Below are 57,671 nucleotides of genomic sequence, written 5' to 3' on the forward strand. Positions count from 1 at the left end.
AATTCCATCTCTTCACAATCCTCGTTTGGGTTTAACTACTAATTCTCGATGGGTATGCTTAAATCCCTTCTAGGTTAGAAAAAAAACAAAAAATCCCCCCGCCGAGGGGGGGAGCTAAGTAGTAACCGCATTTGCAGGAATTTCATCAAAGGGAGCGAGCCCATAAAAAATACATGCACAAATGCAGCTTTTTTAACCGCCAAACTTTCAAAACGCCGATACAAGCATAAGCGCGGTTCATTGTCCGCGAACGGCCGCCCCGCTTTATACTTTCTGATCATCCAAAAAAGACGAAGCAGCATGCGAGCTGCTTCGTCCTCTAAGGTAATCTATATAATCTAAGTCTTACTTCAGGCCCTGGCCGTTCCAGAACGTGATCTCCTCGAGCGGCAGACGCGCCGTCGCTCTGCCTGGAGCCGCCGCTTTGCCCACCGCGATGAGCATGACCGGCACGAGCGTCTCGGGGATGCCGAACTCTTCTGCGAGCTTCGCGGCATCGTAGCCGCCCATCGGCACGGTGTCGTAGCCGCGCGCTTTGGCCGACAGCATGATTTGCATGCTGACGAGTCCGCCGTCGACAAGCGCGATATGCGTTTGCTTATCCGCGCTCAGGTTGCCGTACATCGTAAGACTGCGCTCCGTGTACTGGTCGGCGAATTCGCGGGGCATGATCCCCTTCTCCACCGCGATATCGTTAATTTGTCCGAGACGCTTGAAGCCTTCGCGGTCCGCGAGCACCGCGATGACCGCCGACGAATCGACGATCTGCTGCTGGTTGAACGCGATCGGCAGCAGTTTTTGTTGCAGCTCCTTGTCGTGGAAAACGAGGAAACGCCAGGATTGCGTATTGCTGCTCGAAGGCGCCAGCGACGCTTCCGCCAGAATTTCCTTCAGCTCGGACTCGGAGATCGTCCAGTTCGGATCGTACTGACGTACGGAATGACGGTCGCGGACGACGCTTGCATATTCGGTTGCGCTTGCGATAGTTTCGCTCATAAATATTCCCTCCACTTAATGATCTATGTTTGTGTTGAACACAGTTAACGTCGCGAGCCGGCTTAACCGGTATCGGGACAGCGTCCAACTGTGCTCTTTCAAACACAGTATACGGCCGTCCCCCGCCAACTGTCAACATGCGAATTACAGTTCGCATCGGGCGTCAAAAGGGGCTGATTCCGATATCGTCCAGCATGACTTTTGCCGGACCGCCGCTCAGCACGAACGAGATCCCGCTGAGGGTACCCGGCTCGAATGACGGATTCGCCTCCGTCCATGCGCCAAGCGGCAATCGATAGGTTTGGAATACCGGCTCGTACGGCTCCCGGTACTTTCCGTCGTCAACAAGAGACTCCAGCGAACCCAGACGGGTAATCGAGGCGCGGAAAAGCGGCTGCGGCGATGCGAAATCCGAGAGCGGCACCTCGACGTAGGTTCCGTTCGCGTCCGTAAGGCCGACTCTGATCGCCGCTGCGTTAATCGTTCCGCTCTGACCCTTGAGGTCGCGGGACAGATCGGCCATCGCAAAGGCGAGCGCAGCTTTGCCGTTTGTAGGAGCGCCGGTGGCAAAGGCTTTTCCCCACGTCATCGTGAATTTGCCCCCGTCGGTTGCCCACTGCAACGAGAGCCCGTGCGTTCCCTTGCCGTTCCTCTGCCTGTCCAGCGCTTCGGCGACTTCTGCGGTCACGCCCGCCGACATTCCCGATATGCCTGCGCCGGGAATCGCCGGGACGGCATCCCGGTCGTCAAACCGGGCTAACGCCATAAAGGCATCGCTCTCGTACCGACTGACGTAACGCGTAGCCGGAAGATAGGCGCTCGCCGAGCGATAATCTTCGAATAGCGGCATGTAGGCGTCGTCTCCGCCGAGCGTCGCTTCCATAAAGGCGGTCAGGTAGCCCTTGGCGATCGTCCGCTGCGCCTCTCCCGGGAGCGCAGGCTTGCGTAGAAAAAGTCCCGCCGGCAGCGAGCTGTCGCGCTGGCCCCAGCTCTCGTTAAATTGCCCGTGGTTGGCGCCCTCTATGTAGAGGGACGCTTTGAACGCCGTACCGGCTTGTCCGGCCCCGCCGGCCGGAAACGTCGTGCGCGAATACTGCCGGTCGCCGAAAAAATCGTTGATATCGGCGTCGGACGCGCCCTGCAGCGTCAGGTAAGAGACGCCGCGAAGCCGTGCCTGCTTGCCGTCCACGACGGTGTCGGTCGGCGCGATCGCGGCCACGGATACGATCCGATAGTCCGCCGCCGCGGGCAAGGACGCATCGCGCTCGAACCATTCGTCCCGATCCGCCGCCATCGCGACCGCTTGTCCGCCTCTCGAGTGCCCGACGAGCGATATCTTTTGCAAATTCACCTTGCCGTAGAGCGGAGAAGCCGCATCTTCGTTAAAGTCCCGCAGCTGGCCGATGTGCCGTAGCAGCATCCAGGCCCTCAGCTTCATATCCTGATCGGGAATGCCCGACCAGACGGAATAGTTCAGAAAGTTCTCGTCGACCGATACGGCGATGTAGCCGCGGCTGGCGAGCTGCTCGCCCAGATAGGCGTAGCCCCCGTCCGAGTAATCCTCCATCGCGTGATTGCCGTGTACGATGAGCACCAGCGGAAAGACGCCTTCGCCGCTCGGCATCCACACGCGCCCGTTTAACGGAAGCGTCTTCGGTCCGAACCCCCAGTACCATTTGCGAAGAAGCGGCCAGTCCTTCAAATAGGCGGACGCGTCCGCCTGCTTCGAGACCATCCGCGCGTTCTTGCCGAACTCGGGGCGACGATCGGTTCCGCTCCCGTAGGTGAAGACATCGTAAGCGTAGCTGCCTGGCAGCGACGGATCGCCCGTCGTTAGCGGAAGAAAGGCGCTCTCGGCGCCATCGGCGTCCCCTGCGCTCCCTTCGCCCGCGTCGGCCGCGGAATCGGCATCGTCCATCGAGAAGCGACCCGGCCAATCCGGCCGCAGAAGGGAAGGATCCGCCGACCAGGCAGCCGCGCCGCCGACCAGCGCCAGCGCAAGAATAGAAGCGATCCGCCGGCGCTTGCCGGTCTCCCGCGCGAACGCTGCGGCAAGCAGCCAGCCCGTCCCGGCGGCGGCGAGCGTATAGGCGCATGCCAATAGAAGCGACAGGATGACGCCCATATCGCTGAAAAACAGCAAAAAAAAGGCAAGCACGCTCGTGTACAGCAGGCCGCCTGCGGTCGCGAACGGACCGGACAGCCGCGGCACGAACGTCAGGGCCCATGCGATGAGCAATGAGAATAAAGCGAAGGCTCCCGTATGCGCGGATATTGCCGATATAAGATCGATCGGCGTTCCGAAGCCCGTCGGCGCGCCCAGTATGCCCGTGCCCGCTGCGGCGCCCCCCGCGATCCACAGCCCCGCGATTGCGCCGCGCCACGGCCCTTGGTCCCCGGCGAAGGCGCGTCCCAGGCGTCCTTTGCCCGTCTGCAAACTGTAGGCGCGGCGCGCCGGCGCTATACCGGCCTCTCTGTCGCCCATGCCCGTCAGCCCCTTTATCGTCCGTCCATTATCTATGAATCTATTATAACGCCGCCAGGCGGGGCCGTCCTATGACCAAGTTCAGGAACGGTGCCGGAAAAAACGATCGACGCCGCGCACGCCGTCATCCCGCGTGGCCGATCAGCCCGAGCCATTTCCAGTAGGGCACGCAGGCGACGGTCAGCAGCAGCACGGCGAGGCCGTAGCCGAGCGCGGTCAACTGACCCTGGCGATGCGTGAACGATCGCCCTTCCGCGCTATAGTAGCCGGTCAGATAGGTCGGGGACTGGTAGGCAAAAAAGAACGGATCGGTCGATAGCAAGATGACGAAAACGAGCACCCAAGGGTGGATGCCAGCGTGCGCCGCCAGGCCCGCGGTCGACACGACGAGCAAAATGACGGCCGCGTCGTCCCGGACGATCAGCGTCACGAGAAACGACAGCAGCACGACCGAGACGAGAAACAGCGTCGGCGAGCCTGAGAAGGAAGCCATACGCGCGCCCAGTACGTCCGACATCGCATCCACGACCCCAACCCGCTCGGCAACTTCGGCAAAGCTGAAGGCGACGCCGATAAACAGCAGAAACGGCCAATCGATGCCCGTCTTGAGCGCCTGTCCGTCCAGCACGCCGAACACGACCAGCGCCGCGAAGCCGAGCAGCATGACCCAGGCGTAGTCCAGTCCGTGCAGCGGCTGCAGAACCAGCAGCGCGATCGACCCGAGCGCAGCCGCGGCCGTCACGCGCTCGCTTCGGGTCCACCGTCCGATCAGCTTCAGCTGATCGTCGAGCACCTCCCGGCGGATCGGGCGTCCGGGCTCCCGCCGGCGAAAGGTCCAGGCCATGTAGCCCGCCATCGCTCCGCCGAAGACGAGGAAGGCCGGCAAGGCGTAGATCAGCCATTGGAACCAGCTCACGCCCTTTGTCCCGCCGGCCATGCCCAGCGCCATAACGTTGGTGTAAGAGCCCGTCAGCACGAACGGCGCCGTGAAGCCGTAGAACACCATCGCGGTGAGCGACAGCCCCGCCATCCCGCGCGAGCGGTCGGCGAAGCCCATCGCTTCGGACAGCGTGCGGGCGATCGGCACGCCTAGTCCGACCTTCGCCGAGGAAGAGGGGATCAGCGGATTCAGCAGCGCGCCGCTCGCGATAATCCCCCAGAACTGCCCGCGGTAGCTGGCGGGAAACAGCTTCAGCGCGAGCAGGGAAAAGCGATACAGCAGGCCGGACTTCGTAATCGCCGCGCCCAGGGCCAAAATGAACAGCATGTAGAGCCAGCTTGGCGAGGCAAAGCCGGACAGCGCCACCGACGGCTCGACAACGCCGCCCGCGACCCACAGCATCGCCATGAACAGCGCCACGAGGTAGTCCGGCACGACGCGCACGATCCACATGACGACAGCGGCGATGCCGATGCCGATGAAGTCCATCCCCTGCCGGGTCAGCCCGGCGAACGGATCGGCGAAGTGGAAATAAAGCAAACCGGACAGCGCCAGCACGATGCCGGCAAGCCAAGCGAGACGTCCGCCGCCCAAGAGCGCGCCGGCCTGCTCGACGAGCCGCTTGTTTCGCTCGTCCCGCAGCTTCTCTCTGGCCAGGCGCAAGCCTTGCTCAGTGCTATCCGGCTCGGTGCCGGGAAGCGACTCGGCGAGCCGCATGTATTCCAGCGCTTTGTGCGAACGGCCCGCCTGCCTGCACCATTCGGCTCCCCATGCGTACAGGGCAGCGGTCTGCACGGGCTCAAAGCGTTCGGACGCCGTCTCGAGCGCCGTCTCGAACCGGACGTACCCCTCTTCGCGGCCGCGTGCGAGGCAATCTTCCAGATAGGCGGCGAACAAGCCCGGATGGTCGAACAACAGCTCGTCGGGGCAGCGCGCCAGCAGGTCCGCGAGCGGCAAATCCTGCCGAGGCGCAGGGGCCGTTGCGGAAGTCCGCTGCGCGATTGCGCCGGCCGCGCCGCGGCTGAGCGGCTGCCGGGTCGCGGCCTCCAGCGCCGCTGCGGCCTCGGCGGCGCTCGGCGATGCGCCGGCGGCGCGTAGAGCGGGCGCGGCCTCCAGCAGCGCGAGCAACTCCGCCCAAGCTCCGCCGTCTGCCAGCAACGCTGCCGCAGCCGCCGGGTCTCCTGTAGCCGCATAATATTGCGCGGCGTCATGCGTCAATTGTGCACGGGCGCCATGCCCATGCCGCTCGACGTACATCTCCTTCAGCACGGCTCGCACGGCCGGCATAACGGCGATGCGTGCGGCGCGATCCGGATCCTGACGGATCATGGCGCGAAGGTCCGCATCCGCTGCCAGCGCGGCGTCGAAGGAGCCCAGTCCGGACAACTGCTCCAGCAGCGGCTTGTCCGCAAACGACAGCGCCGCAGCCGCAAACATCGCGTTCGCAACCTCGGCCGGCCACTGCGACGCCTGCTGACGGACCCTTGCAGTTTCCGCCTCGCGCGTCTCCGTCAGCCGCGCGTTCGTCTGCGTCAGCCTGCCGGACAGCAAACGAATAAAGTAGGCGGAGAGAACGGCGTGCTCCTCGATCAGCTGCCGAAATGTCTCTTCGCCGAGCTCGAAAAGCTCCGTCTCGGCTGCCGCGACGGCGGTCGCGCTGCGCGGCTCTCCGGTCAGAAGCGCCATCTCGCCAAGCATATCACCCTCGTGCAGCACCGTCAGCGCCCGCCGCGCGCCTTCCTCCGTCTCCACGTATAACGCGATCTGGCCGCGCAACACGACGTACATGCCATCCCCCGGGTCGCCCGCCCGAAACAGCGTCTCGTCCGCCCGCAGCGTACGCCTCTCCAGTCGCCCAAGCACCTTGGCCAGGTCCACATTGGACAGCCCTTTAAACAGCGCGATATCCGCTATGTTCACAAACATACCTCGACTTAGCAATAAAGTAACTTCATGTCGCCTATCTACCGTGTACCCGCACTCTCGCAGACCCATAGCGGCAATAATTGCCGCTATCTACCTCGCATCCACACTCTCGCAGACCCATAGCGGCAAAAACTGCCGCTATCCATCTCGCACCCTTACTCACGCGAAACCATAGCGGCAAAAACTGCCGCTATCTACCTCGCATCCACACTCTCGCAGACCCATAGCGGCAAAAATTGCCGCTACCTATCTCGCATCCACACTCTCGCAGACCCATAGCGGCAATAATTGCCGCTATCCATCTCGCACCCGCACTCTCGCAGACCCATAGCGGCAATAATTGCCGCTATCTACCTCGCATCCACGCTCGCTCTCGCAGCCCAAGTAGCAATCTCGGCCGCCCTTGCTACTCCCGCCTCGAGAGAGGCCCAATTTAGCGCCACCCTCGTTTCTCACATGTATCGTAAGCCCGGCAGCACGCTTCAACCATTGCCGAAAGTTAACGTCTTAGTGTCCCGGGCGCGGGCGGCCGCGCATGCGGGCCAGCACTTGCTCGATGTCCTCGGGGTGCAGCAGCTCGATCGGGGACATGCCCTTGTCAAAGTGCAGGCCGTCGGCTTCGATCAGCAGCACGTACTTGCCGTTCATGCGGGCGATATGGATAGAATCGCCGTAATCGGTCATCTTGGCCCGTACGGATATATCGTCGGCTTTGAACTTCAGCTCCAGGTCCGGCTGATACTCCACGATATGGGCGGTCGCGCCCATGACGTCTTCGTGCGTCCACTTCTCCTGCAGCTGCCGCTTGTCGCCGGCCGCCCACATCTCGAACTCGCGCGCCTCCTGCGCCCAGCTGCCGTTGCCGCGCGCAGCCCGCGATATACCTCCGCCTCCGCCGCCATAGCCGCCACCGCCCTGGCCGCCGCCATAGCCACCGTCACCCTGGCCGCCGTATGCGCCGCCCGAGCCGGCTTCGTCGTAACCCGACGCGCCGTAGCCCGGCGCGCCAAAGCCCGTATCCGCCGACGGGTCGCGCTGCCGGATCGCCTCGTACTCGCCATAACCGCCGGCAGCTTCGCCGCCGGCCCCGTACGCGTCGGCCATTCCGCCGTCCTGCAAGGCGCCCGGGCCGCCCATCGCTCCCGCGCCCCCGTCCGCCGCATAGCCCGTCTCGCCCTCCGTGCCGTCTCCCGACCATTTGCGCTCCATATATTCCTGCACAAGGCCCAGGACCTGATCGTTCACGATCTCCGGCTTCGACTTCTCGTACGAAACGTACTTCAAAAAGTCCTCGAAGTAACGCGCATGCGATGCCTGATGAATCTTCAGCTCGTAAGGCTCGAGCATTCCTTCCTCCGGCATGTGGGGATACTGAATCGACTTGATGTTGCGCGCGCTGATGGCCATGTCGACCTTGGAGATCAAGCTGCGCTCGTCGGAGATGCGGGCGATCTTGGACTCGAAGTCGCACTTCAGCACGAATACGAACGGCTCGTCGAACAGCTCGTTCACCTTGGCCGCCGCCACGATAAACGCGCCTCCGCGCACCGCGCTCGTGTCCATATAGCTCCGCAGCACGTCGTCGCACGCATAATGGAACTGCTCCTTGGTCGTGGCCACGCGCAGCCGCTGGAACAGGTTATAATTCGGATTGCTCTCGGGCTCCTGCCCCGGCTCCATAATGAAGCGGCCGATCTTGGTCGGCGCCGCGGCGGTATCCGGGTTGATGTCGGCCTTGCGCTTGGCGATCCGCGCGAACTCTTCGTCGAGAAACGACTTGACTTCGCTGTCCTCGTAGTCGTAGTGATCCAGCGTTTGATAATGCTTGTATCGCTTATTCGTGTCCGTCTCCTTGTCGCTCTCCGACTGAATGACGAAGAAGGACAGGTATTGTATCGAAAATCTCATTGGATACGGTCTCCCTGCTTTATCGAATCTGGTTCCGGCATAGCCGCTCTAAGCCAAGTGTACCGATCGCGGCTCGCAATTGTCCAGCCCCGCAAATGTCAAACCCGCCGCTGACAATCAGTTGTCACTGAAGACGCTGTATTATAACGTTACTAAAACAGAGGAGGACCGCTCATGACCGTCAAAATCGACTACAAAAAACACGACAAAGCGCTCTATCTCCCCAAAGGGGAGCCCGCTATTCTCGACGTGCCCGCCATGTCCTTCGTCGCGATCGAAGGCGAGGGCGATCCCAACCGTCCCGCGTTCGCGCTGGAAACGGAGGCGCTGTACGCGCTAAGCTATGCCGTCAAAATGTCCTATAAAGGAAACGATGCGCCTGCCGGATACTACGATTATACGGTCTATCCGCTCGAGGGCGTATGGGGGCTCGTCGACTTGACGAAGCCGTCCACGGACAAACGCAATCTAAAGTACACGATCATGATTCGCCAGCCCGATTTCCTCACGGCGGACGGGTTCCGGTATTTTGCGGAAAAGACGGCGGCCAAGAAGCCGAACGCGCCACTCGATCGGCTGAAATTCATCACGATCGCGGACGGCTTGAGCTGTCAAATGATGCATACCGGCAGCTTCGAGGACGAACCGGCCAGCTTCGCGAGGATGGAGGCGTTTTGCGCGGAGTCGGGCTACCGGCGCGCGTCGAAGCTGCATCGCGAGATTTATCTGTCCGATCCGCGCAGGACGGCGCCGGAGAAGCTGCGGACGGTGCTGCGGTTTGCGGTAGCGAAGTAGACGAGTTGCCAAAAAGATTCCGGCTAGCGGCGCCCATGGAATACATGCCGGTACGCCCGCGGCGTCAGACCTTCCCTGGCGCGGAAGCAGGACGTGAAGTAGGCGGCCTGCTGAAAGCCCGTCTCTCTCGCGATCTGCAGAATGGGCAGGTCCGTTTGCAGCAGCAGCCGCTTGGCCTGCTCGAGCCGATAACGCAGCAGATATTCCATCGGCGCGCAGCCGAACCGCCGGCGCATGCAGCGGGCGACGTATACGGGGTGAAACCGCAGCGCCTCGCCCAAACGCGCGGCCGTCAGCGGCTCTGCGTAGTGCAGGCGCAAATAGGACGCGGCGCGGTCCGCCACCTCTTCGCCCGGCTTCGGACCCCGTGCGGCTAGCGAGTCCGCGAGCAGCGGCAGCACCTCCTGGAACAGCCGCTGCTGCCGCCAGCGCACGTCGTCCAGGTGCGAATTGGACTCCAGCCGGGTCAACCGGTCCAGCAGCTCGTACATCCGGCCGGGCTCGGCAAGCCGCGTGAACTGCGGCAGCCGGATCGCGAACGGCTGGATGCGGGGCTTGGCCTGGCGCGCTTCTGCTGGATTCGCGCCTTTATTCTCGCCTTGATCCTCGCCCTCATTCTCGCCTTGATCCTCGCCTCCAACCTCGCCTTCGTTTACGTCCTCGCCTTCGTTTACGTTCTCGCCGAGCGCCCGCCACGAGCCTTCCGTATCGAAATGCAGCCAATACGAAGCCGTCTGCTCCCTCGTACCCTCCGTGGGATAATGATGAAGATCGGGCCGCAGGATGAGCGCATGACCTTCCGACACTGCGTAACGACGCTCCTCTTCGCCGACATACAGGCAGCCTTGCCTGACCACCAGCAGGTCGAATTCCCCGATCGCGATGCGCTCCGGATGCTTGCGGCCGGGTCCGGCCAGGCTATAGCCGCTGCGGATGTAGCCTGGCAGCGGCGGAGAATCGAACTGCAGGACGGACATGCGGACGCTCCTTTCCGCCAGCCGGCGGCGCTCTATTCAGGTCGGCCTTGTTAAGGAGATTTGTTGGCCAACCTCGCTATTGATTAGTCTATGCAATCCGGCTATCCTCCCGCAAGCCGCCGCAGCATCCGCGGACGGCAAAATAACCGTCAGGGGAGATCGAAGATCGTCCTGACGGTCTCGTTTTAAGTTGATGGATAACCGAGACTCGATTGTGCGGAACGACTGGCGACGGCTCATCCGACAGCCGTTCCGTTGGCTCATCAGACAGCACCTTCAATAGGTTGGCCGATCGTTGCCCACGTCGTTCTTTCGCCTAAACGCCTGCAAATATACATCTATTTCCGCCGATGTCGGCTCTTTTAGGCAGGATAGATGCAAAAGCGCAGTTATTTTACTCCACCAGCTGAATTTCCCGCTTAAACTTGGCATTTACCTGCACATTTGCAGGTATTTCATCAAGTGTCGTCGGTCGGCAGAAAATACATGTACAGATGCTGTTTTTCGACTCGCCAGACATTCTGAACAGAGCCTGTCGCGCCGAAATCGTGCTTACCTTTCCTCGATTTGCCGCAGGTTTCATTTTTAATAGTTTTAGTTGTGCCTGCATAACTTTCCGTCGTTCCCCCCGCCTATAATCAGTCATAAATACGGCTACAAGGAACAGGAGACCTCGCCCATGACAAACCCAGCCCCATCCTACGATGCCTTCAAGCTGGCCATCTACTGTACGGCCGGTTGTCTTGACAGACCGCTCGAAGAAATTGCCGCCGACCTGGATTTTTTCCAGCGTCATCTGCGATTGTCCAAAGTGTATATCGAAAATCACCGGGGAGACGTCAGCCTGAGCCGCGAGCGGCTGACTGAGCTGAAGTCGCTGTTCGAGACGCGCGGCATCGCGACCGCGGGCGGCATCACGCCGACGCTCGGCGAGGCGTACCGTCCGGGCTACCGGCGGCTGTTCGGCGGCATCTGCTACACCGACGAAGCTTCCAGAGCCAGATTCAAGGAAGCCGTCGCGAACGCGGCGGCCGTATTCGACGAAGTCATCTTCGACGACTTTTTCTTCACGAATTGCGGCTGCGACGACTGTCTCGCGCGCAAAGGGGATCGGTCGTGGGAGGCGTTCCGGCTCGAGCTCATGACCGAGGTGTCGGAACGGCTCATCATGGAGGCGGCCCGCGAGGTGAATCCCAAATCGAAGATGATCATCAAATATCCGAACTGGAACGAATCCTATCACGCCTCGGGCTATAACACGCAGACGCAGCCCACGCTGTTCGACGGCGTCTATACCGGCACCGAGACGCGCGATCCCGCGATCAGCCAGCAGCACATCCCGCGCTACGCCTCATATTCGCTGCTGCGCTGGATGGACAATCTGGCGCCGGGCCGCAACGGGGGCGGCTGGTTCGACAGCCTCGACTGCACGTACGTCGACTACTATCTGGAGCAAGCCTACCTGACCGCCTTCGGCAAGGCGAAGGAGCTCACGCTGTTCTGCTATTCGCTGCTGCGGGACAGTCACTACGTCCCGGCGCTCGGCTTCCAGCTGGACAAGCTGGATCGGCTGGCGGGCGAGCTCGGCTCGCCGGTCGGCGCGACCGTATACGTGCCGCATCGCGCGCGCGGCGAGGATCATCTGTACGACTATCTCGGCATGCTCGGCATCCCGTTCGAGCTGACGCCTCACTTTCCCGAGAAGGGAGAGGGGCCGTTGCTCATCACGGCCGGCGCAGCCGCGGACGAAGACATCGCCGTTAAAATGAAGCGGTACCTGCAGGGGGGCGGCGAGATCGTCATGACCTCCGGGTTCGTCGAGCGAATGTCCGGCCGAGGCGCGGAGGACTTCACGACGCTCCGTCCGACCGGTAAGCGTCTGTCCGTTCAGCAATTCGCGCAGCATACCTACAGCTGCACCTTCGACGATTTTGCGCTGTCCGCGGAGCCGCTGTCCTTTCCCGTCTTCGAATACAGCACGAACGGGACCTGGCAGGAGATCGTGGCGCTCAGCGGGCACAATAACATTCCGATCCTGATGTACGACAATTACGGCAAGGGTAAAATCCATACGCTCATCGTGCCCGATCACGCCCCCGACCTCTGGAAGCTGCCGGAGCCGGTCGTCACGCAGCTGCGGAGCCTGTTCGCGGCACGGCTCGGACTGCCGTACGAGCTGCTCGGCCCGGCGGATGCCGGCCAGTTCGCTTACGACAACGGCGTATTCGTGCTCGAAAACTTCGCGGCGCGGCCGCAGAAGTGGCGGATCCGGCTGCCGGAAGGCCGCTCCATCGCCGGACTGACCGCAGCCGCGCATCCGGAGCTTCTGTCCACGGACGCGAAGGACGGCGCCGTGCTGTACGAGATCCGGCTCGCCCCGTCGACGTATGCAGGCTTCCGCGTGAAGTGACCGCTAAATACGGTGCGGCGGGCCAGCCTCGATCAGCTTCGGTCAGCTTCGGTCAGTTCAGCGATGCCAGCCGCTCCAGTACGTCGCCCTTGAACAGCTCGTCCACCGCAAAGGAGACGCAGGGGAACCGCTCCGAGACGACCCGGTCTTGCTCCTCGAAAAGCTCGCCTACCCGGTAGCGGCCGTCGACGAGCAAAAACTGCTCCAGCGTCCGGGCGGTCGGGTCGACGATCCAGCACTCGGATACGCCGTGCTTCTCGTAAACCGCGTGCTTGCGCACCCGATCCCGCTTGCGCGAGCCGGGCGCCAGGATCTCGACGGCCAGATCCGGCGCTCCTTCCACGCCGCGCTTGCTGACGATGTCCCAGCGGTCCTTGCTGACGAGCACGAGATCCGGCTGCATGACGTTGGTCTTGCTGAGGATGACATCCAGCGGCGAATACAGCACGATGTAATCCGAGGTACAGCTTTGTAAGAGCAGATGCAGCTTGCCGCTGATGGCCTGATGAAAAATATTCGGTCCGGACATCAGCTCAAGTTTGCCGTCGAAGATCTCGTAGCGATTGCCGTCGTCCGGCATGTCCGCATAGATCTCGTAGGTCACGATCTGCTCGCGGACCTCACTTTCCTTGGCTTTCGTGTCTCCCTTCGCTTTCTTGTCATCCTTGTCTTTCTTATTCAGGTCAGTCATCACACTGCTCCCTTTACGGAAAAAAAGCGCCCCGTCAAAGCGACACGGACCCGTGCGCGGCTCTGACGGGGCGCTTCCCCGTGCATACTATTTACCAGTATTATGCTTGTCCGACTAAACCATGTCAATCTTTTATTCATTAAGATTCGCGCGGTCCGCTGGGCATCATCCGCTTCGATTGGGGCATAATGGTACGGTCGGCAACCGATGATCAAGGAGGTCGCAACCACGATGAATCAGCGCTATACCAAGAAGGTAACGGGCACAATCCGCCTGAGCTTCCTGCTCGCTTTGCTGGCAGTCGCCGCCTGGACGGGCTTGGCGTTGCGCGCCGGAAGTGCCGATGCCGCGGACACTTCTTACCACAAATGGAGTCTGATCGCGATCGCGGAGACCAAAGACAAATATCCGAAGGCGTCTCTCGTCGATTATTCGCACATCGGCAGAACGCAGCTCGAAAACGGCCTCAGCGAGGAAAAATTCAAGCTTTGGCTCCGCCAGGCCGACCGGGAGTTCGGCGTGTTCGTGACCGTCCGGTTCAGCGACGCCGAGGATCGTTTAGTCTCGGTCGCCATGAGCGAGACGCCTCGCTGAGTCGGGGGTCATGGATAAAAGTCCCTTTTTTGATCGAAATCGCAATTTGTCGTTTGACGGCGCTCGCACGCGTTTAATTACAGATTAAGCCATGAGTCATTGGACGCGTCGTTCCCCGGGGCCGAACCCGGGCGCTGCTGCCGACTGCGCTTCGATCACGGCGGTACGATCCGCGGGTAGACGAACCCTAGACACAGCAAGCCCGCAAAGCCGCCCTGCCCCGAGCAGGCTCCGGCCCATCAACCTTCTTGTTCGTCTCCCGTCGCAGCGCGCGACGAAGACGGCGCACCCGGCCGCTTGGCGGTTCGGGGGCGCCGTCTTTTTAGTTCGAATAAGAATTCGCGGCTTGACCGCCACGCTATGAAGCGCTATTCCAGCACGACTTCGTCTACGTACAGCGTCATCTTCCCCGTGCCCTCCGGCGAATAGACTTGCAGGCCGATCGTTTTGATCGCCGTTTTGTCGATGCCCCCGGCATTCAGGTTCAGCGTCAACGTTTGATATTCCGCGTTCAGCGTCGTTTCGTCGGCGTTCACCCAGGTCCATGCGCCGCCGTGCTTGATGAACAGCTTGGCCTTGGCCGTACCCGCGGCAAGCCGCACCTTAAGCTTGATCGAGGAACCGTTGCTCAGGTCCTTGTCCGAGATCGCGCCAAGCTCGAACTGCGGAGGGCTCCCCGTGCCGATCGCGTCAAAATCCGTCGCCAGCACCTTCAGCTCGCCGTCCGACGCCTGCCTAACGTTGGCTGCGCCCAGCGTATTCTGGCTGTCGTTCAGCGCCCAGCCCTGCGTATCGCCGTCGAAGCCGTACAGCGTGCCCGTCGGCAGCCCGCCGCCCGCGCTGCCGTTCGGCACCGTGCCGGCCGCGTCGTCGCTGACCGCGCGGATGTCGTCGAAGTACATGGAAGACGTCAGCCTGGTTCCGTCCGGCTTCGCATTCGTGTAGATGGAGAAAGCGTTCACCCTGGACAGGTTGAGCTTCGTGAGCGTGCCCGTCGCGCCGTTAGCCGGCTTGAATTCGCTGAATGGAGCGGACACGAGCTGCGCTTCTTCCGTCGCCGTATCCGGATAGTATTCATAGGTCTTTCCGTCCGCGTTGATCTGCATGACGAGCTTCTGCCCCTTGCCGTCCGGCTTATACCAGAACTGCAGCGCGTTGTAACCGGACCAATCCACGCCTCCGAGCGCCTTGGTGATGCCTGCATAGCCGCTGCCCGCCAGCGTGTAGGTATACTTCAACCCGTAGCTGCCGCCGTGCTTGTTGCCGGCGTCGAGGGCCGAAGCCGTATCGTCGCCGCCTGCATGGACGAACTTCGCGCCGAGCGCTTCATTGCTGCCGAGATAGCCCTCGAAGTCGTCGACCGATGCCGGATCTGCGGCCGCATCCTGGTAAGTGCTGTACAGGCGGATGTTGTCGATATAGACCGGATATGCGGCGCCGCCGTTGTCCAATCCGCTGCCGACGAGCGACAGCGCCAGACCGTTCGCCGCGGCGAGCGCGTCATCATCCGTCAGATCGATCGCGGCCGCATAGTGGACGTACGGCTCCCCGTCGATCTCGACCTTCTCCATGTTGTCGAAGGACACCTGCGTCGTATCCATGCCGTACTTGTTGTCCCAATCCGGCGGCAGCTGGACGACGCTCCGCAGCGTAGCCGCGCCGCTCTTGGCGCCCGCCGCGACCGGCACCCACGCCTCGTATTTAATGCGTTTCACGCCGGAGAGCGTGTCTGTGCCCGCTATGGCCTTGGCGTTTTTAAGCTCCAGCTTGAGCTCCTGCCAGGAGTCCGCGGCCGTCGTGCCCGTGACGCTTAGCTTCAGCTTGCCGTCGCCACCCAGGATCGCATGCGAGAGGCTCTCTATATCAGCCTGCCAACCCCCGTTGCTCTGGACGCCTTCGATGCCATCGTCGAACGTATACGCGCCGATCAGCACCTCGGGAATTTTGACGAATACCGTGTTCGCCTGCTCCTGCAGCACCTTGCCTTCCGCGTCGTACGCCTTGACGGCGACGGTCGCCGATTTGCCGTTCAGGCTTGCCCCCGGAGACCAGTCTGCGGTGTAGAAGCCGGTCGCCGGATCGAGCGTCAGCGCATGCTCGGCGCCGTCCGCGTCCGTCGTATAGACGACGCGGGCCGGGGTCTCGTTCAGAATACGCGCGCGGATCTGCGTCGTAGTCGTCTTGACCGTGCTCTGATCCGTCGGGGAAGCGACGTGCATGAACGGCTGCTCGCGCACCGTCGCCACGCTGCGGTCGTAAGCGTGAGATACTTCTTTGTTGAACAGCGTGTACGATTCCTCGAAATACTTGACGAAGTCGGGCAGCATCTGATGCGCAGGCTGTCCCTCGCCTGTCGGGTACGGCACGTAGGCGGTCGGTCCGAAGTTCGCCCACGTAAGCATGTACGCCATTTTCCTGGCGTCCGGATCGGACTGCAGCGCTGCGGACAGCTTCGTGTAGAAGTCGGGCGTCGCGTTGCCGTCGGCTTTCATCTGCTGGTAGCCGAACTCGGTGAGCGCGGCGACCTTCCGATGGCTGTCCGCTACGCGGGAGACGAGCGCGGCTTCCGTCGTGACGCCGTCGAACCAGCTCTGGCCTTCCCCGTTGTAGTAGCTGTCGAACCCGAGGATGTCGACGTAGTCGTCGCCCGGATACGTCTCCATGTACCGCTCCTCGCTCGTGCCGAAGCCGCCTCCCGGGGAGTAAGCGTACAGGAAGTTGCTCACGCCCTTGATATCCCGCAGGTATTCGACGGTATAGCGGTAGATCTCCCGGTATTCGTCCTTCGTCGTGAACGCCGCGCCCCACCAGAACCAGCTACCGCTCTGCTCGTGGAAGGGACGGTAGATAACCGGGATCGGGTTGCCGTTGTCGTCCTTCAAACGGTTCGCGAAGTCCGCGATGTTGTCGAGAAACGCGTTGTACGCGGCATGCTTGTCTCCGCCCGGAAGAATGTGCGAGACCACGTTGCCCTTCAGGTCGTAAAAGTCTCCGCCCGTCACGAAGTTCGGCAGATGCGAGCTGAGCGTCAGCACGCCGCCAACGTTATAAGCTTTGCGCATCACGTCTATCAGATTGTCGCGGCTCTGCGCGAAGTCGCCGTTGACGCCCGGCTTTTCTTTCCCTTCCAGCGTCAGCGTGTCCCAACCGAACAGCGCGGGGTATTCCCCGACCGCGTTGTAAGCGTCGGATTCCGTGCCGTCACGCTTGCCGATGGACAAGCCCTCCGTCGTCGCATGCTGCTGGCCGAACAAAATGCCGGTACCGCGAATCTCGTTCAGATAGACGAACAGGGACTTGGTCGCGGCGGAAGCGTCCGAATCGACAAGGTTTACGGCGACCGCAGGGTTTACCGGCGTCGTAACGGTCGGATTCGCAGGCGTCGAGGTCCCGGACGGGGCAGCTGCGCCGTTCGCGATGCCGAACGTGCCGGCTTCGACCGCTTTTCCGCCTACCGTAACGCCAGTCGTATCGATAACGGCGGTTCCGATGGCGCCTCCCCCGGCTATCGTCGTACCGCCGGCACCCGCATTCACCTGCAGGCGGTTTATCGATGCACCCGATGCCAGCTCAAGTCCGACCGGACCGTTGAAGGTCGCGGCTTCGATCCGCGCGTCCTGCCCCAGCTCCAGCTTCGATTTGCGCGCTACGGTGATCTGCGCGATCTTGGTCTTGCCGGTCGCTTGTACGCGGACCTCGCCTTCCTTGCGGTCGACCACGACTTCTCCCAAGGTTGTATCGTTCAAGATGATGGTGTTCGGGCCGCCGCCCGCGATGAAGGTCTTGCCTTTGACCGTGACGCCGTCGAGCTTTACTTCGCCGTCGCCGATGCCGGCAGTTAAGTACAGATTGCCGTTTACGACCGCGCCCTTAAGCGTCGCGCCGTCATGATTGACGACGACGTTGCCCGCGATCTCTCCGCCTTCGACGGCGCCTGCGGAAGCATAGTAGCCCGCGACGAGCTTATCGATCAGCGTCACGACCTCTGCGCGCGTAATACTGTCATTCGGACGGAAGCTACCGTCCTGATAGCCTTGCAGAATACCGGACAGCGCGTCTACCGCCGTCCGCGCATAAGCTTTTATCTGCGCGCCGTCGCTAAAGCTCTCCGTCGTTGAAGCGCTTCCGGAAACGGCTAGCGAAAACACGCGCGCCAGCAGCGTCACGGCATCCTGGCGACTGATCGCCTCTCCCGCCTGAGCCCGGTTCCCCGGGAAGCCCTCGTAATAGCCGGCTTCGCGCGCAACCGACAGGGCGCCCGCGTACCAGCTCGACTCCCTGACATCGGCGAACGACTCGTTCGATTCGGCATAAAAGCCGAATACGCGATTCAGGATCGTGACGAATTCTGCGCGCGTGATCCGATCGTCCGGATGAAACGACTGGTCGGGATATCCGCTCAGCACGCCGCTCGCTACCCACTTCGCAATGCTGTCCTTCGCCCAATGCTGCAGCGTGTCGGACAGCGGCATGCCGGCCGGCGATTCCGAAACGACGGACGAATGGACTGCCGCCGACGGCTCGGCCGCCCAGGCCGTTACAGGCGCGGCGACGCCGGTTAACACGGCGGTCGCCGCCAGCGCGGTGGACAATGCGCCCGACAATATTTTCTTAGAAGCCTTCATCGGAAACCTCCTCCATAAAGTAACCTAAAACGCGAATTCTGTTAGCGCCAACAACATGCGTTCATCCTTTTCCAGCTCGCGCAACCAGAATATGCCTCACATTATAAAGCGCTTACTTTACTCAAAACAGGTGCTGAATTACTTTTTATATAACCATTTCGCTTTTATCATCTAGCTAAATAATAACTTCATGATTTAGTTAGGTTTACAAAACGACATAATTCGGCAGAAAAATTAGGTTGCGGCGGATATCGGAACTGGATTCGGCGAGGACGCCTATCGTTGACGCATCAGACAATCGTTCCGATGAGCCTGCCTACCGTGACGCATTAGATAGTCGTACCGATGACATGCCAATCGTGACGCACTAGATAGTCGCACCGATGACCTGCCAATCGTGACGCACTAGATAGTCGTACCGATGACCTGCCAATCGTGACGCATTAGATAGTCGTACCGATGACATGCCAATCGTCAACGCATCCGACAGCCTTTTCGACACACCTGCCTGATCGTCGCCCGCGTCGTTCCTTCGCCGTAACGCCTGCAAATATACATCCTTTTTCGCCGATATCCGCCTCCCTGAGGGAAAAAGATGCAAATGTGCAGGCATTCCCCTCCACCGACCCGATTTCCAGCCTTTGCTGTGAATTTGCCTGCATATTTGCATGTATTTCATCACGCGTCGTCGGTCGGCAGAAAATACATGTACGAATGCAGGCTTTTGCCCGAAAACGTTGTCCGCAAAACATCGAAAGACTCCGGCAAACACGCCGAAAGCGCGCCGATCTGACCGCAAACCGCCGCCAAAAATTCAGATAGGCGAACAAAAAAACCTCCCGCCGCAGGCTCGGCTGCGACAGGAGGCATACGCCACCGGTTTTAGAAAAAAGCAGGCAAATACGGACGGTTCTTTTCCAGCATCTCGTCAAGCAGCTGCTTTGCCACGCGGACGGACGGCACGAGCGGATGCGACGCCATCGCCTGCAGCGCCACATCTCTGTCGCCCTCCACGGCCGCGCGGATCGTCAGACGTTCGTACGTTTTGACGGCATGGATGAGTCCTTTGGCTTGCTCGGGCACCCGGGTCACCGGCAGCGCCAGCGGTCCCTGACCCGTCACTACGCAGTTCACCTCAATGCAGGCGTCCGGCGGAAGAAAATCGAGCGTGCCTCCGTTCGGTACGTTAAGCGTCTGGATATCGCGCTTGTCGCCGTAAAGAGACTCCATCAGATTAACCGCCGCTTCCGAATAGTAGGCCCCCCCGCGCTGTTCCAGCTGCTTGGGCTTCTCCTGCAGGTTCGGATCCTTGTACAGCTCGAACAGCTCGTCCTCGACCTTCTTCACGACCTCGGCGCGCGTGCCGCCGCTTTTCAGCGATTCAAGCTGCTCCTCGAGCATGACGTCCGTCATGTAAAAATACTTGAGGTAGTAAGAAGGAAACCCGCCCAGCGAGCGGAGGAAGTCGGGGTCCCATTCGGATGCGGGCACGTTTTTGCCGTTGAATTGTTCCCGCTTGTCGAGCAGCTCGGGCAGACGGTCGATGCCCTCGATCTCAATGCGCGTCACCCAGTGCAGATGGTTGAGCCCGACGAACTCCGTATAAATGCGCGACGGCGTCGTGTCGTATTTGGTGCTGAGCCATTTCGTGAGACCGATCGGCGCGTTGCACAAGCCGATGCTGCGCACCTTGGAATAGCGGCAGATCGCCTCGGTTACCATGCCGGCCGGATTGGTGAAATTCAGCAGCCACGCGTCCGGCGCCAGCTCTTCGATGTCCCGGCAGATGTCGAGCAGCGCGGGGATCGTGCGCAGCGCCTTCATCATGCCGCCCGGGCCGGTCGTCTCCTGGCCGATAACGCCGTGCAGGTTCGGAATGTGCTCGTCCCACTTGCGGGCTTCGAGCAGGCCGACGCGCATCTGCGTCGAGACGAAATCCGCGCCTTCGATCGCCTCGCGCCGGTTCAGCGTCAGGTGCACGCTGATCGGCAGGCCCGATTTCTCGACCATGCGCTTCGCGAGCGCGCCGACGATCTCGAGCTTGTGCCGTCCCGCTTCGATGTCGACGAGCCACAGCTCCCGGACCGGGAGCTTGTCGTACCGGTTGATGAAGCCTTCCACGATCTCCGGCGTATACGAGGAACCGCCGCCGATGACGGCCACCTTCAGTCCTTGCGCCATGCTTATCATCCTCCTGTATGTTGGATCAGATCGCTTCGAATTCCGCCGCGTCCTTCAGCGTCTCGCGCGCCGTCTCCGGCAGCGGACCGTCCACCTCGAACGCGAGCCATAGCGCGCCGACGACCGGCTCGACCGCCAGCTTCACTACCGTAGCATTGGGCGCCGCGGCAGCTACGGCCTGCCGGATCCCGGCATGCACCCAGTCTCCCTTGCCCCGCGTCAGGATGCTGCCGGCCATGACGACGTCGAATGTCTCGTCCGACATGCCGAGCCTGCGGATAATGGCGCTTGCTTGAAGGCCCGACTCTTCGCCCTGCTTGCGCAGAATCGCCTGCGCGGCAGCGTCTCCGCCCTCGGCCGCCTCGAAGAGCAGCTTCGCAAGGCTTAGCGGCGGCTGCAGATCGCGGTCCAGATAATCGTGAAACATCTCCTCGGCGGTAGAATAGCCCGTCTCCGCCAGCACGAGCGGCGTAAGCGCCGTCTCCTCCTCGCGTCCGTCCCAAGCGCGGATGACCGTACGGAAGGCCTCTACGGCCAGCGCCGTGCCGCCGCCGAAATCGCCCGTCATATAAGTGAACCCGCCGACCTGGAGGCTCTCTCCGGCGGGACTCAAACCCGCGCCGTTGGTGCCGCTGCCGCAGATGAGCACGACGCCGTAAGGTCGGCTCGTACCTGCGCGCATCGCGATAATGGTGTCGCAGTGAATCTCGTGCTTCGCGAAGCCGAGCTCCCCGATCATCGGACGCAAGATCCTGAAGTCCGTCTCGCGGTCGGCGCCGGCCAAGCCGAAGCAGGCGGACGCCACTTGCTCCCGCGCGATTCCCGCGGAGGCGAGCGCCATCTCCGTCGCCTCCCGGATACTCCGCCGCGCGCATTCGCGGTCGATCTGATGATTGCCGTTGCCGCTCTTGCCCTTGCCGACGACGCGTCCCTGCTCGTCCGCGACGAGCGCGTAGGTCTTGGACCCGCCGCCGTCGACGCCCAGATAATATTTCATTCTCGTCTCTCCCTCTCGCCTATTCGTTCCCTGCCTTGACGGCCTGTGCCGTCGAATCCCTGACGATCAGCTCCGGATCGATCTGCACCGTGACATGGCGCCTCTGTTGCCCCTCGATCGCCGCGAGGAGCAGCTCCACGCCTTTGCGGCCGATCTTGTCCGCGGGCTGGCGGACCGTCGTCAGCGCGGGCCGCAGCGCAGATGCGAGGACCTGGTCGTCGAAGCCGACGACCGACAGATCCCGCGGCACGCGAAGCCCCGCATTCTTGCAGGCGTCTACGACGCCGAGCGCGATATGGTCGTCCGCGGCGAATACCGCTTCCGGCAGACGCCCTGCCGCGATCCATGCTTCCGCGATCCGGTATCCCGACTCGATGTTGAACTCGCCGGGCTCGACGCTCCAGGGCGCGAGCCCGGCCTCGGCGAGCGCCTGCAAAAAACCGCGCTCCCGGTCCTGGCTGCTCAAAAACGCCCGCGGTCCGGCAATATGCGCAATCCTGCGATGTCCGAGGTCGATCAGATGCCGCGCAGCCTCGTACCCGCCCTTGAAGTTGTTCACGACCACGGACGGCGCCGAAGGCGAAGGCTGCTGATTGTCCAGCAGAATATAGGGAATCCGCTTCTGCAGCAGCTCCAGCTCGTAGCCGTCCTCCTGCATCGGGGACAGCACGATGACGCCGTCCACGCGGTCTTCCTCGAATAGCAGCCGGCCCGCGCCTCCGCCGGCTCCCGTCTCGACCGACAGCGCCAGAAAGTAGCCATGCTCGGCCAACCGATCGCCGATCTCCTTGACGACCGCGTCAAAAAACGAGTCCTGCAGCGTCGCCAGCGTGAGGCCGATGACGCCCGTTCGCCCCCTTGCCAGGCTCCGCGCCGCGGCGCTCGGGTGGTATCCGAGCTCCTTCATCGCCTGGAGCACCTTTTCCCTGTTTTTTTCCCTGACGGACGACGCGTTGTTAATGACGCGGGAAACAGTGACCACGGACAGTCCCGACTTTTTGGCGACGTCGAAGATGCTGATTTTCACGCTTGCGCGCTCCTTTTTCCTCATAAGAGAAGCCTGCCGTCGGTTTCGCGCTGCGACTTCTCTCCAAAGTTTAAACGCTTTAACTTTCGCAGACTCATTTTAACCCACCGGGCTTGCTCTAATCAACCACAAAAGTTTAAACGCTTTAACTTATGCTAAGCCTTCTTTGCATTATTTAGCTGACGCCGCATGGCAGGATTATGAGCGGGGCGCACAGAATTTATAAAGGCCGGCTTCCGAGCAACTTCACCGTTTCAGACATCTACGTCCAGTCCCCAACATTAGGAGGCCTTCTGCCTTGTCTATAAAGCTTAAACTAACGCTATTCCTGTCTCTGCTCGTCGCGGCGATCCTCATGCTGAACTTGTCGATTACGTACTTCTGGTCCAAGGCGGGCATGCAGAATGCGGCGATCGACCGTATGGAGATTATCTCGAAGCAGATCGGAGAGTCCATCAAATCGTACGAAGACGAGCTCGAACGTCTGGAGAAGGCGCAAGAAGAAAAGCTGCTCGCCGCCTCGATCGCGATACGCAGCTCGCTGGATCCCGACATCGACAACGTGACCAACGAACAGCTCGTCAAATTGACCGCAGAACTGCAGCTGGAAGGAATCTCGCTGTGGGTAAAGACGCCAAACGACATCGTCGTTAAGAAGTCCTCCAAGCCCAGCGAGATCAATCTCGGTTCGAATACGATGGATTACTGGTACAGGGCCTTCCAGCAGCTGTTCGACCGCAAGCCCGTCAACGTCGGCTTCGGCCGGGCGATGCCGAACTTCTGGTCGGGTCCCTTTAATTTCGCCACCTCGGATCCCGATCTGATCTTGAAGTGGGGCGACTATTACGACGGCAAGACGAATTATATGATCAATCCCTTCAGCCGGGGGGACGTGCTGGTCGACTTCAAGGACTCGGTCGGTACCGAGAAACTGATCAAACAGCTGCTGAACGACAATTCCGATCTCGTCGAGATCACCGGCATCGATCCCGCCTTTTTCGGAAAAGCGCCGATCATCAAGATTAAGAAAGGCAAGCCCATCTACAATCTGGACGTCCGGGACATCGTGTTCGGCACGTACGCCTACAAGGACGAGACGGACGTCGAGCATGTGAATACGGCGATCAAAACGGGTACGACGGTCACGGCGAACAGCAATTCCGGCGGCAAGCGGCTGCTCAAAAGCTATATCCCGATCCATGGAGACCGGGACTATATCGTCACCGTGAGCTTCGACCGTTCGGCGATCAGCGGCGATCTCCACCGGCAGCTGCTGCTTAGCTGCGTCATCGCGCTTGCTCTGTTGGCCGCGACCATCGTGACCAGCTATTGGCTGTCGGGACTGATGATCCGCCCCGTTCGGCAGATTCTGCGCAAGGTCAATGCGGTCGCCGAAGGCAGCTTCGACGAACCGCTGCCCGTCGCCAGCAACGACGAGCTCGGCCGGCTGTCCGAACGCGTCAATACGATGGCGAGCAATCTCAGCACCTATACGAACCGGCTGAGAGATACGGCGGCGGAGCTGCGGAGCACCAAGCAGTACCTCGAGTCGTTCGTGCATCACAGCTCGGACGCCATCCATGTCGCTGATCCCGTCGGCAATCTGATGCAGGTGAACGCCGCGTTCGAGAAAATGTACGGCTGGAGCGCCGCCGAGGCGCTTGGACGCCGGCTGCCCGAGGTGCCGGAGGAGCTGCAGGAGGATTACTCCCGCATCCTGCGGAAGGTCGTCAAGGGCGGCTCGGTCGCGGACTGCGAGACGATCCGCTACCGCAAGGACGGCTCGCAGATCGACGTCAGCATCACGGTGTCCCCCGTGCGCGACGAGCATGGCGAGGTCGTCGGCATCGCCTCGATCTCGCGGAACATTACCGAGCGGAAGGCAACCGAGGAGATGCTCAGACGCACCGAGAAGCTGTCGATGGTCGGCCAGCTCGCCGCGGGCGTCGCGCACGAGATCCGCAACCCGCTCACGACGCTCAGGGGCTTCGTGCAGCTCCAGCAGAGGTCGGGCGGCATCACGCCGGCCCATCTCGAAACGATGCTGTCGGAGCTCGATCGGATCAACTTTATCGTCGGCGAGTTCCTCGTCCTGTCCAAGCCGCAGGCGATTCGCTTCCAGATCATCGATATCCGCTCCATCATGAAGGAGACGGTGGCGCTGCTCGAGGCGCAGGCGATCATGAACAACGTGCAATTCGAGCTGCGCGAAGCCGACGAGCTGCCGCCGCTGAACGGCGAGCCTAACCAGTTGAAGCAAGTCTTTCTGAACGTGCTCAAAAACGGCATGGAGGCGATGCCGGACGGCGGCACGATGCGCATCGGCATCTGGGCGGAGGTACGCGGGGTGGCCGGCGGGAGTGGTGCGGTTGGCGGGAGCGATGCGATGGGCGGGAGCGATGCGATGGGCGGGAGCGATGCGTCTGCCGAGGTGGCTGCTGCCCGCGAGCCGGATGCGGCTGCTGCGGCCCGGGCGACAACGCGTTTGGATCCATCGGGGGACGACAGCATTTTGATCGTCATCGAGGACGAAGGCTTCGGCATTTCCGAAGAAGAGCTCAAGCATCTGGGCGAACCGTTTTATTCGAACAAAGCGTCCGGACACGGTCTCGGCCTCATGGTCAGCCAGCAGATTTTGGCGGGGCACAGAGGAACGATCCGCTACATGAGCGCGCTGGGTCAAGGGACCCGCGTCGAGATCCGTCTGCCGTATTAAAGTCTATTCCGACAGCCGCTCCAATGGGCCCGGCTATCGTCGCCTGCGCCGTCCTTTCGCCGCAATGCCTGCAAATATACATCTATATTCGCCGATCCCGACCCTTTCAGCCAGAAAAGATGCAAATGTGCATTTATTTTTCTTCGCCAGCCCCATTTCCGGCTTGCGCTTTGAATTTACCTGCACATTTGCATCTTTTTCATCGCGCGTCGTTGATCCGAAGAAAATACCTGTACGAATGCAGTTATTTCGACCCGAATAACGACCGAAAAGCTCCGGCCCGCCGCATTCTCGCTTACCTGCCGCAAATCGCCGCCAAATTTATACTTTCTGACATGCCGACAAAGACTGCTTGGAACAAGCGCTGAACGAAATGGGTTGTCGCATGCATTCTTTACTGACAGACTGCTGTCAGAGAGCATGCGTTATTCTTGGTTTATCGATGAGGCTCGACCGCCTCGCCAAGGAGGAACGAACCGCATGAACGAACGACCGTCAGACTCCCATTCAAAAAGCAACGGCTTTGCGGCGGCTCAGACGTTGGACCAAGGCGCGTTGAATCGCGCGCTGCTGGCCAGGCAGATGCTGCTTCGCCGGGAGCGCATGTCCGCGCTCGAGGCGATCGAGCGGCTGTGCGGCCTGCAAGCGCAGGCGCCGATGGCGCCTTATTACGCGTTGTGGGCGCGTCTCGAGCAGTTCGATCCCGCAGAGCTTGGAGGCCTGCTGCTCGGACGCGAAGCGGTGCGGATGGCGTTGATGCGAGCCACGCTCCACCTCGTTTCGACGCGGGACGCCCTGGCGCTTCGTCCGCTGCTCCAGCCCGTACAGGATCGCGGCCTGGCCGGCGCCTTCGGAAAGCGGCTCGCCGGCGTAGATACGGACGCGATCGCCGCCCTGGGGCGGGAATGGACGGCCGAGCGGCCGCATAGCTTCGCCGAGCTTGGCGCGCGTCTGGCGGAGCGCTGGCCGGACCGCGATCCCGAGGCGCTCGCGATCGCGGTCCGAGCGCGCGTGCCGCTCGTGCAGACGCCGCCCCGCGGCCTGTGGGGCAGCAGCGGGCAGGCGCTGCATGTGCCGCTCGAGGCGTGGACCAGCCTGCCTCAGGCGGAGAGCTGTACGGACGAGGCGCTCGTCGTGCGCTATCTGTCCGCCTTCGGTCCTGCATCGGTCAAGGACATGCAGGCATGGTCGGGCCTCACGAAGCTGCAGGACGCGGTTCGGCGGCTCGGGTCCAAGCTCGTTCGCTTTCGGTCCGAGCAGGGGATCGAGCTGTTCGACCTGCCCGAAGCCCCGCGCCCGGAGGCGAACACGCCTAGCCCGCCGCGTTTCCTTGGCGAGTTCGATCAGATGCTGCTCGCTTACGCGGACCGCTCCCGCATATTAAGCGAGACGCGCAAAAAACGCGTATTCACCGCGAACGGGCTCGTCCGTCCCGTCTTCCTGCTGGACGGCATCGTCGCCGGCAAGTGGGAAATCCGGCGGGGACGCAGCGACGCGCTGCTGATCGTCGAGCCATTCGCGCCCCTATCCGCGGACGACCGCGAAGAGCTCGCCGAAGAAGGCGCGCGCCTGCTCGCATTCGCGGCTCGTGAGCTCGATCACGACATCCGATTTGCGGATTGCGTAGAGGATTGAGCAAGATTGTGCTCGCACACATCTCGATTAATAGCGCTGTTACCGCAATTATTGCGGCTGCAGATGCATGGGATTAGGCAGGAATGGTACTCAAGAGCGGCGCATGGCGGGGAAATGCACGGTTTTCCGGGCAACGACGCTCGCGGAGGCGCGATTTGTACAGAGATCCACGGTTTTTCCCGCTAACTCCGCTCCCCGGCGGCGATTCGGGCAGAGATCCACGGTTTTTCCTGCTATCTCCGCTCCCCGGCAGCGAATTCGGCAGAGATCCACGGTTTTTCCCGCTAACTCCGCTCTCTGGCAGCGCTGCAGGTCGGGGAGCCGCCCCGAAGCTGCCCGCTCTCATCCCCCTGCCCGCGACATCCCCGTCCGCACCCTTTTCACCAGCTGATTCACGACCTCGGAGAACACCAGCCCCACCGCGATCGCGCCGGACAGCATGAAGGCCTTGGCCCCCAGCTCGACCGCGGACATATAGTCGTTCTGCACGACCTTCAACATCGCGTCGTAGGCCATGCCGCCCGGCACGAGCGGGATGATGCCGGAGACGCTGAATACGGTGACCGGCACCTTGAAGCGGATCGCCAGATAGTGAGCGATGAGGCCGATGAGCACGGCGGACGCCCAAGTGGCGGCGATCTGGTCGGCGTCAGCCTGGATCAAGCCAAAGTACACCAGCCAGCCGACCATGCCCGCCAGACCGCACTGGATCAGGCTCCGCTTCGGAATCTGGAAGATGACGCCAAAGCACGCCGTGCCGACGAAGCTCGCGATGGCTTGAGAAAAGTAATCTGCGATCATGCCCCGCTCGCCCCCTTATCCATTCAGCGTCAGCGCGATCCCGATGCCTGCGCCGATGGCGAAGGCCGTCAAGAACGCCTCTGCGCCCTTTGAAATGCCCGACACGAGATGCCCCGCCATCAGGTCGCGAACCGCGTTGGTGATGAGCAGCCCCGGCACGAGCGGCATGACGGACGCGATCATGATCGTGCTGTGCTGCTGGCCGACGCCGAGATGCACGATCAGATAGGATAGCAGACCGACGACAAAGGCCGCGATCAGCTCCCCGAACAGCCGGATCGAGCTGAGCCGCACCATTTGGCCGAGGAGCCAGAAGCCCGTTCCGCCGCAGAGCATGGCCGCAGGCATGTCTGCCCAGGTTCCGTCATATAGGATGAGAAAGCATCCGCTCGCAAGCGCCGCCAGCACCAGCTGAATGGCCGGCTGGTAGACAGGCGCGTCGCATTCGACGCCCTTGAGCAGCCTGCGCGCCTCAGCCGGCGGCAAATGGCCGCCCGCGATGCGCCTCGAGATGTCGTTCACCTCGGTCACCTTGTTCAGATTGGTCCACCGCTTCGAAATGCGGACGAGTCGCGTCGACGTCTCCGAGCCGTCGATGGCGAACATGATGCCCGTCGGCATAACAAAGCTCTGCGGATTCTCCGCGCCGTAGGCGGATGCGATCCGCATCATCGTGTCCTCTACGCGATACGTCTCCCCGCCGTTCTCCAGCATGATTTTGCCCGCCAGCAGACATACGTCGATTATCTCTCCGCTGCGTACGCTCATTGGTTCACTCAAGTCGAATCCCTCGGTCTCCGCTACCTCCCGCGCCGATCGGGCCCGATTGCGAGCCCTCCGCTTGGAGATTGGGTACTTGTAAAGTAGTATGGGGTTAGAATAAGATGCAAACGGGGTGAGCGTCAATGGCAGTCATTCGCATGGCGGACGGTCCCATCGTGACCGTCGGTCATGTCAAACCTTCTCGTCCGGATTTTCAGGTCGTAGGCGCTTTTAATGCAGGCGTCGCCGAGTTGGGGGACGAGGTTATTTTGCTGCTTCGCGTGGCAGAGATGCCGCTGCAGTCGGAGTCCGGCGCCGTGCTGGTGCCGATGCTCGACGAGCAAGGCGACCGGCTCGAGCTTGTCCGGTTGGCGGCCGACGATCCCAATTACAACTTTGCCGATTCGCGCGTGATCAAAGGGTACGACGGCTCCTATGCCTATCTGACCTCGATGTCGCATCTTCGCGTCGCCCGCAGCCGGGACGGCGTGCGGTTCGTCGTCGACGAGACGCCGGCGCTATTCCCCTCCCGGGAAGACGAGGCCTGGGGTATCGAAGACCCGCGGATTACACAGATGGGCGATAAATACTACATTACTTACAGCGCGGTCAGCTCTCGGGGCGTCGGCGTCGGGCTGGCCGTGACCCGCGACTTCGTTGCCTATGAACGGCTCGGAATGATCCTTCCGCCCGAAAATAAAGACGCCATGTTTTTTCCGGAGCGCATTAACGGCAAATACTATATGATGCACCGTCCCGTGCCCAAGTCGATCGGCGCGCCCGAGATGTGGGTCGCTGAATCGCCCGACCTGCTCCATTGGGGCGGCCACCGCTACTTGATGGGCCTGCGTCCCGGCCATTGGGACGGCGGACGCATCGGCGGCGGCGCCGTACCGATCCGGACCGACCGCGGCTGGCTCGCCCTGTATCACGGCGCGGACGCCGACAGCCGCTATTGCATGGGCGCCGCCTTGCTGGACCTGGAGGACCCGGCGCGCGTGCTGGCCCGTTCGCGCGTGCCGATCCTGGCGCCCGAAGCCGACTACGAGGTCAACGGCTTCTTCGGCAAGGTCGTGTTCTCCTGCGGCGCGATTCTGGCCGGCGACACGGTCCGCATGTACTACGGGGCTGCCGACGAAGTCATGGCCCGGGCCGATATCCCGCTCGCAGATATTTGGGACAGCTTCTGATGCGATCGGCGCTTCGCAGCGCCATGCGTTATACGATGAACGGAAGGGATGTCTGCTTACTTGTCCGCAAATTTGTCCGTTAAAATTTTGGTACTCTTCACCGGCGGCACCATCGGAAGCCGGCGCGGGGCGCACGGCATCGACGTCGATACAGCCGGCTCCTACTTCCTCTTGGAGCAGTATGCCCAAATCGCCGGAACGCGAGAAGTTGAATTCGAGACCGCGCAGCCCTGCAATCTGCTGAGCGAGAACCTTGTGCCCGCCGACTGGGCGACGTTAGCCCAATCGATCCGCGATGCATACGGCGGCGGTTATGCCGGCGTCATCGTCACGCATGGCTCCGATACGCTCTCTTTTAGTTCGGCGATGCTCTCCTATCTATGCTGCGACGCGCCGTTTCCGGTCGTACTGACGGCGGCCAATTATCCGTTGGAGGACCCGAGGAGCAATGGGCTCGCCAACTTCTCGGCGTCGGTCGACTTCATCGCCGAAGCCGGCCTGCCTGGCGTATTCGCGCTGTTCGGCGACCAGCGGGGCGAATCGGTCGTCTATCTGGGCACGCGCATCACGCAGGCGCTGCCGTTCACCGACCAGTTCGACGCGCCGCATGCGGCCCCTTTCGGCCGAATGCGGGACGGCCGCTTCGAGCCGAACCCGCATCCGGTCAACCCCGCCGCGTCGGAACTTTTCCGCTCGGCGCCATCGGCGCCGACCGCGCCGCCGGCGCGCGACGACGCTTGGCCGCCCGTGCTGTACGTCAAGCCTTATCCCGGTCTGGACTATCGCGTCTATGACTTGGATTCCCGCCCTCCGCGCGCCGTGCTGCACGACACCTATCACTCCGGTACCGCGAACGCGCGGGACGGCGCCGAGGGAAGGACGCTCGTCTCGTTTATCGCGTACTGCCGCGAGCGCGGCGTCGACGTCTATCTCGTGCCGATGCGCAGCCCCGAAGGCGATATGTATGCCTCGTCGTCGCACCTGACCGGAGCAGGAGGGATCGCGCTCGGGAATATCTCGTCCGAAGCAGCGCTGATGAAGCTGCTCCTCGCCTGCGCCGTATCCGAGGACGCCCGCGAGGTCGAGCGATTCATGCGGTCGCCGCTGTTTTTCGAATATATGGCCTAGCATAACGAAAAAGAGGACCTGCGCCGCGCGGTGCAGGTCCTCCTCAGTTTAAAAAAGCCGAGCTATGCATGAACCGGCGTCCGGCCACCCTCGCGGGTCGCATTGCGTCCGAGATGCTTCGCCTCGTACAGACCGGCGTCGGCCCGCGAGTAGAGCGATTCGAACGACCGATCCTCGGCCCTAAGAGTCGCGACGCCGATGCTCGCCGTAATGCCGAACGTGCCGCCGAGTCCGTCCGCAATCACGGCGTGGCTGACCTCGCGGCGGACGCTCTCCGCGCATTCGAACGCATCCTCGGCGGTCATGCCAGGCAGCGCCAGCGCGAACTCCTCGCCGCCGATGCGGCCGAACAAACCGAGCTCCCCCGCCGACTTAAGCACTGAATCCACGAAAGCGCGTATCGTCCGATCCCCCGTCAGATGGCCGAACCTGTCGTTCACGCTCTTGAAGCTGTCAATGTCGAGAACGAGCAAGGACAGCTGCGTCCCTCGCTCCCGGGCGATCTCCAGCAAGCGCGTCAGCTCCGAGATAAAGCCGTTGCGGTTGTAAATTCCCGTCAGGCCGTCGGTCACGGCCGCTTGACGAAGCGCAAGCTCCCGGCGGCGCTCCTCTGTCCGATCCGTCAGCACCGACAAAGAGCCGAGCAAAATGCGGTTCCGATGGAGGATCGGGGTGATCTTGGCGGTGAACTGCCGCTCGTCTTCCCCTTCCCCCAGAGCGAAGTCGAACGAAGCGATCTCGACTCGGTCCCGATGCGCCGCGAGCCAGCGCTCCGACGGCAGCGGCGTGTCGGCGACAAGCTTGCCATGCCACAGGCCCCCTTCCATCCGAAGCATGCGCCGCGCCGCCCCGTTAAGGTCCTGAAGCCGCCCGTCCGCATCGAGCACGACGATCCCTTCGCTCATCATGTCGAACAGACGGTTGCGCGGGAAGGGAACCGAATCGAACAAGTGGTAACGCAGCACGCCCCAGCCGACGATCAGCAGGCCGGGCAAATAAGTGATGCCGATCGATGCCGTGTAGCCCTGAAAATCCACTAATCCGGCTCCGCGCAAAAACGCGAGCACCGAGGGAAGATACATGCCCACGATCAAATACAGCAGTTGGCGACGTTGTACGCCGCGGGTGTAAAACACGCTGCGGACGAGGACGAACAGGCCGACTAGAGATACCAGCAGCGAGAAGCCATAGATCGCCTGGTTTAATACCGTCCGCTGAATGACGAGCATCCCTGCTTCATTTAAGTAAACCTGCACGCGCATGAGGCGATGAAACGAATCCGTAAAAATGAGGAGCAAGCCCGTGGTGGGAATCGCAAGAATCAGGGCGATCGTCTGGCGAGTGAATCTGGATCCTTCGCGCGTATAAGTCAAAGCGAGCCAGAGCACGGAAAGCGGGGCGTAAAGATATCCGATCTGCTGAACGTTGCGCCACAGCAGCTTGTCCGCAAGGCCGGACACCAGCTCCTCCCTGCCGGAGGCGAACATAATGATTCCGCTCAGCCCAAAAAGCGCGAAAAGCGGAAGCGCGCCGGGCATCTTCCGCAAGCTGTATGCATAGGCGACTCCCGAGAGCGAGAGCAATCCGCCGAATAAAAACAACCAGGCCGCCATGGAGGAGGCACCTCCGTTCAGGCTTTTATTATACCATCTGTTCGCCCGGCCCAATGGGATTTTTCGACAAGTTTCGTGCATTCATGATACCACTACAAAAATCCAAATTACCCTAAATTTCAGATTCCGTTTTCGAATCGAGCGATATGCCGTCCTTTCCATTTCCAGATATTGAGCCATCGTTACTTTGCGTCAAAGTGGAACATTTGCCTGGCGGGTTCCGTCAAGAATGCAAAGACCAACTCGGAAACGGTGGTGTCCTGATGTCGATCAAACTCTTCGGAACCGTTCTGCTCGCTGCTGCCCTGATCGTCGGCGGCCTGCTTCTGAAAGGCCCGCTGACGCCCTCCTTTGCCTTGTCTCCCGCCGAACAAATCGTGCCGCTGCCGCCCGTTCATCTCGATTTTCCCGCAGATGGATACGAAGACGCCGAAAACGGCCCTGCCGTTCAAGGCGACGCCGCCCGCCTGCTCAACCTGATGAATTCGGCCGATGCCGTAGTGACCGGGACCGTCATCGCAGAAGCGCATGCGCTGGACGGCAACTCCGCGGTGACGACGCTTGAGGTGCGCGACTGGTTGAAAGGCGGCACAGCGCGCTACATTCGCATCGTCCAGTCCGCGAACGCGGGAAGCTCGCTTTTATGCTCGGGAGAGAGCTACCTGCTCATGCTGCGCGCCGATCAGGGACAGTCGCCGGACCTGTATCGCATCGCCGGAAAAGCGGGCGAAGGCAAGTTCGCTCAGACGGGCGGCGGTTGGACGAACGACGATCCGCTGTTGACGACGGCGCTGCAGTACTGGTCTCAAAAGCAGCCTGCCGCCATGGCCAAGAAGCTTGCCGCCTAAGCGCCTAAACGCCTAAACGCCCGAGCGCCTGCGCGCAGCTTCGCGGCCGGCTTGCAAGAATGCCGCTACTCCGCAGGCCAACCGATCGACGAGGCATACCGGCTTGGAGACATACCCTCCGTTTTTTTGAACAGCTTGCTGAAATAATAAAGGTCCCCGATGCCCACGCGAGCGCCAACCTCTTCGATCGAGAGCTTGCGCTGCGCGAGCAGCTGCTTGGCCCGATCCATGCGCAGACGAAGCAGGTAAGCCGATACCGTAGTGCCCGTCGCCTGCTTGAACAGCGTGCCGAAGTACTTGGGCGTGAAGCCTGCCCGTCCCGCGAGCAGCTGCGCGTCGATGCGATCCGCATAGTGCGCCTCCATGTATTGAATTGCCTCCAGCACCATGTCCGCGTGCGGATGTCCGATCCGCACGCCTTCCCGCGTCATCAATTCCTCGTACACAAGCCCGAGCAGCCGCAGCATGGCTGAATTCAGCCGCAGCCTTGCGCCGACGCCGGCACGGCTGAAGCACTCGTTCAACTCCTTAAACGTCTCGTAAAAGCCCTTCACGTCTCCGACCGCGATCGCCTCGGGAATGTCGAGCTCCGAAGGCTCGATGGCCGGCCTTTCGTGCAGGCGACCGGCGCCTTCCTCCACGCCTTGTCCCATATATACCGCATACGGGGAAAACTCATGTCCTTCTCCCAGGTACATATAATCGAAATGAACGGCAAAGCAATCCATCGGCTGCGCCTCGGAGATCTCCATCGCGTTAATCAGATGCGGCCGGATGTAGAAGAGATCGCCCCCCTTCATCGCATGCACGCGATCGCCGATCCGCAGCCTGCCCTCGCCGCGAACGACAAAGATGAACTCGTAATCGTAAATATGCCGGTCGGCGTTTCGTGCGCCGGGAGCGATCACGATCTCGTGCACAAAGCGTACGTAAGGCGACAGCAGGCGGTAATCGATTCTCTGCGGGACAGGCATGTAAGCGCTCCTTGTTTTTCGACCTTTTTACAAATACGGCGAACTTCTATCCATCCACCGCAACGCCTCTACCTATTATGCTTGAACTACAGCAAATCACAAGGAGGATGCAGCGCGATGACGACTCAGACGCAAGTACAAACGCCTATCACGCAAGCCCATATCGATTTCTACCGGGAGAACGGGTTCGTGCAGGTGGACAACATGATTACGCCGGAGGAACTGGCCGAGCTCCGCGAATATCTGGAGGAAGCGATGCAGAACGACGGAGACCGCGCCGTCAAAACCGACAAAAAGGGCGGGCTGTACTACCGGGTGTTGAACCAGAAGGTGAGCCTATGGCGCGATCATGCCGGCATGGGACGCTATACCGCGCACCCTCGCTTCGCGGAATCGGCAAGACTGCTCGCCGGCGCATCGGGCATGCGACTTTTCCACGACCACGGCTTGTGGAAAATGCCCGGCGACTCCAAGGAGACCCCTTGGCACCAGGATACGCCCTACTGGCCGGTGAACGAGAAAAATCCCGGCATGATGTCGATCTGGCTGACGCTCGACGACGTCGACGAACGCAACGGCTGCATGGCCTTCGTGCCGAAGTCCAACCGTCTGGGTAAATTGAAGGGTATCGATCTGGCCGACCCGCAAAACATTTTCGACTACGTGGAGGGCGGCCAGGCGGATACGCAGAAACCGGTCATCGTGCCCCTCAAGGCGGGAAGCTGCACGTTCCACGACGGCTTGACCTTCCACTATGCGCATGCCAACTCTACGGATCGCCCGCGGCGCGTGCTCGCCATCATCTATATGCCTGACGGCGTCACTTACAGCGGCGATGCGCATGTCATCACCGACGGAACCGGACTGGAAAAGGGGCAGCCGATCGCCGGCCCAAGATTCCCGCTGCTCGCTAGAGAGGGCTGAGCCCATGTGCAGACCTAGCGGATGCGCAGGCGCATGCCCGGGAGGATGCCGCCGGGAAGAGACGCGAAGCGGACCGGTTGAGACGGGGCGCGGCAACGAGACCTTGAGCGCGAACGGCGATAAAAAACGGAAGGCGGACGAAAAATGACGGATATGCGCAAGAACGGCATCCGGGAGGCGGCGAATTACTCGCCGCTCTCCGGGTGGGCCAAGCTGCCCGAGGGCGTCGCCCTCGGGTATACGCACGGACTGGCCGAGGATGCGGCAGGACGGATCTATGTGTTTAACATGAGCCGGCATGCGGTCGCGATATTCGAGCCGGACGGCGAATACGTCGGTTCCTGGGGCGAAGAATATGCCGATGGCGCCCATGGTCTGTGCCTGGACCGCGAGGCGGACGGCACGGAGTATTTGTACGTGACGGATATCCGCAGGCAGCGCGTCGCCAAGCATGCGCTGGACGGAAGCGAGATGCTCGTATTGGACGTTCCTCCGTTGTCCGAGATCTACGCGACGCCGGACAAGTATCGCCCGACCGACGTCGGCGTCGCGCCGAACGGCGATATTTACGTGGCGGACGGCTACGGAGAATACCTGATTCACCGCTACGACAAGGAAGGACGCTGGCTGCAAAGCTGGGGCGGACGCGGGGATGCGGAGGACGGGAAGCTGTACGAGCCTCACGGCTTATGGGTCGACAGCTCCGAATCAGGCGAAACGACCGTCTACGTTGCCGACCGCAGGCACCGGCGTTTCGTGCAATATGCAGCGGACGGACAACTGCTGCGCGCGTTCGGCGGAGATTACATGCTGCCGTGCGATCTGGTCGGCGCAGGCGACTATTATTGTATTCCCGATCTGAACAGCCGCGTAGTCGTCGCGGATCGCGAGTTTAACGTCATCGCCCAGCTGGGCGAGTCGAGCTCGCTCTGGCAGGACGCCAGATGGCCCGCGATCCCGCCTGCCGAGTGGCCGGAGCGGGGCTTCGTATCGCCGCATGCGGTGCACGTAGACGGCGAAGGCGCCATCTATGTCGTGGAATGGGTGCCGCAGGGCCGGATCACGAAGTGGGTGCCGCAGGCTTGAGTCAATGGAAAAAGCTGTCCGCCGGTTGTAAAAACGGGGACAGCTTTTTTGCGTGGGGAAAGCAGCCGGCGGCCCCGAACGGCGCACTCTGATCGCAGGGGGCATTAGACTGGACAAGCTAGTCCGGAAATGTTAAGAAGGGTTGAGATCAAATAGAAAGAAGTGGATATATGCTAGAGGACTTTTTGAAAGAACTGCTTAACATGCCTGAAAGAGAAAAGAACACTGCTTTGCCGTTATGCATGGACATTCTGCAAGATGAGCATGTACGGGACATCAACAAGACGCTTTCCCAAATAACTAATGATACAGGAGTACCTGCTTTTACAAGGGAAAGTACATTAGCTCGCATACGGAAATTTGTTTTCAGCGCCAAGCAGCATCTGAGGGTTAATACCGGCTCAGGAGAATATCTCCCTCCGCTCAGCGAGATGCAGTTAGTTACAGTAAACTTTGCCGGACTTGGATCGGAGCTGAACGACTTACATTTCGGTATAATATGGGATGTAGATCGAAAGCGCGACCATGTGAGCATCATACCTACAACTAGCTTCAAACCAGGATCCACAATGGAGACCGGTGTCACGTTTAACTTGGGAAATGTGGGGCCTCTAACTGGCGAAACAGTTGTTCTGATGAACCAGATCACCACGGTTAGTCGAAAGAGGGTTCAAACGAATCGGTTCCGTAATCCGGCAACAAGCGCAACAGAAGTTGTAAAATTATCCTCTAACCAGAAACAAAGAGTGTATGAAGGATTTAGGATTTATGGATTGAAGGAAGAGACATTGTACACGAAGCACATTCGCAACGCTTTTCCAGATACCGTTCCAGTCTTTGAGGATCCTGAAGTACAATTTACTCACCTGCATAGACCGTTCATCGAAGTAAGCCACTCAAAAGATGAATTGATATATAAACTGTATAGCGATCCTAATACGGAATATAAAATGACGAGACAGGAATGCGTAGTACAAGCAACCGAAAGAGGACAATTAGTGCGAGCATGGGTAGCGGCTAAAGCACAAATAAATCAGTCCACTCAAGCAATAATTAAATCTCGTCTGGATGTCCAAAAGGATGCTTATGCAGCGCTAATAAGCAAAATCCGGCCTGAACCCGAAAACCCGGCATCAACAGCGTAAGAATCAAAACCTTAATAAATGCTTGCATTTATTAGCTTTTAGAGTTATATTGGTAACACAGAGTTTTGGAATAAAACATGCCCCCGGGTGGGCCTCGAAAGTTTGTAGTATATGCCCCTTGTGGGCCTCCAAGAAGAGCCTTACCTCATAGGTAAGGCTCTTCTTCATTTACAGGAAAATAACCGAGATACGATCCACAAGAGGTACATCTAACTGTTGGATTTTGGTTTAGAATATTTGCTGTTTCTAAAGCAGCCTGTTCAGAAAAAGCTGGCATAATATAAGTTATTTCAGAATTGAGACATTGCTGCGCGTCACAACACGAGGCAATGCTGAATTTCACTGTCATGTTGTATCACCATGCCCTCATTTAGGAATAACTCCTCTTATCTAGATATGTACCAACTAATCCAAAATGATACCCATTTCTTTGGCTTCTAAATATAGCTGGCATCTGTACGACATGTGCGTACAGTCATTGGGTTAGCCAGCAACCCAGACTCTTGGGTTCGTTGCAGCTGTCCAGCTCACGAGCGACGGTGAGCGATCGCTGGCGTGGGAATTCGCACACATCTGGTTGCCGGCTCGCTGATCGCCGCGCCAGTCGGCCCGATCGTCACCAGCGGACGGCCGTTGATGAATAGATCCGGATGTTCGCGGTGTCAAGGCAGAGACGCGAGATCCTAGTTACCGTTGATCATGACCGCGCCAACCGGCGCGATCGCTCAGCTGCGGACGGACATCGATTCGCGGATGTAAATGGCCGCCAGCGCGTTGTAGCTCCTGGAACTCCTGATTGCCGTTGGCAGTGGACGAACGTCGATGCGCAGATCCGGATGGCCGCCGGCGTCGCCCAGTTCCTTAATCACCTGGGTGCGATTGGCCATTAATACTTGACTTATTCCTTTAAAAAGTTTGGAATAAGTTACAAGAGGCCGATGATAATGCAATTGCCACATGAAAGGTCTAAAGTTTCTGGCTCTGTAAATCTCTATGGTATCGAAGATGATCGGTACTATTTCGAAATGACGCCGGAACTAACGCCGTTGGAAAGACCAGATGTCAATCAGATTTCTATGTTCGGCAAACTTGTCGTAAATAGGGAAGTACAGCTTCTCGAAGAATTCTTAATTACAAGTTTGCAGAATTAGCAAATGGTGTTCGACATTGGATTAGGCAAGAAATTCCAGCAAGGATTTACAATCCATATCAAGACAACTTACGGAGAACAAGAGCAGCCTTGAACGGAAAGGGATAGAATATGATACAAGGTAGCGAAAAGGACTTGTCATATCTTATAAAAAAATACAAAAACGCGGTCGATGAATGGAACCGCACGGAACAATCAATTAAGGATAGGATTACAGACCGCCGTGAAAGCATGACAAAGTTCGGTAGCGAGGATTACTACAGAAACCAAATCGCTATGGAAGAGGAATTGCTGTCCAAGATTCAGGATATTCGCAAAAGCGATGAAGCGTTTCTTGTGAAATTGAAGGAATCGTACAACCAACAGTACGGAAAAAGCTAAACAAAGACGTTCCCCAAGGGGGGCGGCTTTTCTTTATGCAGCATCTCCAGCTGCAGGGCGGCGCTAGCTAGCCGAACAGCTCAGACGCGATGCGGGCAAGCAGGCAACCAGGAGCTCGATCAGCTGCGCTGGCGGTAGCACCGTCCGGATCTGTGCATCGCCGGCCGTCTGCAGCTGATGATCGGGACGGCCGGCGCCGCCGTGGCCAACGGCAACCAGGAGCTCGATCAGCAGCTCATATCGCCGTAAAGCCTCCGTCCACCATCAGGTCGCTGCCCGTCACGAAGCTCGCGTCGTCCGAGGCGAGAAAGGCGACAGCGCCGGCAACCTCCTCCGCACGGCCTTGCCGGCCGAGCATGTGCAGTCTGGAGACGCGCGCGTCCTCCTCGGCCGGGTCGATGCCGAGCAGCTCGCAGGATTTATCGAAGGCTTCGGTGCGAATGTAGCCGGGACATACCGCATTCACGCGCATACCGTCCGGTGCCAGATCGTACGCCCAGCACTTGGTCAGCCCCCGCAGCGCGAACTTGGTGGCGTTGTAGGTGGCGAACTGCCGCTGTCCCACGAAACCGCTGACGGAGGACAGATTGATGATCGAGCCTCCCCCGGCCGCCTTCATCAAAGGCACGACGGCCCCGGTCACCGCGGAAGTCCCCTTTACGTTGACGTCGAGTATCCCGTCCCAGTCGGCCGGCAACGCCTCGACGCCCTTGAATACGAACGCCGCGGCATTGTTTACCAGCACGGTCGGCTGTACGCCGTCCTGCGCCCACCGATCCGCCAGCGCAGCGATCTGCCCGGCGTCCGCCAGATCGATCCGTTCGAAGCGAACCAAGCGCCCCGTCTCGGCAGCGATGCGCTGCGCCGTATCCGCGCCTGTCTCGCTTCGATCGAGCAGCCATACGTCGCAGGCCTCCTCCGCGAGCCTGCGTACGATCGCTTCGCCGAGTCCCTGCGCGCCGCCGGTGACGACGGCGGTCTTGCCTGCCAATCCCCGCATCTTCCTTGCCCCTTTACCATTTAATTAAACGCAGCCGTTTGGCTTGACGATGACCTTGCCATACGGGCTGACGCCGCTGTCCAACGCCTCGAACGCCGCGGCGGTCTCCTCCAGCACGCAGAATTCCGTCCATCCGTCCATACGGATGGCGCCGGACGCCAGCAGGCTGACAGCTTCCGCGAAATCAGCTTCGCCGTACGTATAGCTCGCTGCCGCAGATGCCGACCGCTTCCACGCGGACGAGCACCTCCCCCGGGCCGGGGACGGGTCGATCGACTTACTCCACCGCCAGCGAGAGCGGGCCGTGCCGGACAAGCGCTCTCATACGTCGACGCCGTTTACGACATGCTGCGGGCTGCCGCCCTCCAGTACGCGCCGGACCTCAAGCGCGGCATACCGCTGCAGCCGAATCAGCGAGCTCTCCGAATACCATGCGCAATGACTCGTGAGGATGCAGCTGTCGATCGCCAGCAGCGGATGCCCGGCAGGAACGGGCTCCTCCTCCAGCACGTCGAGCGCGGCGCCGGCCAGCTTGCCGTCCTGCAGCGCCCGCACGAGCGCTTCCGTCTCCACGACGCCGCCCCGCGACGTGTTCACCAGATGCGCGCCTGGCTTCATCGCGGCAAACGCGCGGTCGTCGAACAGGCGGCGCGTCGACTCCACGAGCGGCAAATGAACGGAGATGAATTCGCTCTCCGCCAGCAGCGTCTCCCAATCCACGCGCGTCGTGCCGTGCTTGGCGAACAGCTCCGGATTCGCGTACGGATCGTACGCGATCGTCTGCAAGCCGAACGCCTGCGCCCTGCGGACGACCGCCCGCGCGATGTTGCCAAAGCCCGCCACGCCGAGCTTGCGGCCTTGCAGGCCGACGATCGGTCGCCGCGGCGCGATCTCCCAGACGCCCTCCCGCACCTGCGCCGCGACCTGCGGGATCTTGCGGACCGAGGCGAGCAGCAGCGACATCGCATGATCCGCGACCTCCTCGATCGCGTAGTCCGGCACGTTCGCCACCGGTATGCCCTTGGCCCGCGCCGCTTCCAGATCGACGTTGTCCACGCCGATGCCGTACCGCACGATGACCCGGCAGCGCGTCATCCGATCGATCGCCTCCGCCGTCACGGGCGCCCACTGCGTCAGCACCGCGTCGGCGTCCGCGCACAGCTCCGCCACCTCGCCGGCCGTCCGGCACTGGCCGGGCAGCAGCACCGCCCCCGTGCCGGCCAGCGCCTCGGCCTCCGGCGCCAGATCGGGGAAGCCGCTGTCCGTGACAGCGACTTGCCAGCTTGCTTGCTGCGTCATGACCGCGCCTCCTCTTCTGCTGCATCACTGCTCGAATGTTCCGCATTTTCGCCGGATGCCTTCTTTTCCGCCAGCCCGGTCTGCCCGCCGTCATCCACCATGCCCACCGCCCGGATCGGCGCGCCGTCCCGCCCCGTAATTTTGAGCGGCGCCGCCATCAGGAAAAATTCGCCCCGGCCGATCGCCCCGAGGTTCGCCAAGCCTTCCACGATCACGATCTCTGACCCCAGCAGCGCCTTATGCACCGGGTCGAAGTCGGTCGGATTGGGCGTCGGCACGTCCATCCCGATGAGCGCGATCCGCCGGTCGGCCAGCCATTCCGCCAGCTCCAGCGTCATGTACGGAAAGTCGCTGAAATAGTGCTTGCGCGGGTACTGCAGATGCCAGTCCGTGCGGTAGACAAGCCGGGTCCCTTCGCCGATCCGGTCCGCATAGGGCGCAAAGTCCGCCACGCCGATCGGCTCCTTCGGACGCTTGTGCGACAGGTCGACGAGCAGCGCTTCCCCGATGCAGCGATTCAGATCGAGACGGTCCACCGTATTGCCTTCGTTCAGAAAATGGAAAGGGGCGTCGAGGTGCGTGCCCTGGTGCGTGCTCATCGACAGCTGCGAGATGTTGTAGCCGATCGTGTCCACCGTGTTGTGGACGATGACGGCGCATTTCGGATCGAAGGCGAACGTGGGCGCCCCGTGATAAATGTCCATCGACAGATCGATCAGTCTTCGCGTCATGGCTGCGAGCCTCCTTGAGGATGCCATTGTGATGTGAAAAGATAGCGTCCGGACGCGGCCCGGTACGTCTCGCAGTCGCCTGCCCGTCCCAGCGCTTCGATGCCTTCCGATTCTACGGCGGACTTGCCGGATTCCAGCACGGGGGTCCCGGCGTCGGCCGGCACGTGCACGATCGCCTCCCCACCTGCGGGCACCGTCACCGCTAGCTCGAGCGCGCCGCTTCCCGCGAGCCGCCAATCGACCTCGTAACGGCCGCGGATCGAATCGTAGCCGCATCTCGCCCACGTGAATCCGCCGAGCGGACGCGGGCGAACGATGGCGCGTCCGAAGCCCGGCGCCGCAGGGTCGGGGGCGATGCCGCCGACATGCTTGTAGATCCATTCGCCGACCGCGCCGAACGCGTAGTGGCAGAGCGAATTCATCCCCGGCCGCTGGAAGCCCCGCTCCTCCGTCCAGCCGTCCCAGCGCTCCCAGATCGTCGTTGCGCCTTGCAGCACCGAGTACAACCACGACGGGTAAGCCTTGCGCGTCAACAGGCCAAAAGCCAGATCCTCGCGCCCTCCGTCGCTCAGCACGTCCATGACCAGCCGCGTGCCGTGAAAGCCCGTTGCCGCCATCACGCCCGCCGACTCGATCTTGCCCGTCAGACGCGCCATCGCAGTCTCCCGCTGCACCGGAGACAGCAGATCCCAGGCGAGAGCCATGGCGTATACCGTTTGCGTATCACCTTTGATGCGTCCGTCCCCATCTACGAATTCACGCTGGAATGCTTGCTTGATTTTCTCGTGCAGCGCACTGTACCGTTCCGCGTCCGCAATCTCGCCAAGCTCGCGCGCGATGTCGGCCATGATCGCGGCCCCGTCCGCGTAGTATGCGGTGCCGAACACGTCGTACGGCGTCGTCGAGAGCGTGTCGATCAGCCAGCCGAGCTCGGCCTTCGCCTCCTCGTATGGCCGCTCCGGCAGCGACAGCCAGTCGCCGTATTGAGGCGCGTCGCGGCGGATGCCGTCCGGGTACAGCGTCTCGTTAAATGCCATCCAGCGCCGCAGCGCCGGATAATGTCGCCGCAGCACCTCGCGGTCGCCGTACAGCTCGTGCAGCAGCTTGGCGATGATCGGCGGCGCGTCCGCCCAGCCGGACGAGGCCGTGTGCGTGTAGGTAAAGTCGTTGTCGAACTCCGTCTTCGGTCCGAAGATGAACGGCGCGAAGTCGGTATACGCCCCCGTCGGACGCTGGCCGTCGTCGAGATCGGTCAGCCACTTGGCCAGGAATGCGGACACGTCCATGTTGTAGGCCGCCGTCCGCGCGAAAATTTGCGCGTCGCCCGTCCAGCCGTGGCGCTCGTCGCGCTGCGGGCAGTCGGTCGGCACGCTCATGTAGTTGGCCCGCTGCGTCCAGCGGATGTTGGAGAGCAGCCGGTTGACGAGCGGGTCGGACGTCTCAAGCGTTCCCGCCTCGGGCAGCGCAGAATGCACCACGACGCCGACGATATCCTCGGGCCTTGGCGTCGGGCCTCCCGAGATCTCGACGTAGCGGTAGCCGTGATAAGTGAACAGCGGCTCGAACGTCTCGCGCCCGTCGCCTACGCAAATGTAGGCGTCCGTCTGTCTTGCATAGCGCAGGTTGGCGGTGTACAGTTCGCCTTGCTCGTCCAGCGCTTCCGCGTAGCGCAGCGTGTATTGGACGCCCTCCGCCGCTTCGAAAACGACGCGCAGGTAGCCGCTCGTCATCTGCCCCATGTCCACGAGCGCGCGGCCTTCGGACAACAGCCGCACCTCCGCGGGCGCGAGCTCCTGAGTGACGCGGATGGGCGGCGACATTTGCGCGACGACCAGCCCGCGGTAATCGTACATGCGCGTCGCCAGGGCCCAGGCCGCGTCTTCAAACGTCGGCTGCTCCCATTGCGGCTCCGCCAGACGGGCGTCATGCGTTTCGCCCATCTGAATGTCCGCGGCGACGATCGGACCGTAGCTCGCGCGCCACGTTTCGTCGGTGCATACGGATTGCGTCGTCCCGTCCTCGTATTTGATGTTCAGCTGGAGCAAAAAGGACGGATCCATCCCGTACTTCTGATAGCCGTACATGCCGATGTAACCGGTGTACCAGCCGTGCCCGAGCGTGACGGCCAGCGCGTTGTCCCCCTCCTGCAGCAGCTCCGTGACATCATACGTCTGGTACTGCACGCGGACGTGATAGTCGGTCCACTCCGGCGCGAGCGCGTCTTGGCCGATGCGCCGGCCGTTCAGGTGCAGCCTGTACAGCCCGAGCGCCGTCGCGTACACGGTCGCGCGTCGCACGCCCGCGCGCGACGCGAAGCGGCGACGCAAATAAACCGCGGGCAGCGGCTGCTCGCGAGTCGGTTTGCGGCCGATCTTGCGGCCGATCCAGATGCCTTCCCATTCGCCCCGGCTCAGCAGGCCGACGGACCAGCGCGCGCCGTCGCTCCACGCTCCCCAGTCGCCGCGCTCGTCCCGGACTTGCACCTTCCACCAGACCGGTTGACCGGCGTGCAGCGCAGCGCCCTCGTAGCTGACATGGGCGGAGCTGGCCGAAACCGCGATGCCGCTGTCCCACAAGTCCCCCTCGTCGGCCGCGAGTCGCTCCGGGGAAGAGGCGGCCAGGATGCGATAAGCCGTCTGCGCAGCCCCGCGCCTTCCGCCCGCGTCCGACAACGTCCACCCGAGCCGCGGCGCGAGCGTGTCGATGCCGAGCGGGTCCTCCAAATATTCCGTCCTGAGACGTACGGCTTGCAGCGTCGTCATGATTTTTCTCTCCTTAGGGACGTCATTTGTCGAGCCGAATCGTGCAGTCATACGTAAAATGGTTCTGCAAATGCCACAACCGCCTTATCGCGTCGGACAAGCGGACTGTGCGTCCGCTATCGTCGCGATTGTCCTCGTTTTCCACACATTACGGACTCCAGTTCCGTTATTCCGCCAATATTGCGCGTTTCCACGCTGCAAACCGGGCAATAGCGGCTCCTGAGTCCGCGCGTTGCATCAAAACCAACTCGTTTGTTCAAATAACGGATCTGCGGTCCGTTATGCAGTCGAGCAAGGTTGCCGGGGTTGCCGGGGTTGCCGGGGTTGCCGGGGTTGCCGGGGTTGCCGGGGTTGCCGGGGTTGCCGGGTTGCCGAGGTTGCCGGGGTTGCCGGGGTTGCCGGGGTTGCCGGGGTTGCCGGGGTTGCCGGGGTTGCCGGGGTTGCCGGGGCTGCCGGGGTTGCCGGGGTTGCCGGGGTTGCCGGGGTTGCCGGGGTTGCCGTCACCCCTTCACGCCGCCCGTCGTCACCCCTTCACGCCGCCCGCCGCCACGCCCTCGATGACGCGGCCGGAGAAGAAGAAGAACAGGATGAGCAGCGGTACCGTCGCCATGACCGAGCCGACGAGCGCGAGATCCATGTTGTACAGCACGTTGGTCGTGAACTTCATGATCATAAGCGGGATCGTCTTGCGGGTCTCGCTCTGCAGGAAGATGAGCGGCACGAAAAACTGGTTCCAGATCTGCATGGACATGATGATGCAGACGCTGAAAGTGACGGGACTCGCCAGCGGGAACATCACGCGCAAAAAGGTCGTCCACTCCCCGGCGCCGTCGATCTTGGCCGATTCGTACAGGTCGTGCGGCAGTTTGGCGAAAAAGGTGGTCAACAGAAACACGGGCATCGACAGCCCCGAGGCGAGCACCAGGATGACGGCCCATTGGCTGTTCAGCAGGTGCATATCGCGAATGAGCAGGAAGATCGGGACGATCCCGAGCTGCACGGGGAACATGAGGCCGATCAAAAAGTAGAGCAGCAGCCCGCTTTTGAAACGGAAATTGAACTTGCCGATCCCGTACGCGACCATCGTGGACAGCAGCACGACGATGGCGAGCGAGCCGAACAGGATGAGCGCGCTGTTGAGCAGGTATGTGAAGAAGCCTGCCTCCGCGAACAGCTTGCGGAAATTGCCGAAGCCCAGGTGCTTCGGCATGCCGAAGGTGGCGGAGAGCAGCTCTTTTTTGGGACGCAGCGATTGGTAGGTCATGTAGCAGAGCAGCATCAGCGTCAGCAGCGAGTATATCCAGAGGATCGCCGCGCTGACGGGCGTCCGCTTCGGTCTCAGTCTCATGTCAGTCCTCCGCTCTGCGGTAAGTGAGGGCCACCTGGACGAGCGCGACGGCGAAGACGATGACGAACATCACGCAGGCGATCGTCGTCCCCATACCCATCGCGTTCACGTTGGTCGTGCCGCCCACCGCGCTGTTGTCGCCGAACGAGATCCGGTAGAAAAACAAGGCCATCACGTCGACGCTCCGATTGATGCCGCCCGACGCGCCGCCGAGAATGAAGCTGTAGTCGAACAGCGTCATGGCGAAAATGTACGTCAGGATCAGCATGTTAAGGATCGTCGTCTTGATCTGCGGCAGCACGATGCGGAAGAAGCGCCCCCAGTAGGAAGCTCCGTCAAGCAGCGCGGCCTCGATGATCTCGCCGGAGATCATTTTCATCGCGCCGAGGAAAAAGATCATGCCGACGCCGATGCCCGACCAGGCGACCAGCAGCCAGACGATGTAGATGCCGAGCTCGGGCAGGCCCATCCAGGGCCGCGTCCAACTGCCCAGGCCGACCGTCTCGAGCAGCTTGTTGAACACGCCGATGTTGCCGTCGAACACGAGCGTGCCCATGAACACGATGACCGGCGTCGCTATGAATTGCGGGGAGAAGATCATCGCCTGGAAAAAGCGGTGCCCCCGGATTTTGCCGTAGATAAGATAGGCCAGATAGAGCTGCGCGGGAAGCACGACAAGCGCGTTCAGCGCGAAGATCGTGGCGCTGTGGCCCAGGGCGCCCGTCAACTGGCGGAACAGCTCCGGATTCGAGAACAGCTCGCCGTAGTTGCCGAAGCCGACGAACTTCTTTTTGCCGATGCCGTCCCAGCGGGTCAGGCTGATCTGGATCGCCGAGAAGATCGGATAGACGGAAAAGAGCGAATAAAGCAGGAAGCCCGGCAGGATGAACCAGATAAACGGCTTGCTGCGGATCCAGGCCATGGCGGCCACCTTCCTTCATGCGCGAGACGCGCGGGCGGCGATGCGCCGCCGCCCGGACGTGCCCGGATTTCGTGGAGTAACGTGCCTTATTGGCCTGGATACTTGGCCGCTTTGTCGAGGATGGCTGCGCCTTCTTCGCCCGTGATCGCGCCGGTCATCAGCTTCGGAATGACGTCCTTCATCATGATGTCGGCGGCGTTGGACTCCGGCGTGGACAGCGCGGTGAGCACGGAGTAGATGTTGAGGCCGGCTTCGTCGAATACGGCGAGCTCCTTGACGCCCTCGTCCTTCGGCGCGATGTCCTTGATCGTCGGCACGAGGCCCGTCGAGTCCTCCATGATCTGCTGCGCTTCCTGGCTGCTGAGGAACTCCAGATACTTAACCGCTTCGGCCGGATGCTCCGATTTGGAGGAGATCGCGTAGGTCATGAAGTTGCTGTAGCTCGATTGCACGACGCGCTTGCCTTCTTTGTTCGGAACCGGGAAGCGGCCGAGGTTGATGCCCGCCGCGACGTAGGTGGCGTTGTTCCAGGTGCCGTCGATGATGGCCGCCGCCTTGCCGTTGGTGAAGGCGAACTGCGCGCCCGCCATGTCCTGGGCGAGGAAGTCTTTGCCGAAGTACCCCTTGTCGGCGAAGTCGCGGAACGCCTGGAACGTCTCGGCGACGGTCGGATCGGTCAGCTTGCCCTCGCCGGCTTGCGCCTTTTGCAGGGCGGCGTTTGCGAATGCCGGGGCGAAGGCGAAGATCGGCCACGCGCGATCCCACTCGCTCTTGCCCGCCAGCGCGATCGGCGTGACGCCTGCGGCCTTCAGCTTGTCGAGGCCCTGGACGAATTCGTCCCAGTTGGCGGGTACGCTCAGGCCGTTTTTATCGAACAAGTCTTTGTTGTAGTACACGACGTTCGTATCGAAAAAGGACGGGAGCGAGCAGTAGAGCTTGCCGTCTACGGTGCAGTAGGCTTTTTCCGGATCGGCATTGCGGCTGAGGTCCATGTTGTAGGACGTCAGGTCGAGCAGAAATCCGTTTTTGACCATCTCGCCCATCTTGGACGTCTTGTCGCCCTGCACCCAGAACAGGTCGGGCAGCTCGTTGGCTTGGAGGGCCACGTTCAGGCTCTGGTCGTTTTGGGCGAAATCGTAGGTCAGCTTGATGTTCGGATACTTTTGCTCGAAAGCCGCGTTGATCTTTTTGAACGGCTCCTCCAGCACGGCCTGGTTGCCCAGGTCTCCCCACACTTTGAGCGTGACGTTCTCTCCCGACGGAGCGGCGGCGCTCGGCGAAGCCGATGCGGACGAGCCGGCGGAGGAAGGCGACGGCACACTGGAAGACGCGCTGCCTTCGTTGTTGTCATTGCCTCCGCAGGCTTGCAGCGTCAACGCGAGCAGGGCAGCGGCGGCGAGGACGGCGAACGGTTTGCTTTTTTGCAAGATGAACCCCTCCTGAATAAACAAATCCTTAGATGGTGGCGCAAGGCACAGCGGATCGCGATCTGGTTTTATTGTAAGCGTTACCACGTCATCCGTTCCATGCACGCCGCCCCGCGTTCCGTGCCATAAAAAACGGAACCCGCGGTGCCGGATTCCGCTCCCGTGCCAAATTCAACGAATCTCATGCCACGATCAACGCGGATCGCGGGAAGGAAACTGCCGTCCGCCCGTCGGCTTGGCGCGGGCGAGCCGCCGATAAGCGCTTTTGCGCACGATCCCGGCGTCGCCGCGCTCCCGCAAGCAATCACCGCCGGCCTTTAAAATGGCTGATGGTCTGGCCCGTGGCCCGCTTGAACACCTTGACGAAGTAATTGGGATTGGCGTAGCCGACGCGCGACGCGATCTCCTCGGTCGACAGCTCCGTCTCGCGGAACAGCCGTACCGCCTCCTTGATGCGCACGTCCGTCAGATGGTCCGAAAAGGACTTCCCTGTCTCCTGCCTGAACCGCTGTCCAAAGTGGTTCTCGCTGAACCCGGCCAGCTGGGCCATGTCCTCCAGGCGGATCGGATCGGCATAATGCGCCTCGACGTAATCCCGCACCCGCGCGACCCAGCCGTCGCGCGCCTGCTTGCGCGCGACCAGCTCCGCCGACTTCGCCGCGATGGCGCCGAGCGTCCGGCTCCACGCCTCTGCCGTGCGGACGCTGCCCGCCGCCTCCGCGAAGGGCCACAGAGCGCCGAACCGCTCGCGCAGCTCCTCCGGCCCCGGATTATACCGCTCGATCAGGAAGTCCGCGAGCTGCGAGACCGCCGCCACGCCCAGCCGGATCCACTCGGCCGGCCTGTAACGATCTTCGCGCTCCGCGCGAAGCGCGAGCAGATCGTCCGCGAGCGCGCCCGGCTGCAGCAGCCGAAGACGCTGCTTGAAGCCTTTGTACAGCGCCAGCCATTCGGCATCCGGGATCGCGCCTCGCTCGCCCGCCGTCTCGCGGAAGCGCACGCCGCCCTCGAACAGCGCGACGGCCGCAGCCGACTCGGCGCCGCGCCTCGCAGCCGTCCAGTCGCCGCCAACGTCCTGCGGCGCGGAAAACCCGATGGCCAGCGTCACGTTGAGCTTCTGCTGGAAGGCAGCCGCCCACTCCTGCGCCATTTTGGCGAAGGCTTCACGGTCCGCCGCCGCAACCGTGTCCGACGTCGCCGCATCCGTATCCAGCTCCAAATCCGACCGCGCATCCGCAGTCGCCCGCGCATCCGCAGTCGCGCGTTTGTCGGCCGCCCGTTGCGGACCTGCCGCGTCCTCGGACCGGGGCGCCGCCGCCGACTCTCCCCAGACGCAGCCGCCGTGCAGCATCTCCTCGCTCTCGCCGAACAGCACGGGAAGACGCAGCCGCGCGAACAGCTCCTCCGCCAGATACAGCATCGCCCGCCGTTCCGCCGCGGCGTAGCCGACCTCGCGAGGGACGGGCTTCAGCGCCGCCCAGCGAAAAAGACGGCCGCGGCCCACCAGCGCGGCCGCGAGCGCCGGGAACGCCCGCTCATTCGCCTGCGCCTCTCCTGCGGCCGAAGCGCGTACATCCGTGCGCTCCAGCAGCAGCCGCGACTCGTCAGCGAGCGCAGCGTCTCGGCCGCCACCCGCAGGCGCATCGCCGACGGGCGTCCCCGTCCCAGTCCCTGTCCCCTCCGCCGCCTCGAATTCGAGTCCGCCCAGCACCCGCAGCAGCTCCTCCGGCTCCATTTCATACTTGGAGATGTAATCCTGCACCCCGAGCCGGATCGCCTGGCGCGTATGCTCGAAGTCGTTGTAGCTGCTTAAGATGACGACCCGCGCGGCAGGCGCCGCCGTCCGCAGCCCCCGGATCAGCTCGAAGCCGTCCATGCCGGGCATCCGGATGTCCGTGAGCACCACGTCGAAGGCTTGCTGCGCGCATGCAGCCAATGCCTCCTCGCCGTTTTTGAATACGCCCGCGATCCGAAATCCGTGCGCCTCCCAGTCGATCATCGACTGCAGGCCGATCCGGACGAGCGACTCGTCATCCACGATCATGACGCTGCGCATCGGCTTCTCCCCCTTCCTCCCGCTGCAGCGGCAGCCTGATCGTCAGCGTCGCGCCTTCGCCCGGCGCGCTCGCGACGCGCAGCCCGTACTGCGCCCCGTAGTGCAGCTGCACCCGCTCGTGCACGCTCCGCAGGCCGATCCGCGCGCCGCCCTCCTCGGGCCGCGACCGTCCGTCGCCGCCGTCGAGGCTCGCGACCACCGCCGCGTGTCGCTCGGGCGACATGCCGACGCCGTTGTCCGACACCGTCAGCACGAGCGTCCTGCCCGCAGTCGCTGCCTCGACCGAGATCTCTCCCGGCCGGTCGGCGTCCGCCAGTCCGTGAAGCAGCGCGTTCTCGATCAGCGGCTGGAGCAGGAACTTCGGCACGAGCGCAGCCTCGAGCGCCTGCGGAACCCGCGACTCGAAGCCGAAGTGCTGATACCGCACCTTCTGGATGGTGACGTAGCTCCGGAGCATCTCCACCTCGGTCCCGAGGGGCACCGGCCCGCCGCCGCCGCGCAGCGCGTACGTCAGCAGCCGGTTCAGCGAGTCGACCGTCTCCTTGATATTGTCCTGCTTCTGAATCATCGCCATCCAGCGGATCGAGTTCAGCGTGTTGTGCAGAAAATGGGGAGACAGCTGATTTTGCAGCACGCGGATCTCCGCCTCTTTTTTCTGCCGCTCCTGGCGGGACGCTTCTTCGATGAGCCGCTCGATCTCGTACATGACGGAGATAAACGTGTCGTTCATCTCCACGATCTCGATCGCGCCCCCGAACCGCTTGAGCCGGCCGGGCCGCACGCCCTTGATTCCCTGCTTCATGTTGACCATGAGCCGCCGGATCGGGATGACCAGGTCGATGACGAGCAGCTGCGTCAGGACGAGTCCCAGGACGATGCAGCCCAGCACGATAAACGTCGCCATGCGGGCCGTACGGTAGATCGGCTCGTACAGCTGATTGAGCGGGAGCTGCGCGGACAGCTGCCAGCCGTTGCGGATGCTGTCCCGCGAGTAGGTCAGCAGCTGCCGCTCCCCCGCCTGCGCCGTTTTCCCGTTGCCGAGAATCTCCTCGCCCTTGCCCGTCAGCAGCCGGATCGCGGCGTTCTCCCTGAACTTCGTCTGGCTGAAAATGTCCGTGACCGCGTCCGTCCGGATCACGATCGTAAGCGTCCCGAGCGCGCTCAGCTTCTTGTCCCGGATCGACCGGCCAAGCCGGAGCGCATCGAACGAAGCGTAGCCGTCGCTGTACGCCTCGGGGCGAAACCAAACGGCCCCGCCCTTCATTTCGGCCACGCGCGCCTGATAATCGGCATCGTCCGCGCCGAAGCCGTCGATCGCATCGGTGCCGTACGTATACTCGGCGTCCGGCGTCGTCAGCTTGATGGCGCGGATATAGGCATTTTGATCCGAGCCGAGCCAGAAGACATTGAGACGCTCGTTGATCGCGTTCTGGATCTCGAAGCGCTCGTACACCGAGGCCGGCTTCACCGCAAGCCGCGACAGCAGCTCGTCGTCCGTCATAATCTGCTTGCTCAGTTGCTCGTAGCTGCCCAGCCGGTCGTCGATCTTCTGCGCCATCAGGGCGAGCAGGTCGGTCGCATACTCGGCGGTCCGCGCCTTGGACGAGGCCGTGTAGCTGTCCGTCAGAATGTAGATGCCCGCCAGGGCGGGCAGCAGGATCAAGGGCATATAGACGAGCGGCAGCTTAAAAGGCAGCCGGATGCGCCGCCATCCCGGCGGCCGCAGCTTGAACATATTCATGGCGATTCTCCCGTCCGACGGCGTCGGTCTCATATGGAAGCGCTATCGCCATCATTCTAACACAATGTTCAGTTGCCAGGTCGCGCCGCCTTTGCCTTCGCCTCCGTTTCCGGCATTGTCCTCCAAGCCCTCGTCTAGACCTCTTTACAACCCGATCGACCGCCCCTCGTCCGCCGATTCGTTCGCCCGCACGACCAGCTCGAGCGATCTGGCCGCATCCGCGTAAGAGGAGCGGATCCCCGACGTATCGCCGGAACGCGCCGCTTCGAGGAAAGCGGCCGCCTCGTCCGCGTACATGTTCTCCTCCGGAAAGTGCGCGGACACCTCCTCGCCGCGGAAATCCCCGTACAGCCGGCTGCCCAGGCGGGACAAGTCGACCGTGAGCCGGTAATCCCGGCCCAGCAGCTCGATCTCGACCCGCGGCCGCTCCACGCCCCACGAATGCGTATGCGTCTGGACCGTCCCGCGCGCGTAAGCCAGGTTGACGACGAAGTTGTCCTCGACCGTGTAGTCCGCGCTCTTGGGCCGCTGCACGTTGGCGCCGAAGGCGTGGATCGCCTCGACCTCGCCGCCTTGCGCGCCCGCGATATACCTGGCGGCGTCGATCAAGTGAATCGCCTGGTCGAACATCGGCCCGCCGGACTTGGCCTTGTCGAGCAGCCAGCGCGGGGTCGGCGCTTCGGGAAGGCCGGCGGCGCAGGCGTGTACGCTGCGCACGATCGGCACCGGAGCGCCGCTGCGCGCGATCAGCTCCCTGGCCATGGTCACGGCACCCGCATAACGGTACATAAAGCCGACCGCGCATACGATGCCGCTCTCGCGGACGATCGCCGCGATCTCCTCCGCCTCGCTTACCGACCTTGCGGGCGGCTTCTCGACGAAGCAGGCGATGCCGCGCTGCGCCGCTTCGAGAATCGGGCCCTTGCGCACGCCCGGCGGCGTGCAGACGAACACCGCGTCGAGCGGCGTGCGCTCGAACAGCAGCCGATAATCCGTAAAGGGCTCGGCGCCGTACTCGGCCGCGATCCCGGCCGTCTTCTCGGCGTTCGTGCCGCAGACTGCGGCGATGCGAACGTCATCTCTTTTCACCAGATTGCCGATATGCCTTTTTCCAATGACGCCAATGCCGATAATGCCGATATTCATGCTAAAAGTTCTCCCTTCTTTTCATGCCAAGCCGTGTTCATTCACGTCATGCGCTACTCTTCCTTGCCGTCCGCCTCTTCAAATTCAATGCCGCGAACGCGGAGCGTCGCGTCGGTCGGCGTGCTCCAGTTGACCATCACGGCATGCGTGCGCGCATCTGGCGGGTCGTTGCGCATCGCGATCTCGTCATGCTCGCCCGCGCCGCCTTCGATGCGGATGCCGTACCTGCCGGACCTGTACACGGCTGCGCCGCCTGACAGGCGCATGGTCATAGGCCCGGTCGACTCGAGTCCTTCCCCGCTCAGCTCTCCTTCCTCCGGCGGGAACAGGCAGACCGCCTGCAGGTAGATGCCGCGCGGATCGTCCGAGACGACCCGCATGTCCAGCCCGTCCTCCAGCAGGGTCAGCTCGATGCCGACGGCCGTGCGCACGATGCCGATCCGGCGCCGCAGATGGTTCGGCATATCGACGTAGCGGCCGCCGGCGTGCAGCGTGTGCTCGTCCGCGAGCGGGCCGAAGTAGCAGCCCTCCAGCTCCGCGCGAAGCAGGAAGCGGTCGTCCCCCAGCGACTCGATGCCCGGAAAAGAGACAGCGCCGGCGCCGAACCAGCCGATGCCGAGCTTCAGTCCGAGCAACCGCGCCTCGCCGTATTGGACGTACAAGCACTCCGCCTGCCCCGCCATGGCGGTGACGCTTAGCGGTCCTCGCCGGTGCCGCAGGACAGGCGCGCCGTGCGGATGCTTGACGACCGGGCCGAGATAGGGCACGCGGTCGGGGACGCGAGCGCGATTGCCTTCGCCGAGCAGCACGGTATAGCGCTCGTAAGGCGGCGCAGCGGAGACCGTCGGCGTCATCCGCTCCGGCATGAGCATCCAGTGAAGCAGCGCCACGCTCCCGCGCGGCGCCGTCCGGTCCGCGGCCGCAGCGAGCGCGGCCAGCTCCGGATCGCTCTCCCGCGCGGCGATGAGGTGAAACGCCACGTAGTAGCGGTCGTCCATACGGACCACCTGCCCGAGATCCTGTCGGCCCGAATATTCGGTCGCGATCGTGTCCCCCGGATGCAGCATGTAACGCATCATTCGCAGCGTGCTCGCCCCCGCGTCCAGCGCCGGCGCATAATTGAACACCATGCCTACGTCGTAGAGGTAATAAGCGCAAATCGCGTTGTAGATCGAGTTGCTCCGCTCGGTCCACTCGCCGTAGTCGGTAATGTCCAGGCCTTCGTTCAAAAATTCGAACGCTCGCTCACGGTACGCCGCCCCGCCGAACAGCTCTTCCATTTTGGCAAGCGCCGACGCCATCACCCAGCGGTGATTGGGCGTATGAATGCCTCCCTCCAGCAGCGCGGGAGAGGCGCGCCGCAGAAACGTCAGCACGGCGTTCGTCGCCTTCGCCGCCTCCTGTCCCGCATCCTTCAGCAGCAGCTGCGCGACAAGCGCGGCCAGATGCGACGTGAACGCCGTGTCCGGCGGCGAATCGATGTTGCAGTTATAAAGCGATACGTTGCCGCTCGGCAGCTGGATGCCCAGCAGCTCGTCAGCCGTATCCTCGAGCGCCGCCAGAACCGCCGGATCCCGATAATAGCGCGAATGCTGCTGGCAGTAGAGCACCGCGAGCAGCGTCAGCCGGCTCAGCTCCCTTCCTTGCACCCTTTTCTTGCGAAGACTCCGCTTCTCGGCCTCTATCAGCGTCCATTCCTCGGCGAGCCTCGCCTCCTGCAAGCGGACGAGCTCGGCGATCCGCGCTTCGACAGTCGATTGCACACGCATCCTCCTTTCGGCTCCGGACAGACCGAAGGACGGACGGTTCGCGGACCGGTCCGTCCTTCGGCCTGCCCGGGCATAGGCCCCAAGCGTTTATTCGTTCGTCGTCTTCCAGTTCATGGCGACCAGGTTTTGCGTCACTTCGGCGTCGTATTCCTCGCCGCCGTTTTTCTTCCAGCCGGACACGACGTTCTCCCATTCCGCGTCGAAGTCCTTGGCGATAACCGCCTTGGAGAGCGCGTCGTACAGGAACTTCGTGATGTTGGCGACGCTCTTGTCCGATACGGGCCGCGGCGTATCGACGAGCGGCCCCTGCTTGCCGTACTTCTCGAAGGATTTGAAGTAGGCGTCAAGAATGTCGGCGATCTCGTCGGGATTGGGCTCGTTGGCGAACTGCTTCTTGATTTGGTCCTTGGTCGGATTGCCCATATAACCTTGGGTGAGGAGGTTCAGGTCCTTGAAGTACCAGTCGATCTCCTCCGCGTTTTTGACCGGATCGATCGCCACATACAGGCCGTCCTCCTCCTTGAAGTGCACGCCTTCAATGCCGGCCTGGACGAGCTTGATGTTTTTCGCCAGGAAGTTCAGGTACTTGACGGCGGCCGCCGGGTTTTTGGACGACTTCGGAATCAGGTTGAGCAGCCCGTAAACGTTGGCTTCGGTCATCGCCTGCGTGCCGTTCGGCCGCACGAGGGGATCGAGCGTCACCCATTTCGCTTCGGGCACCGTTTTGCGCGTTTCCTTGGTAACGGTCCACGGGTCCTCGTTCGAGTCCATGAAGCCGGCTACGCCGGACGTGTAGTTCTGGATGAACTGCTGCGAGTTGACGTCGGTGACGAATTCCTTGGAAATGAGACCGTCCTTGTACAGCTTGTTGAGGAAGCGGAAGAACTCCTTGCCCTCATTCAGCGCGACCGCGGAGTGGAAAGTACCGTCCGCGAAGTTGCCGCTCGGCATATACATCTCGGTGGCCGGACCGTCGATCGCCACGCCCGCGCCCCACATCGGGCCGAAGAAGAAGCCCTTCATGCCCTGCGAGATCGCCGGCAGCGCGTACGGCACGACGTTGTCCTTGCCGACGCCGCCCGGGTCCTTTTCCTTGAACGCCTTGAGCGTCTCGTACAGCTCGTCGAGCGTCGTAGGCGCCTTCATGCCGAGCTTGTCTAGCCAGTCTTGGCGGATCTTCATGTTGGAGGCCGCCGCCGTGCTCATCCGCATCGCAGGAATCGCATAGCGCTTGCCCTTATAGGTGCCGGCCACCTCGAGCGACGGGCCGATCAGCTTTTTAATGTCCGGTCCGTACTGGTCGAGCAGATCGTCCAGCTCCCACAGGCCGCCTTGCTCCGCCCATTTGAACATGGCGTTCATATCGTAAGTGATAATAATGTCGGGGCCGCCGCCGGACGCCATCCAGATGTTGTTTTTCTCGCTTTCCTGTGAACGCGGCAGGACGACGTATTCGACATCGAGGCCTTCCTTGCGGGCTTCCTCCTGCAGCTTTTTAACGATAACGGTGTCTTCGAGCTTCTGGCCGTTCGGCGAATTCGAACGGTCCCATAGCGATACGCGCACCTTTTCCAGCTTGCCGTCTCCCGCCTGCGTCGCGCCGGACGTGCTGCCGGTCGCGGCCGCGCTCGAAGCGCCGCTCTTTTCGTTATTGCCCCCGCATGCCGCGAGCGGCAGCGTGACCAGCGCGACCGCCAGCGCCGTCTGCAATCCTTTTTTCCAACTCCCCATCATTCCGGTTGCCTCCTTGGTAATCAAGACTGAAGTAGCGCTATCGTGAACCCGAATGGCGCGGCGCCGCGCGATCCGGACGTTCAACCTTTTACGGAGCCGAGCATCGAGCCCTTGACGAAGTACTTTTGCAAAAAAGGATATACGATTAGGATCGGCACCGTGGCGACCACGATGACGGCGGCCTTGAGCGATTCCTGGATGACCGTGAACTTGCTCTCCATCGTCATCTGCTCCAGCGACGTATCCATTTGCGACAGCAGCAGGATGTTGCGCAGCTTCGCCTGCAGCGTGAGCAGGTCGGGATTGTCGATATAGAGCACCGCGCCGAAGTAGGCGTTCCAGTGGCCGACCGCGTAGAACAGGCCGATCGTCGCCAGCGACGCCCCCGAGAGGGGGAGCACGATCCGGATCAGATAGCGCATGTTGCCGCAGCCGTCCATGACCGAGGCCTCCCGCAGCTCGTCGGGAATCGTCTGGAAGAAGCTTTTCATGATAATGACGTTAAACGCGCTGATCAGGCCCGGTATGATGAGCGCCCACAGCGTGTCGAGCAGATGGAGCGACTTGACCACGAGGAACAGCGGGATCATGCCGCCGCTGAACAGCATCGTGACGACCATGAACCGCATGAAGATTCCGCGGCCCTTGAGATCCCGGCGCGACAGCGGGTAAGCCGTAATGATCGTGAACAGCAGGTTCAGCGTCGTGCCGACGACCGTCAGGAAGACGGTGACGAGCAGCGAACGGATGACCGAGCTGTCCGCCAGGATCATCTTCATCGAACCGACCTGGAAATCGACCGGCCACAAGAGTACTTTGCCCGTCTGGATC

41 protein-coding genes and 1 pseudogene (1 of these 42 running past the window's edge) are annotated in these 57,671 nt (G+C 61.7%); 12 read left to right on the forward strand and 30 right to left on the reverse strand.

The window, feature by feature from the left end:
• Positions 1-345: 345 nt before the first annotated feature.
• The 5 genes and pseudogenes from ACFOTD_RS27160 to ACFOTD_RS27180 all read right to left on the reverse strand — a co-directional run.
• Positions 346-996: a nitroreductase family protein gene (locus ACFOTD_RS27160; protein WP_378123089.1), complete on the reverse strand. Its 651-nt coding sequence runs from the start codon at positions 994-996 to the stop codon at positions 346-348.
• Positions 997-1,159: 163 nt separating this feature from the next.
• Complete coding sequence (locus tag ACFOTD_RS27165; RefSeq protein ID WP_378123090.1) at positions 1,160-3,481, reverse strand: alpha/beta hydrolase family protein; 2,322 nt, start codon at positions 3,479-3,481, stop codon at positions 1,160-1,162.
• A gap of 124 nt (positions 3,482-3,605) precedes the next feature.
• Positions 3,606-6,341: an SLC13 family permease gene (locus tag ACFOTD_RS27170; protein WP_378123091.1), complete on the reverse strand. Its 2,736-nt coding sequence runs from the start codon at positions 6,339-6,341 to the stop codon at positions 3,606-3,608.
• Between the two features lie 513 nt (positions 6,342-6,854).
• Positions 6,855-7,484, reverse strand: a complete 630-nt coding sequence (locus ACFOTD_RS27175) for a DUF3898 domain-containing protein (protein WP_378123167.1) — start codon at positions 7,482-7,484, stop codon at positions 6,855-6,857.
• A 39-nt stretch (positions 7,485-7,523) separates the two neighbouring features.
• Positions 7,524-8,255 (reverse strand): annotated as a pseudogene (locus ACFOTD_RS27180) (DUF3900 domain-containing protein); the annotation flags it as partial.
• 174 nt (positions 8,256-8,429) lie between these two features.
• On the opposite strand from ACFOTD_RS27180, the gene ACFOTD_RS27185 reads away from it, so the two are divergent.
• Positions 8,430-9,050: a GyrI-like domain-containing protein gene (locus ACFOTD_RS27185; RefSeq protein WP_378123092.1), complete on the forward strand. Its 621-nt coding sequence runs from the start codon at positions 8,430-8,432 to the stop codon at positions 9,048-9,050.
• A gap of 23 nt (positions 9,051-9,073) precedes the next feature.
• On the opposite strand, the gene ACFOTD_RS27190 is transcribed toward ACFOTD_RS27185, so the two are convergent.
• The gene (locus ACFOTD_RS27190; RefSeq protein WP_378123093.1) at positions 9,074-10,027 is read right to left on the reverse strand and encodes a helix-turn-helix domain-containing protein; all 954 of its coding nucleotides are present in this window, start codon (positions 10,025-10,027) and stop codon (positions 9,074-9,076) included.
• Between the two features lie 679 nt (positions 10,028-10,706).
• On the opposite strand from ACFOTD_RS27190, the gene ACFOTD_RS27195 reads away from it, so the two are divergent.
• Positions 10,707-12,437: a permease gene (locus ACFOTD_RS27195; protein ID WP_378123094.1), complete on the forward strand. Its 1,731-nt coding sequence runs from the start codon at positions 10,707-10,709 to the stop codon at positions 12,435-12,437.
• A 52-nt stretch (positions 12,438-12,489) separates the two neighbouring features.
• On the opposite strand, the gene ACFOTD_RS27200 is transcribed toward ACFOTD_RS27195, so the two are convergent.
• Positions 12,490-13,128 (reverse strand): Uma2 family endonuclease, encoded by a 639-nt coding sequence (locus ACFOTD_RS27200; RefSeq protein ID WP_378123095.1) that lies wholly within the window; start codon positions 13,126-13,128, stop codon positions 12,490-12,492.
• A 231-nt stretch (positions 13,129-13,359) separates the two neighbouring features.
• Here ACFOTD_RS27200 and ACFOTD_RS27205 point away from each other — a divergent pair, with 231 nt between their 5' ends.
• Positions 13,360-13,722, forward strand: a complete 363-nt coding sequence (locus ACFOTD_RS27205; RefSeq protein WP_378123096.1) for a DUF3889 domain-containing protein — start codon at positions 13,360-13,362, stop codon at positions 13,720-13,722.
• A 368-nt stretch (positions 13,723-14,090) separates the two neighbouring features.
• On the opposite strand, the gene ACFOTD_RS27210 is transcribed toward ACFOTD_RS27205, so the two are convergent.
• From ACFOTD_RS27210 to ACFOTD_RS27225, 4 genes are all read right to left on the reverse strand, one after another.
• Positions 14,091-18,347: a CIA30 family protein gene (locus tag ACFOTD_RS27210; RefSeq protein ID WP_378123097.1), complete on the reverse strand. Its 4,257-nt coding sequence runs from the start codon at positions 18,345-18,347 to the stop codon at positions 14,091-14,093.
• Positions 18,348-19,229: 882 nt separating this feature from the next.
• On the reverse strand, positions 19,230-20,528 hold the full coding sequence (locus ACFOTD_RS27215) for a 6-phospho-beta-glucosidase (protein WP_378123098.1): 1,299 nt from the start codon (positions 20,526-20,528) through the stop codon (positions 19,230-19,232).
• A 25-nt stretch (positions 20,529-20,553) separates the two neighbouring features.
• On the reverse strand, positions 20,554-21,525 hold the full coding sequence (locus ACFOTD_RS27220) for an N-acetylglucosamine kinase (protein ID WP_378123099.1): 972 nt from the start codon (positions 21,523-21,525) through the stop codon (positions 20,554-20,556).
• Positions 21,526-21,544: 19 nt separating this feature from the next.
• Positions 21,545-22,552 carry a LacI family DNA-binding transcriptional regulator gene (locus tag ACFOTD_RS27225; protein ID WP_378123100.1) on the reverse strand — a complete coding sequence of 336 codons (1,008 nt, stop codon included), beginning with the start codon at positions 22,550-22,552 and terminating at the stop codon, positions 21,545-21,547.
• A 298-nt stretch (positions 22,553-22,850) separates the two neighbouring features.
• On the opposite strand from ACFOTD_RS27225, the gene ACFOTD_RS27230 reads away from it, so the two are divergent.
• Positions 22,851-25,268, forward strand: coding sequence for a PAS domain S-box protein (locus ACFOTD_RS27230; protein ID WP_378123101.1), 2,418 nt, complete (start codon positions 22,851-22,853; stop codon positions 25,266-25,268).
• Positions 25,269-25,748: 480 nt separating this feature from the next.
• Entirely contained in the window at positions 25,749-26,903 is a 1,155-nt protein-coding gene (locus ACFOTD_RS27235) for a winged helix DNA-binding domain-containing protein (protein ID WP_378123102.1), read from the forward strand.
• A 342-nt stretch (positions 26,904-27,245) separates the two neighbouring features.
• On the opposite strand, the gene ACFOTD_RS27240 is transcribed toward ACFOTD_RS27235, so the two are convergent.
• Together ACFOTD_RS27240 and ACFOTD_RS27245 are read right to left on the reverse strand one after the other, a co-directional pair.
• Positions 27,246-27,704, reverse strand: coding sequence for a threonine/serine exporter family protein (locus ACFOTD_RS27240; protein WP_378123103.1), 459 nt, complete (start codon positions 27,702-27,704; stop codon positions 27,246-27,248).
• 15 nt (positions 27,705-27,719) lie between these two features.
• Positions 27,720-28,484 carry a threonine/serine exporter family protein gene (locus tag ACFOTD_RS27245; RefSeq protein WP_378123104.1) on the reverse strand — a complete coding sequence of 255 codons (765 nt, stop codon included), beginning with the start codon at positions 28,482-28,484 and terminating at the stop codon, positions 27,720-27,722.
• Between the two features lie 125 nt (positions 28,485-28,609).
• Here ACFOTD_RS27245 and ACFOTD_RS27250 point away from each other — a divergent pair, with 125 nt between their 5' ends.
• Entirely contained in the window at positions 28,610-29,656 is a 1,047-nt protein-coding gene (locus tag ACFOTD_RS27250) for a glycoside hydrolase family 130 protein (protein ID WP_378123105.1), read from the forward strand.
• 60 nt (positions 29,657-29,716) lie between these two features.
• Complete coding sequence (locus ACFOTD_RS27255; RefSeq protein WP_378123106.1) at positions 29,717-30,784, forward strand: asparaginase; 1,068 nt, start codon at positions 29,717-29,719, stop codon at positions 30,782-30,784.
• A gap of 62 nt (positions 30,785-30,846) precedes the next feature.
• Here ACFOTD_RS27255 and ACFOTD_RS27260 read toward each other — a convergent pair whose 3' ends face one another.
• Positions 30,847-32,397, reverse strand: a complete 1,551-nt coding sequence (locus tag ACFOTD_RS27260) for a histidine kinase N-terminal 7TM domain-containing diguanylate cyclase (RefSeq protein WP_378123107.1) — start codon at positions 32,395-32,397, stop codon at positions 30,847-30,849.
• 263 nt (positions 32,398-32,660) lie between these two features.
• On the opposite strand from ACFOTD_RS27260, the gene ACFOTD_RS27265 reads away from it, so the two are divergent.
• The gene (locus ACFOTD_RS27265) at positions 32,661-33,245 is read left to right on the forward strand and encodes a death domain-containing protein (RefSeq protein WP_378123108.1); all 585 of its coding nucleotides are present in this window, start codon (positions 32,661-32,663) and stop codon (positions 33,243-33,245) included.
• A 65-nt stretch (positions 33,246-33,310) separates the two neighbouring features.
• Here ACFOTD_RS27265 and ACFOTD_RS27270 read toward each other — a convergent pair whose 3' ends face one another.
• On the reverse strand, positions 33,311-34,219 hold the full coding sequence (locus ACFOTD_RS27270; protein WP_378123109.1) for a helix-turn-helix domain-containing protein: 909 nt from the start codon (positions 34,217-34,219) through the stop codon (positions 33,311-33,313).
• Positions 34,220-34,336: 117 nt separating this feature from the next.
• On the opposite strand from ACFOTD_RS27270, the gene ACFOTD_RS27275 reads away from it, so the two are divergent.
• The 3 genes from ACFOTD_RS27275 (at position 34,337) to ACFOTD_RS27285 (ending at position 37,374) form a co-directional block, all read left to right on the forward strand.
• On the forward strand, positions 34,337-35,143 hold the full coding sequence (locus tag ACFOTD_RS27275; protein ID WP_378123110.1) for a phytanoyl-CoA dioxygenase family protein: 807 nt from the start codon (positions 34,337-34,339) through the stop codon (positions 35,141-35,143).
• 144 nt (positions 35,144-35,287) lie between these two features.
• Positions 35,288-36,229: an NHL repeat-containing protein gene (locus ACFOTD_RS27280; protein WP_378123111.1), complete on the forward strand. Its 942-nt coding sequence runs from the start codon at positions 35,288-35,290 to the stop codon at positions 36,227-36,229.
• Between the two features lie 185 nt (positions 36,230-36,414).
• Positions 36,415-37,374: a hypothetical protein gene (locus ACFOTD_RS27285; RefSeq protein ID WP_378123112.1), complete on the forward strand. Its 960-nt coding sequence runs from the start codon at positions 36,415-36,417 to the stop codon at positions 37,372-37,374.
• Between the two features lie 725 nt (positions 37,375-38,099).
• Here ACFOTD_RS27285 and ACFOTD_RS27290 read toward each other — a convergent pair.
• Positions 38,100-38,261: a hypothetical protein gene (locus ACFOTD_RS27290; RefSeq protein ID WP_378123113.1), complete on the reverse strand. Its 162-nt coding sequence runs from the start codon at positions 38,259-38,261 to the stop codon at positions 38,100-38,102.
• 374 nt (positions 38,262-38,635) lie between these two features.
• Between ACFOTD_RS27290 and ACFOTD_RS27295 the strand changes: the two genes are divergently transcribed.
• A complete protein-coding gene (locus ACFOTD_RS27295; protein ID WP_378123114.1) occupies positions 38,636-38,905 on the forward strand; it encodes a hypothetical protein in 270 nt (89 codons plus the stop codon).
• A gap of 235 nt (positions 38,906-39,140) precedes the next feature.
• Here the strand turns inward: ACFOTD_RS27295 and ACFOTD_RS27300 are convergent, their stop codons facing one another.
• The 14 genes from ACFOTD_RS27300 to ACFOTD_RS27365 all read right to left on the reverse strand — a co-directional run.
• Complete coding sequence (locus tag ACFOTD_RS27300) at positions 39,141-39,905, reverse strand: SDR family NAD(P)-dependent oxidoreductase (protein ID WP_378123115.1); 765 nt, start codon at positions 39,903-39,905, stop codon at positions 39,141-39,143.
• A gap of 24 nt (positions 39,906-39,929) precedes the next feature.
• On the reverse strand, positions 39,930-40,220 hold the full coding sequence (locus tag ACFOTD_RS27305) for a hypothetical protein (protein ID WP_378123116.1): 291 nt from the start codon (positions 40,218-40,220) through the stop codon (positions 39,930-39,932).
• Between the two features lie 6 nt (positions 40,221-40,226).
• On the reverse strand, positions 40,227-41,204 hold the full coding sequence (locus tag ACFOTD_RS27310) for a C-terminal binding protein (protein WP_378123117.1): 978 nt from the start codon (positions 41,202-41,204) through the stop codon (positions 40,227-40,229).
• The gene (locus ACFOTD_RS27315) at positions 41,201-41,935 is read right to left on the reverse strand and encodes a cyclase family protein (RefSeq protein ID WP_378123118.1); all 735 of its coding nucleotides are present in this window, start codon (positions 41,933-41,935) and stop codon (positions 41,201-41,203) included. The genes ACFOTD_RS27310 and ACFOTD_RS27315 overlap by 4 nt, the downstream gene beginning before the upstream one ends.
• Positions 41,932-44,697 carry an alpha-L-rhamnosidase gene (locus ACFOTD_RS27320; protein ID WP_378123119.1) on the reverse strand — a complete coding sequence of 922 codons (2,766 nt, stop codon included), beginning with the start codon at positions 44,695-44,697 and terminating at the stop codon, positions 41,932-41,934. Before ACFOTD_RS27320 ends, ACFOTD_RS27315 begins: the two co-directional genes overlap by 4 nt.
• Positions 44,698-45,220: 523 nt before the next feature.
• Positions 45,221-46,045, reverse strand: a complete 825-nt coding sequence (locus ACFOTD_RS27325) for a carbohydrate ABC transporter permease (protein ID WP_378123120.1) — start codon at positions 46,043-46,045, stop codon at positions 45,221-45,223.
• Position 46,046: 1 nt separating this feature from the next.
• The gene (locus ACFOTD_RS27330; protein ID WP_378123121.1) at positions 46,047-46,967 is read right to left on the reverse strand and encodes a carbohydrate ABC transporter permease; all 921 of its coding nucleotides are present in this window, start codon (positions 46,965-46,967) and stop codon (positions 46,047-46,049) included.
• Between the two features lie 86 nt (positions 46,968-47,053).
• Complete coding sequence (locus tag ACFOTD_RS27335) at positions 47,054-48,394, reverse strand: ABC transporter substrate-binding protein (RefSeq protein ID WP_378123122.1); 1,341 nt, start codon at positions 48,392-48,394, stop codon at positions 47,054-47,056.
• 304 nt (positions 48,395-48,698) lie between these two features.
• A complete protein-coding gene (locus ACFOTD_RS27340; RefSeq protein ID WP_378123123.1) occupies positions 48,699-50,450 on the reverse strand; it encodes a response regulator in 1,752 nt (583 codons plus the stop codon).
• Positions 50,425-52,191, reverse strand: coding sequence for a cache domain-containing sensor histidine kinase (locus ACFOTD_RS27345; protein ID WP_378123124.1), 1,767 nt, complete (start codon positions 52,189-52,191; stop codon positions 50,425-50,427). The genes ACFOTD_RS27340 and ACFOTD_RS27345 overlap by 26 nt, the downstream gene beginning before the upstream one ends.
• A 144-nt stretch (positions 52,192-52,335) precedes the next feature.
• The gene (locus tag ACFOTD_RS27350; RefSeq protein ID WP_378123125.1) at positions 52,336-53,337 is read right to left on the reverse strand and encodes a Gfo/Idh/MocA family protein; all 1,002 of its coding nucleotides are present in this window, start codon (positions 53,335-53,337) and stop codon (positions 52,336-52,338) included.
• A 53-nt stretch (positions 53,338-53,390) separates the two neighbouring features.
• On the reverse strand, positions 53,391-55,100 hold the full coding sequence (locus tag ACFOTD_RS27355; RefSeq protein ID WP_378123126.1) for a hypothetical protein: 1,710 nt from the start codon (positions 55,098-55,100) through the stop codon (positions 53,391-53,393).
• A 93-nt stretch (positions 55,101-55,193) separates the two neighbouring features.
• Entirely contained in the window at positions 55,194-56,840 is a 1,647-nt protein-coding gene (locus ACFOTD_RS27360) for an extracellular solute-binding protein (RefSeq protein ID WP_378123127.1), read from the reverse strand.
• A gap of 80 nt (positions 56,841-56,920) precedes the next feature.
• On the reverse strand, positions 56,921-57,671 hold the 3' portion of the coding sequence (locus tag ACFOTD_RS27365) for a carbohydrate ABC transporter permease (RefSeq protein WP_378123128.1). 206 nt of this gene lie beyond the right edge of the window; the window shows 751 of its 957 coding nt (coding positions 207-957); its start codon lies off the right edge, out of view — the gene reads right to left on this strand; the stop codon is at positions 56,921-56,923.

Source organism: Cohnella sp. GCM10012308, from assembly GCF_042649185.1.
Lineage (GTDB): Bacteria > Bacillota > Bacilli > Paenibacillales > Paenibacillaceae > Cohnella.

Coding starts and splice junctions, on each gene's coding strand:
- ACFOTD_RS27160 (WP_378123089.1), bottom strand. CDS start 996: ATGAGCGAAACTATCGCAAGCGCAACCGAATATGCAAGCGTCGTCCGC.
- ACFOTD_RS27165 (WP_378123090.1), bottom strand. CDS start 3,481: ATGGGCGACAGAGAGGCCGGTATAGCGCCGGCGCGCCGCGCCTACAGT.
- ACFOTD_RS27175 (WP_378123167.1), bottom strand. CDS start 7,484: ATGGGCGGCCCGGGCGCCTTGCAGGACGGCGGAATGGCCGACGCGTAC.
- ACFOTD_RS27185 (WP_378123092.1), top strand. CDS start 8,430: ATGACCGTCAAAATCGACTACAAAAAACACGACAAAGCGCTCTATCTC.
- ACFOTD_RS27190 (WP_378123093.1), bottom strand. CDS start 10,027: ATGTCCGTCCTGCAGTTCGATTCTCCGCCGCTGCCAGGCTACATCCGC.
- ACFOTD_RS27195 (WP_378123094.1), top strand. CDS start 10,707: ATGACAAACCCAGCCCCATCCTACGATGCCTTCAAGCTGGCCATCTAC.
- ACFOTD_RS27200 (WP_378123095.1), bottom strand. CDS start 13,128: ATGACTGACCTGAATAAGAAAGACAAGGATGACAAGAAAGCGAAGGGA.
- ACFOTD_RS27205 (WP_378123096.1), top strand. CDS start 13,360: ATGAATCAGCGCTATACCAAGAAGGTAACGGGCACAATCCGCCTGAGC.
- ACFOTD_RS27210 (WP_378123097.1), bottom strand. CDS start 18,347: ATGAAGGCTTCTAAGAAAATATTGTCGGGCGCATTGTCCACCGCGCTG.
- ACFOTD_RS27215 (WP_378123098.1), bottom strand. CDS start 20,528: ATGGCGCAAGGACTGAAGGTGGCCGTCATCGGCGGCGGTTCCTCGTAT.
- ACFOTD_RS27220 (WP_378123099.1), bottom strand. CDS start 21,525: ATGAAATATTATCTGGGCGTCGACGGCGGCGGGTCCAAGACCTACGCG.
- ACFOTD_RS27235 (WP_378123102.1), top strand. CDS start 25,749: ATGAACGAACGACCGTCAGACTCCCATTCAAAAAGCAACGGCTTTGCG.
- ACFOTD_RS27240 (WP_378123103.1), bottom strand. CDS start 27,704: ATGATCGCAGATTACTTTTCTCAAGCCATCGCGAGCTTCGTCGGCACG.
- ACFOTD_RS27250 (WP_378123105.1), top strand. CDS start 28,610: ATGGCAGTCATTCGCATGGCGGACGGTCCCATCGTGACCGTCGGTCAT.
- ACFOTD_RS27260 (WP_378123107.1), bottom strand. CDS start 32,397: ATGGCGGCCTGGTTGTTTTTATTCGGCGGATTGCTCTCGCTCTCGGGA.
- ACFOTD_RS27265 (WP_378123108.1), top strand. CDS start 32,661: ATGTCGATCAAACTCTTCGGAACCGTTCTGCTCGCTGCTGCCCTGATC.
- ACFOTD_RS27270 (WP_378123109.1), bottom strand. CDS start 34,219: ATGCCTGTCCCGCAGAGAATCGATTACCGCCTGCTGTCGCCTTACGTA.
- ACFOTD_RS27275 (WP_378123110.1), top strand. CDS start 34,337: ATGACGACTCAGACGCAAGTACAAACGCCTATCACGCAAGCCCATATC.
- ACFOTD_RS27280 (WP_378123111.1), top strand. CDS start 35,288: ATGACGGATATGCGCAAGAACGGCATCCGGGAGGCGGCGAATTACTCG.
- ACFOTD_RS27290 (WP_378123113.1), bottom strand. CDS start 38,261: ATGGCCAATCGCACCCAGGTGATTAAGGAACTGGGCGACGCCGGCGGC.
- ACFOTD_RS27295 (WP_378123114.1), top strand. CDS start 38,636: ATGATACAAGGTAGCGAAAAGGACTTGTCATATCTTATAAAAAAATAC.
- ACFOTD_RS27300 (WP_378123115.1), bottom strand. CDS start 39,905: ATGCGGGGATTGGCAGGCAAGACCGCCGTCGTCACCGGCGGCGCGCAG.
- ACFOTD_RS27310 (WP_378123117.1), bottom strand. CDS start 41,204: ATGACGCAGCAAGCAAGCTGGCAAGTCGCTGTCACGGACAGCGGCTTC.
- ACFOTD_RS27315 (WP_378123118.1), bottom strand. CDS start 41,935: ATGACGCGAAGACTGATCGATCTGTCGATGGACATTTATCACGGGGCG.
- ACFOTD_RS27320 (WP_378123119.1), bottom strand. CDS start 44,697: ATGACGACGCTGCAAGCCGTACGTCTCAGGACGGAATATTTGGAGGAC.
- ACFOTD_RS27325 (WP_378123120.1), bottom strand. CDS start 46,045: ATGAGACTGAGACCGAAGCGGACGCCCGTCAGCGCGGCGATCCTCTGG.
- ACFOTD_RS27330 (WP_378123121.1), bottom strand. CDS start 46,967: ATGGCCTGGATCCGCAGCAAGCCGTTTATCTGGTTCATCCTGCCGGGC.
- ACFOTD_RS27340 (WP_378123123.1), bottom strand. CDS start 50,450: ATGCGCAGCGTCATGATCGTGGATGACGAGTCGCTCGTCCGGATCGGC.
- ACFOTD_RS27345 (WP_378123124.1), bottom strand. CDS start 52,191: ATGAATATGTTCAAGCTGCGGCCGCCGGGATGGCGGCGCATCCGGCTG.
- ACFOTD_RS27350 (WP_378123125.1), bottom strand. CDS start 53,337: ATGAATATCGGCATTATCGGCATTGGCGTCATTGGAAAAAGGCATATC.
- ACFOTD_RS27360 (WP_378123127.1), bottom strand. CDS start 56,840: ATGATGGGGAGTTGGAAAAAAGGATTGCAGACGGCGCTGGCGGTCGCG.